The sequence below is a fragment of the Aquabacterium sp. genome, assembly GCF_030652515.1.
GTDB lineage: Bacteria > Pseudomonadota > Gammaproteobacteria > Burkholderiales > Burkholderiaceae_C > Aquabacterium.
Genome location: NZ_JAUSAR010000172.1, coordinates 1 through 56,799, shown reverse-complemented (window position 1 = coordinate 56,799; position 56,799 = coordinate 1). Strand labels below are relative to the sequence as shown.

Annotated in this window: 51 protein-coding genes and 4 pseudogenes (1 of these 55 only partly in view); 36 read left to right on the top strand and 19 right to left on the bottom strand. The window is 60.4% G+C overall.

Annotated features, from left to right (window positions below):
• The 3 genes in view from Q7V20_RS19900 to Q7V20_RS19890 are tightly spaced (at most 13 nt apart) and all read left to right on the top strand, a layout consistent with a single transcriptional unit that may run on beyond the window.
• Window positions 1-1,098, top strand: the 3' portion of a protein-coding gene (locus Q7V20_RS19900) for a TolC family protein (RefSeq protein ID WP_304795204.1). The gene continues 267 nt to the left of window position 1, outside the view; the window shows 1,098 of its 1,365 coding nt (coding positions 268-1,365); its start codon lies beyond the left edge, outside the window; its stop codon occupies window positions 1,096-1,098.
• 13 nt (window positions 1,099-1,111) lie between these two features.
• Entirely contained in the window at window positions 1,112-2,782 is a 1,671-nt protein-coding gene (locus tag Q7V20_RS19895) for an efflux RND transporter periplasmic adaptor subunit (protein ID WP_137839888.1), read from the top strand.
• Window positions 2,779-5,940 carry an efflux RND transporter permease subunit gene (locus Q7V20_RS19890; protein WP_304795201.1) on the top strand — a complete coding sequence of 1,054 codons (3,162 nt, stop codon included), beginning with the start codon at window positions 2,779-2,781 and terminating at the stop codon, window positions 5,938-5,940. Before Q7V20_RS19895 ends, Q7V20_RS19890 begins: the two co-directional genes overlap by 4 nt.
• Window positions 5,941-5,954: 14 nt before the next feature.
• Here Q7V20_RS19890 and Q7V20_RS19885 read toward each other — a convergent pair whose 3' ends face one another.
• A complete protein-coding gene (locus Q7V20_RS19885) occupies window positions 5,955-6,209 on the bottom strand; it encodes a heavy-metal-associated domain-containing protein (RefSeq protein WP_133611072.1) in 255 nt (84 codons plus the stop codon).
• Between the two features lie 177 nt (window positions 6,210-6,386).
• Between Q7V20_RS19885 and Q7V20_RS19880 the strand changes: the two genes are divergently transcribed.
• On the top strand, window positions 6,387-8,846 hold the full coding sequence (locus tag Q7V20_RS19880; RefSeq protein WP_304795198.1) for a heavy metal translocating P-type ATPase: 2,460 nt from the start codon (window positions 6,387-6,389) through the stop codon (window positions 8,844-8,846).
• Window positions 8,847-8,854: 8 nt separating this feature from the next.
• A complete protein-coding gene (gene cueR / locus Q7V20_RS19875) occupies window positions 8,855-9,301 on the top strand; it encodes a Cu(I)-responsive transcriptional regulator (RefSeq protein ID WP_125244136.1) in 447 nt (148 codons plus the stop codon).
• 34 nt (window positions 9,302-9,335) lie between these two features.
• On the opposite strand, the gene Q7V20_RS19870 is transcribed toward cueR, so the two are convergent.
• The 8 genes from Q7V20_RS19870 to Q7V20_RS19835 form a co-directional block, all read right to left on the bottom strand.
• Entirely contained in the window at window positions 9,336-9,626 is a 291-nt protein-coding gene (locus tag Q7V20_RS19870; RefSeq protein WP_304795196.1) for a CopK family periplasmic copper-binding protein, read from the bottom strand.
• A 109-nt stretch (window positions 9,627-9,735) separates the two neighbouring features.
• Window positions 9,736-10,587, bottom strand: a complete 852-nt coding sequence (locus tag Q7V20_RS19865; protein ID WP_304795195.1) for a hypothetical protein — start codon at window positions 10,585-10,587, stop codon at window positions 9,736-9,738.
• A gap of 220 nt (window positions 10,588-10,807) precedes the next feature.
• Complete coding sequence (locus tag Q7V20_RS19860) at window positions 10,808-11,149, bottom strand: copper-binding protein (RefSeq protein WP_230179403.1); 342 nt, start codon at window positions 11,147-11,149, stop codon at window positions 10,808-10,810.
• Window positions 11,150-11,157: 8 nt separating this feature from the next.
• Window positions 11,158-11,646, bottom strand: coding sequence for a DUF411 domain-containing protein (locus tag Q7V20_RS19855; protein WP_300505145.1), 489 nt, complete (start codon window positions 11,644-11,646; stop codon window positions 11,158-11,160).
• A 2-nt stretch (window positions 11,647-11,648) separates the two neighbouring features.
• Complete coding sequence (locus tag Q7V20_RS19850) at window positions 11,649-12,152, bottom strand: cupredoxin family protein (RefSeq protein WP_300505142.1); 504 nt, start codon at window positions 12,150-12,152, stop codon at window positions 11,649-11,651.
• 27 nt (window positions 12,153-12,179) lie between these two features.
• Window positions 12,180-13,592, bottom strand: coding sequence for a multicopper oxidase family protein (locus Q7V20_RS19845; RefSeq protein ID WP_300505139.1), 1,413 nt, complete (start codon window positions 13,590-13,592; stop codon window positions 12,180-12,182).
• Window positions 13,593-13,606: 14 nt separating this feature from the next.
• On the bottom strand, window positions 13,607-15,037 hold the full coding sequence (locus tag Q7V20_RS19840; RefSeq protein WP_125244038.1) for a TolC family protein: 1,431 nt from the start codon (window positions 15,035-15,037) through the stop codon (window positions 13,607-13,609).
• Complete coding sequence (locus Q7V20_RS19835; RefSeq protein WP_125244039.1) at window positions 15,034-15,363, bottom strand: hypothetical protein; 330 nt, start codon at window positions 15,361-15,363, stop codon at window positions 15,034-15,036. The genes Q7V20_RS19840 and Q7V20_RS19835 overlap by 4 nt, the downstream gene beginning before the upstream one ends.
• A gap of 150 nt (window positions 15,364-15,513) precedes the next feature.
• Here Q7V20_RS19835 and Q7V20_RS19830 point away from each other — a divergent pair, with 150 nt between their 5' ends.
• The 6 genes and pseudogenes from Q7V20_RS19830 (at window position 15,514) to Q7V20_RS19805 (ending at window position 21,238) form a co-directional block, all read left to right on the top strand.
• Window positions 15,514-16,203, top strand: a complete 690-nt coding sequence (locus Q7V20_RS19830) for a heavy metal response regulator transcription factor (RefSeq protein ID WP_125244139.1) — start codon at window positions 15,514-15,516, stop codon at window positions 16,201-16,203.
• Entirely contained in the window at window positions 16,200-17,615 is a 1,416-nt protein-coding gene (locus Q7V20_RS19825; RefSeq protein WP_304795188.1) for a heavy metal sensor histidine kinase, read from the top strand. Before Q7V20_RS19830 ends, Q7V20_RS19825 begins: the two co-directional genes overlap by 4 nt.
• Window positions 17,616-17,824: 209 nt before the next feature.
• Window positions 17,825-18,181, top strand: coding sequence for a hypothetical protein (locus Q7V20_RS19820; RefSeq protein WP_290868399.1), 357 nt, complete (start codon window positions 17,825-17,827; stop codon window positions 18,179-18,181).
• Between the two features lie 35 nt (window positions 18,182-18,216).
• The gene (locus Q7V20_RS19815) at window positions 18,217-18,492 is read left to right on the top strand and encodes a DUF2933 domain-containing protein (protein ID WP_133611063.1); all 276 of its coding nucleotides are present in this window, start codon (window positions 18,217-18,219) and stop codon (window positions 18,490-18,492) included.
• A gap of 94 nt (window positions 18,493-18,586) precedes the next feature.
• Complete coding sequence (locus Q7V20_RS19810) at window positions 18,587-20,947, top strand: heavy metal translocating P-type ATPase (protein WP_208110793.1); 2,361 nt, start codon at window positions 18,587-18,589, stop codon at window positions 20,945-20,947.
• Window positions 20,913-21,238 (top strand): annotated as a pseudogene (locus Q7V20_RS19805) (YnfA family protein). The gene Q7V20_RS19810 and the pseudogene Q7V20_RS19805 overlap by 35 nt, the downstream one beginning before the upstream one ends.
• A 2-nt stretch (window positions 21,239-21,240) precedes the next feature.
• Here the strand turns inward: Q7V20_RS19805 and Q7V20_RS19800 are convergent.
• The 3 genes and pseudogenes from Q7V20_RS19800 to Q7V20_RS19790 all read right to left on the bottom strand — a co-directional run.
• The gene (locus tag Q7V20_RS19800) at window positions 21,241-22,266 is read right to left on the bottom strand and encodes a DMT family transporter (protein WP_304795183.1); all 1,026 of its coding nucleotides are present in this window, start codon (window positions 22,264-22,266) and stop codon (window positions 21,241-21,243) included.
• Window positions 22,267-22,367: 101 nt separating this feature from the next.
• Window positions 22,368-22,715: a hypothetical protein gene (locus Q7V20_RS19795; protein WP_133611061.1), complete on the bottom strand. Its 348-nt coding sequence runs from the start codon at window positions 22,713-22,715 to the stop codon at window positions 22,368-22,370.
• Window positions 22,716-22,740: 25 nt separating this feature from the next.
• Window positions 22,741-24,528 (bottom strand): annotated as a pseudogene (locus Q7V20_RS19790) (efflux RND transporter permease subunit); the annotation flags it as partial.
• A gap of 102 nt (window positions 24,529-24,630) precedes the next feature.
• Here Q7V20_RS19790 and Q7V20_RS19785 point away from each other — a divergent pair.
• Together Q7V20_RS19785 and lspA are read left to right on the top strand one after the other, a co-directional pair.
• Window positions 24,631-24,933, top strand: a pseudogene (locus Q7V20_RS19785) (hypothetical protein); the annotation flags it as partial.
• A complete protein-coding gene (gene lspA / locus Q7V20_RS19780) occupies window positions 24,911-25,414 on the top strand; it encodes a signal peptidase II (RefSeq protein WP_304795179.1) in 504 nt (167 codons plus the stop codon). The pseudogene Q7V20_RS19785 and the gene lspA, both read left to right, overlap by 23 nt.
• A gap of 38 nt (window positions 25,415-25,452) precedes the next feature.
• Here lspA and Q7V20_RS19775 read toward each other — a convergent pair whose 3' ends face one another.
• Window positions 25,453-26,094: a bifunctional 2-polyprenyl-6-hydroxyphenol methylase/3-demethylubiquinol 3-O-methyltransferase UbiG gene (locus tag Q7V20_RS19775; RefSeq protein ID WP_304795177.1), complete on the bottom strand. Its 642-nt coding sequence runs from the start codon at window positions 26,092-26,094 to the stop codon at window positions 25,453-25,455.
• Between the two features lie 641 nt (window positions 26,095-26,735).
• Between Q7V20_RS19775 and Q7V20_RS19770 the strand changes: the two genes are divergently transcribed.
• From Q7V20_RS19770 to Q7V20_RS19740, 7 genes are all read left to right on the top strand, one after another.
• Window positions 26,736-27,443 (top strand): transglutaminase family protein, encoded by a 708-nt coding sequence (locus tag Q7V20_RS19770; RefSeq protein WP_304795175.1) that lies wholly within the window; start codon window positions 26,736-26,738, stop codon window positions 27,441-27,443.
• Window positions 27,444-27,484: 41 nt separating this feature from the next.
• Window positions 27,485-27,841 carry a hypothetical protein gene (locus Q7V20_RS19765; RefSeq protein WP_304795174.1) on the top strand — a complete coding sequence of 119 codons (357 nt, stop codon included), beginning with the start codon at window positions 27,485-27,487 and terminating at the stop codon, window positions 27,839-27,841.
• A 332-nt stretch (window positions 27,842-28,173) separates the two neighbouring features.
• The gene (locus Q7V20_RS19760; RefSeq protein WP_304795172.1) at window positions 28,174-29,346 is read left to right on the top strand and encodes a TolC family protein; all 1,173 of its coding nucleotides are present in this window, start codon (window positions 28,174-28,176) and stop codon (window positions 29,344-29,346) included.
• 31 nt (window positions 29,347-29,377) lie between these two features.
• Window positions 29,378-29,932, top strand: coding sequence for a hypothetical protein (locus tag Q7V20_RS19755; protein WP_304795170.1), 555 nt, complete (start codon window positions 29,378-29,380; stop codon window positions 29,930-29,932).
• Window positions 29,929-31,062 carry an efflux RND transporter periplasmic adaptor subunit gene (locus Q7V20_RS19750; protein WP_290868415.1) on the top strand — a complete coding sequence of 378 codons (1,134 nt, stop codon included), beginning with the start codon at window positions 29,929-29,931 and terminating at the stop codon, window positions 31,060-31,062. Before Q7V20_RS19755 ends, Q7V20_RS19750 begins: the two co-directional genes overlap by 4 nt.
• 14 nt (window positions 31,063-31,076) lie before the next feature.
• Window positions 31,077-34,196 carry an efflux RND transporter permease subunit gene (locus Q7V20_RS19745; protein ID WP_304795166.1) on the top strand — a complete coding sequence of 1,040 codons (3,120 nt, stop codon included), beginning with the start codon at window positions 31,077-31,079 and terminating at the stop codon, window positions 34,194-34,196.
• 30 nt (window positions 34,197-34,226) lie between these two features.
• A complete protein-coding gene (locus tag Q7V20_RS19740) occupies window positions 34,227-34,628 on the top strand; it encodes a hypothetical protein (protein WP_304795164.1) in 402 nt (133 codons plus the stop codon).
• Window positions 34,629-34,672: 44 nt separating this feature from the next.
• Here Q7V20_RS19740 and Q7V20_RS19735 read toward each other — a convergent pair whose 3' ends face one another.
• Both Q7V20_RS19735 and Q7V20_RS19730 read right to left on the bottom strand, forming a co-directional pair.
• The gene (locus Q7V20_RS19735; protein WP_304795162.1) at window positions 34,673-35,044 is read right to left on the bottom strand and encodes a hypothetical protein; all 372 of its coding nucleotides are present in this window, start codon (window positions 35,042-35,044) and stop codon (window positions 34,673-34,675) included.
• Between the two features lie 517 nt (window positions 35,045-35,561).
• Window positions 35,562-35,879 (bottom strand): annotated as a pseudogene (locus Q7V20_RS19730) (cation-transporting P-type ATPase); the annotation flags it as partial.
• A gap of 488 nt (window positions 35,880-36,367) precedes the next feature.
• Here Q7V20_RS19730 and Q7V20_RS19725 point away from each other — a divergent pair.
• The 10 genes from Q7V20_RS19725 to cadR all read left to right on the top strand — a co-directional run bounded on the left by Q7V20_RS19725 (window position 36,368) and on the right by cadR (window position 47,745).
• Entirely contained in the window at window positions 36,368-38,650 is a 2,283-nt protein-coding gene (locus Q7V20_RS19725; protein WP_370652510.1) for a heavy metal translocating P-type ATPase, read from the top strand.
• An 85-nt stretch (window positions 38,651-38,735) separates the two neighbouring features.
• Entirely contained in the window at window positions 38,736-39,107 is a 372-nt protein-coding gene (locus Q7V20_RS19720) for a hypothetical protein (protein ID WP_304795160.1), read from the top strand.
• Between the two features lie 127 nt (window positions 39,108-39,234).
• Window positions 39,235-40,527 carry a TolC family protein gene (locus Q7V20_RS19715; RefSeq protein WP_304795159.1) on the top strand — a complete coding sequence of 431 codons (1,293 nt, stop codon included), beginning with the start codon at window positions 39,235-39,237 and terminating at the stop codon, window positions 40,525-40,527.
• 11 nt (window positions 40,528-40,538) lie between these two features.
• Window positions 40,539-41,939: an efflux RND transporter periplasmic adaptor subunit gene (locus tag Q7V20_RS19710; RefSeq protein ID WP_290732213.1), complete on the top strand. Its 1,401-nt coding sequence runs from the start codon at window positions 40,539-40,541 to the stop codon at window positions 41,937-41,939.
• Between the two features lie 18 nt (window positions 41,940-41,957).
• On the top strand, window positions 41,958-45,152 hold the full coding sequence (locus Q7V20_RS19705; RefSeq protein ID WP_290732210.1) for a CusA/CzcA family heavy metal efflux RND transporter: 3,195 nt from the start codon (window positions 41,958-41,960) through the stop codon (window positions 45,150-45,152).
• Complete coding sequence (locus tag Q7V20_RS19700) at window positions 45,149-46,114, top strand: cation diffusion facilitator family transporter (protein WP_290732208.1); 966 nt, start codon at window positions 45,149-45,151, stop codon at window positions 46,112-46,114. The genes Q7V20_RS19705 and Q7V20_RS19700 overlap by 4 nt, the downstream gene beginning before the upstream one ends.
• Window positions 46,115-46,130: 16 nt before the next feature.
• Window positions 46,131-46,304 carry a hypothetical protein gene (locus tag Q7V20_RS19695; RefSeq protein WP_230181367.1) on the top strand — a complete coding sequence of 58 codons (174 nt, stop codon included), beginning with the start codon at window positions 46,131-46,133 and terminating at the stop codon, window positions 46,302-46,304.
• A 44-nt stretch (window positions 46,305-46,348) separates the two neighbouring features.
• Entirely contained in the window at window positions 46,349-46,840 is a 492-nt protein-coding gene (locus Q7V20_RS19690) for a DUF4124 domain-containing protein (RefSeq protein WP_304795152.1), read from the top strand.
• Between the two features lie 56 nt (window positions 46,841-46,896).
• Window positions 46,897-47,037 carry a hypothetical protein gene (locus Q7V20_RS24390; protein ID WP_370652509.1) on the top strand — a complete coding sequence of 47 codons (141 nt, stop codon included), beginning with the start codon at window positions 46,897-46,899 and terminating at the stop codon, window positions 47,035-47,037.
• Between the two features lie 255 nt (window positions 47,038-47,292).
• Complete coding sequence (gene cadR / locus Q7V20_RS19680; protein ID WP_304795150.1) at window positions 47,293-47,745, top strand: Cd(II)/Pb(II)-responsive transcriptional regulator; 453 nt, start codon at window positions 47,293-47,295, stop codon at window positions 47,743-47,745.
• Between the two features lie 91 nt (window positions 47,746-47,836).
• On the opposite strand, the gene Q7V20_RS19675 is transcribed toward cadR, so the two are convergent.
• The 4 genes from Q7V20_RS19675 to Q7V20_RS19660 all read right to left on the bottom strand — a co-directional run bounded on the left by Q7V20_RS19675 (window position 47,837) and on the right by Q7V20_RS19660 (window position 51,739).
• Complete coding sequence (locus tag Q7V20_RS19675; RefSeq protein WP_304795149.1) at window positions 47,837-49,075, bottom strand: DUF1173 family protein; 1,239 nt, start codon at window positions 49,073-49,075, stop codon at window positions 47,837-47,839.
• A 5-nt stretch (window positions 49,076-49,080) separates the two neighbouring features.
• A complete protein-coding gene (locus tag Q7V20_RS19670) occupies window positions 49,081-50,022 on the bottom strand; it encodes a site-specific integrase (protein ID WP_304795147.1) in 942 nt (313 codons plus the stop codon).
• A gap of 332 nt (window positions 50,023-50,354) precedes the next feature.
• Window positions 50,355-50,609 (bottom strand): AlpA family transcriptional regulator, encoded by a 255-nt coding sequence (locus Q7V20_RS19665; RefSeq protein WP_109036436.1) that lies wholly within the window; start codon window positions 50,607-50,609, stop codon window positions 50,355-50,357.
• Between the two features lie 374 nt (window positions 50,610-50,983).
• Complete coding sequence (locus tag Q7V20_RS19660) at window positions 50,984-51,739, bottom strand: DUF1845 domain-containing protein (protein WP_304795142.1); 756 nt, start codon at window positions 51,737-51,739, stop codon at window positions 50,984-50,986.
• Window positions 51,740-52,231: 492 nt separating this feature from the next.
• Here Q7V20_RS19660 and Q7V20_RS19655 point away from each other — a divergent pair, with 492 nt between their 5' ends.
• From Q7V20_RS19655 to Q7V20_RS19630, 6 genes are all read left to right on the top strand, one after another.
• Complete coding sequence (locus Q7V20_RS19655) at window positions 52,232-52,774, top strand: hypothetical protein (protein WP_304795140.1); 543 nt, start codon at window positions 52,232-52,234, stop codon at window positions 52,772-52,774.
• Window positions 52,775-52,861: 87 nt separating this feature from the next.
• On the top strand, window positions 52,862-53,179 hold the full coding sequence (locus tag Q7V20_RS19650; protein WP_304795138.1) for a hypothetical protein: 318 nt from the start codon (window positions 52,862-52,864) through the stop codon (window positions 53,177-53,179).
• Between the two features lie 47 nt (window positions 53,180-53,226).
• Window positions 53,227-54,237: a toprim domain-containing protein gene (locus tag Q7V20_RS19645; RefSeq protein ID WP_304795137.1), complete on the top strand. Its 1,011-nt coding sequence runs from the start codon at window positions 53,227-53,229 to the stop codon at window positions 54,235-54,237.
• A gap of 234 nt (window positions 54,238-54,471) precedes the next feature.
• Window positions 54,472-55,533, top strand: coding sequence for a DUF932 domain-containing protein (locus Q7V20_RS19640; RefSeq protein ID WP_304795135.1), 1,062 nt, complete (start codon window positions 54,472-54,474; stop codon window positions 55,531-55,533).
• A gap of 291 nt (window positions 55,534-55,824) precedes the next feature.
• The gene (locus Q7V20_RS19635) at window positions 55,825-56,145 is read left to right on the top strand and encodes a hypothetical protein (protein ID WP_304795133.1); all 321 of its coding nucleotides are present in this window, start codon (window positions 55,825-55,827) and stop codon (window positions 56,143-56,145) included.
• Window positions 56,146-56,157: 12 nt separating this feature from the next.
• Window positions 56,158-56,739: a FlhC family transcriptional regulator gene (locus tag Q7V20_RS19630; protein WP_304795131.1), complete on the top strand. Its 582-nt coding sequence runs from the start codon at window positions 56,158-56,160 to the stop codon at window positions 56,737-56,739.
• The last annotated feature ends 60 nt before the right edge of the window (window positions 56,740-56,799 follow it).

Below are 56,799 nucleotides of genomic sequence, written 5' to 3'. Positions count from 1 at the left end.
GCTCAGCAACCTGATCCCGTCCTCAAACTGGGCATCAACAACCTGCCCATTAACGGGCCTGATCGCTTCAGCGTCACCCGCGATTTCATGACCATGCGCTCAGTGGGTCTCATGCAGGAGTTCACCCGTGAAGACAAACGTCTTGCACGGTCCATGCGCTTTGAGCGGGAAGCCCAGGCCAGCGAAGCCAGCCGCGCACAAGCGCTGGCTCAACTGCAACGAGACACGGCCATCGCCTGGCTGGATCTCTACTACCAGGAACGCATGCTGGCCCTGGTCAAGGCACAGCGCGATGAAATCCGCCTGCAAGTTGAGGCGACTGAGGTCGCCTACCGAGGTGGCCGAGGATCGCAAACCGATGTGCTCGCCGCACGCTCAGCACTCGCCCAAGTGGATGACCGCATCGATCTGGCCACGCGTGAAGTGAGCACCGTGCAGACCGCGCTGCGCCGGTGGACAGGTCGTGCAGCCGACACGCCCCTGGGTGATGCACCCGACACCAGCCATGTTCCCTTGCACCTGAGCGATCTGGAAAGCACGCTGACCTCGCACCCCGACATCACCTTCATGGTCAGGCAGGAAGAGATGGCTCAGGCCGATGCGGACCTGGCCCGAGCCAACAAGCAAGCCGACTGGGGTGTGGAGCTGATGCTCAGTCAACGTGGGCCCGGCTATTCCAAGATGGCCTCTGTCAATGTCTCCGTTCCCTTGCAATGGGATCAAAAGAGCCGTCAGGACCGGGACCTGGCTGCCAGGTTGGCCACCGTGGAGCAAATGCGCGCCCAGCGCGAAGAGGCCACACGGGAGCACCTTGCCCAGGTCACGGTGATGCTCCAAACCTGGCAGAGCAGCCGGGATCGCCTGCGCCGCTACGACAGCGCCTTGATCCCGCTGGCTGCCGAGCGAACACAGGCCGCCTTGACCGCCTACCGAGGCGGCAGCGGCACGCTGGCCTCCGTGCTGGAGGCTCGCCGCATGGCCTTGGACACCCAAATGGACCGGCTGCGACTCGACATGGACACCGCTCGCATCTGGGCGCAGCTCAACTACCTGATCCCGGTGGAACACGACGCGGCCATACCCGTTCTTGACCACTGACACGGAGCCTCACATGAAACTCAAAAATCTGGTGATCGCCATGATTGCCGCCACAGCACTGAGTGCCGCTGCATATGGCCTGTACGCATTGGGCATGCAAAGAGGCATGGGCATGAATGCCGATGCTGAACTGCGCCCCGCTCAGCCTGCCACAGAAGCAAACGCCACCCAAGCCCTGCCGCAAAGCGTGGCCGAGGGTGAAGACGCCACCCGGCGACACATCGCCGATGGCCTCAAGGCTGGCGACATGGACCCGGTCACCGGCAAGAAGGTCTTGTACTACCACGACCCCATGGTGCCGGGCAACAAGTTTGACAAGCCCGCGAAGTCGCCTTTCATGGACATGATGCTGGTGCCCGTCTACGCAGACAGCGATGGCGACCAGGGCAAGGTCACTGTGAGCCCACGCATCCAGCAGAACCTGGGTGTGCGCACCGCAGAGGTCACAGAAGGGGTGCTGTCGCCCCAGGTCTCTGCCGTGGGCAGCATCGCTTACAACGAACGCGACCAGGTTGTCATGCAAGCACGGGCCGCCGGGTTTGTGGAGCGGCTGCATGTGCGCGCCACGCTGGATGCGGTCAAACAAGGTCAGCCCCTGGCCGATCTCTATGTGCCTGATTGGGTGGCCGCGCAAGAAGAGTTCTTGTCTGTTCGCCGCATGCGGGGTGCCGACCTGGGCAGCTTGGTGGATGGCGCTCGCCAGCGCATGCGTCAGGTGGGCATGAGCGAGGATCAGATCAAGCGCGTCGAGCAAACCGGCAAGACCCAGCCGCGCATCACCCTGGTGGCGCCCATCGGCGGCGTGCTCAGCGAGTTGATGGTGCGTGAAGGCATGTCCGTGATGCCTGGAGCCACTTTGTTGCGCATCAACGGCGTGTCCACGGTTTGGGCCAACGCCGAAGTGCCGGAGAGTCAAGTCGCGCAACTGCGCCCAGGCACCAAGGTGCAGGCCCGCAGCCCGGCTGTGCCTGGCACCACCTTTGAAGGCACGGTTCAGGCCCTGGTGCCGGAGGTCAGCCCTGGCACCCGCACCCTCAAGGCCCGCGTGCAGTTGAACAACCCCGGCATGCGCCTGGTGCCAGGCATGAGCGTGGCCATGCAGTTCATGGACATGCGTGCCGAGAAGGCCTTGTTGATCCCCACCGAGGCCGTCATCCAGACGGGCAAACGCACCGTGGTGATGCTGGCAGAAGACAAAGGGCGGTTCCGCCCGGTCGAGATCGAGACGGGCATCGAGAGCGATGGGCAAACCGAGGTCAAGCGCGGCCTGGATGTGGGCCAGCGTGTGGTGGTGTCTTCGCAGTTCCTGATCGATTCGGAAGCCAGCCTCAAGGGTGTCGAAGCCCGCTTGAATGGCACGCCTGCGACGACGGTGGACAAGGCTGCACCCAGACACGAAGGTCAGGCCAAGGTAGAAGCCCTGACAGGCGAGGCCATCACCTTGTCGCACGGGCCGATTGCCTCACTCAAGTGGGGCGCCATGACGATGGATTTCAAGGTGCCGCTCAAGGGCGGACTGCCCCGCCATCTGGAAGTGGGGGACCCGGTGAGCTTTGAGTTCTACATGGATGCCGATGGCATGCCGCAGTTGACCCGACTGTCGCACCTGGCACCTGAGCCCCAGCCTGCGTCCGAGGCGCCCCATCAAGCCCATGGGACAGCCAAGCAAGGGAGCAAGCCATGATCGCCCGCCTGATCCGTTGGTCCATCACCAACCGCTTCCTGGTGCTGCTGGCCACCTTGATGCTCAGTGCATGGGGGGTGTATTCGGTCGCGAGAACGCCGCTGGACGCCTTGCCCGACCTGTCTGATGTGCAAGTCATCATCCGCACGACCTACCCAGGCCAGGCACCGCGCATCGTCGAGAACCAAGTCACCTACCCGCTGACCACGACCATGCTGTCGGTGCCTGGCGCCAAGACGGTGCGGGGGTACTCCTTCTTCGGCGACTCTTATGTCTACGTGCTGTTCGAGGACGGCACCGATCTGTACTGGGCCCGCTCGCGTGTGCTGGAGTACCTGAACCAGGTTCAGTCGCGCTTGCCTGCCAGCGCCAAGGCTTCGCTGGGGCCCGACGCCACGGGTGTGGGCTGGATCTACCAATACGCCCTGGTAGACCGTGGGGGCACCCAGGATGCGGGCCAGTTGCGTGCCTTGCAGGACTGGTTCTTGAAGTACGAACTCAAGACCGTGCCCAATGTGGCGGAAGTGGCCTCGGTGGGCGGCATGGTGCGCCAGTACCAAGTGGTGCTGGACCCCGACAAACTGGCCACCTACGGCATCGCGCACACCCAGGTGGTCGAGGCCATCCAGAAGGCTAACCAGGAAGCGGGCGGCTCGGTGCTGGAACTGGGCGAGGCCGAGTACATGGTGCGTGCTTCGGGCTACCTGCAATCGCTGGACGATTTCCGACAAGTGCCGCTGATGACCACCGACGCAGGTGTTTCAGTGCGCCTGGGGGATGTGGCCCGCATCCAGATGGGACCGGAGATGCGCCGGGGCATTGGCGAGTTGGACGGCGAGGGGGAGGCCGCTGGCGGCGTGATCGTGATGCGCTCAGGCAAGAACGCATTGGAGACGATTGCAGCCGTGAAGGCCAAGCTCAAGACCCTGCAAGCCAGCTTGCCCAAAGGGGTGGAGATCGTGCCTGTGTACGACCGATCCACCCTCATCGAGCGCGCGGTGGAGAACCTCTCGCACAAGCTGCTCGAAGAGTTTGCCGTGGTGGCCGTGGTGTGCTTTGTCTTTTTGTTTCACCTGCGCTCGGCCCTGGTGGCCATCATCTCGCTGCCCCTGGGCATCCTGGCGGCTTTCATCGTCATGCACTACCAAGGAGTGAACGCCAACATCATGTCGCTGGGTGGCATCGCCATTGCCATTGGCGCCATGGTGGATGCAGCCGTGGTGATGATCGAGAACGCACACAAGCACCTGGAACATTGGGAGCAGGCCCACCCCGATCAAACGCTGGAAGGTGCCGAGCGCTGGAAGGTCATCGGCGACTCGGCGGCCGAGGTTGGGCCCGCGCTGTTTTTCTCGCTGTTGATCATCACGCTGTCCTTTGTGCCGGTGTTCACGCTGGAGGCGCAAGAGGGGCGGCTGTTCTCGCCGCTGGCCTTCACCAAAACCTACGCCATGGCGGCGGCAGCGGGCTTGTCAGTCACGCTGATTCCCGTGCTGATGGGCTACCTGATCCGTGGCCGCATCCCCAGCGAGCAGAACAACCCGCTCAACCGATTCCTGATTGCCATTTACCGTCCGTTGCTCAATGCGGTCTTGCAAGGCCCCAAGCGCACACTGGCGGTGGCCACCGTGTTGCTGTTGCTCAGCTTGTGGCCGTTGCAGCACATTGGCGGCGAGTTCATGCCCAAACTGGACGAGGGCGACTTGCTCTACATGCCCACGGCCCTGCCGGGCTTGTCCGCAGGCAAAGCCGCCGAGCTGCTTCAGCAGACCGACCGTTTGATCAAAACCGTGCCCGAGGTGGCCAGTGTCTATGGCAAGGCAGGCCGCGCCGAAACCGCGACCGACCCGGCACCCATGGAGATGTTCGAGACCACCATCCAGTTCAAACCCAAAGACCAATGGCGCCCTGGCATGACGCAAGACAGGCTGGTTGAAGAGCTGGACCGCATTGTCAAAGTACCCGGCCTGGCCAACATCTGGGTGCCCCCCATCCGCAACCGCATCGACATGCTGGCCACCGGCATCAAGAGCCCCGTGGGCGTCAAGGTGGCGGGCACCGACCTGGCCACCATCGACCGACTCACGGGTGAGATCGAGCGGGCGCTCAAAGATGTGCCCGGTGTCAGCAGCGCCTTGGCTGAGCGCCTGACAGGGGGGCGCTATGTCGATGTCAACATCCGCCGCGATGCCGCAGCGCGCTTTGGCATGAACATCGCCGATGTGCAGTCGCTCATCAGCTCGGCAGTGGGCGGCGAGAACATCGGCGAGACGGTGGAAGGCTTGCAGCGCTTCCCGATCAACCTGCGCTATCCACGCGAGACACGTGATTCGCTGGAAAAACTGCGCACCTTGCCCATCGTCAACGAGCGTGGACAGCGCCTGGTCTTATCCGACGTGGCCGACATCCGCGTGACCGATGGCCCACCCATGCTGCGCAGCGAGAACGCACGGCTGTCGGGCTGGGTGTATGTGGACATCCGGGGGCGTGACCTGCGCTCCGCCGTGCAGGACATGCAAAAGGCTGTCGCGGCCAAGGTCAAGCTGCCACCGGGCTACTCAGTGTCCTGGTCAGGCCAGTTCGAGTTCCTGGAGCGGGCCACGGCCAAGCTCAAGGTGGTGGTGCCCTTCACGCTGCTGATCATCTTCGTGTTGCTGTACCTGACCTTCGGCGCGTTTGACGAGGCCTTGCTGATCATGGCCACGCTGCCCTTTGCCCTGGTGGGCGGCATCTGGTTGCTCTACCTGCTGGGCTACAACCTGTCAGTGGCAGGCGCTGTGGGCTTCATCGCGTTAGCCGGGGTATCGGCCGAGTTTGGCGTGATCATGCTGCTCTACCTCAAGCAGGCTTGGGGCGAGCGCATCGACAAGGGCCAGGTCAGTGTGGATGACCTGCTCGATGCCATCCGCGACGGCGCCGTGCTTCGCGTGCGACCCAAGGCCATGACGGTGGCCGTGATCCTGGCGGGCTTGCTGCCGATCATGTGGGGGGCAGGCACGGGCTCCGAGGTCATGCAACGCATTGCTGCACCCATGGTCGGGGGCATGATCACGGCGCCACTGCTGTCGATGTTCGTGATTCCGGCTGCGTACCTGCTGATTCGCCGCAGCAAGAAGGCAAGGCGCGCCACGCAAGCGCCTCACATGAAACATGCCTGAAGGCTGTCACGCCATCACCCACAACAACAGCCACCTCGACTGGCCTTCTCGGGTTTGAGCGGCCCATTTGTCATCACCACAGGGGTGTAGCCAGCCTCCTGGATTGCGTCGCGAAGTTCATCTGCATCCGCCTCGGTGGGTTCGATCTGGACTTGGTGCGACTGCAACTCGATCCGTACAGTGGCCTCTTTATCGATGGCCCGCACCGCCTTGGTGATGGTGCTGACGCAATGGCCGCAAGTCATGTCCTTGACTTCAAAAGTGATCATCAGAAACTCCGAATGGTTTTTGGTGGGTTCACTTTCAAGCTTCCCACAGCAGGAAGGTCAAGCGCCTGTTTTCAATAGCCATGCCATCAAAGCAAGTAATTGCCACATGACTTTACATTCCCACGATGGGAAGCTTGAGGATCCACGACAAATATCAACCACCTATACGGGCACACCATGATCTCCCCGCAAAAGCCGCTGGCCACATTCCGAATCGACATCCCCATCTCGGGGATGACTTGCGCTTCTTGTGTGTCCAGGGTAGAAAAATCGCTCAAGGCAACGGCTGGTGTGCAAAGCGCCAACGTCAATTTGGCCACCGAAGTGGCCTCGGTCCAAGCGGACCCATCTGTGAACCTTGAGGTACTCAGCGCAGCCGTCCGCGAGGCCGGCTACGACCTGAAGACCACCGATGTGGCCCTCCATGTCGAGGGCATGACCTGCGCCTCTTGCGTCACCCGGGTGGAAAAAGCCTTGCTCAAGGTTCCCGGCGTCTTGTTGGCCTCCGTCAACCTGGCAACCGAACAGGCCGCCGTGCGTGCACTCTCCACGATCCCACCCGCATCTCTCGTGGCAGCCGTCACCAAGGCAGGCTATGTGACTCAATTGAAGCGGGAAGCCGAGCCCGCAAAGCCCAACACCCTGCCGACATGGGGGCCCGTAGCGATCGCTTCTGTTTTAACCTTGCCTCTGGTATTGCCCATGGTGCTGCAGTTGGTGGGGATCGACTGGATGCTCAATGGCTGGCTGCAACTCGCACTGGCCACGCCGGTGCAATTCTGGCTGGGCTGGCGCTTCTACCGGGCAGGATGGCGGGCCGTCAAGGCCAAGGCCGGCAACATGGACCTGCTGGTTGCGCTTGGCACCTCCGCAGCCTTCGGCCTGTCCGTCTACCTTCTGATGCGGCATTCACAGCACGGCATGCCGCACCTCTATTTCGAAGCCTCGGCTGCCGTGATCACGCTCGTTCTCCTGGGCAAGTGGCTGGAGGATCGCGCAAAGCGGCAGACCACGGATGCGATTCGCTCTCTGAACGCCTTGCGGCCGAGCACGGCACTGGTACGACGCGATGGCGTTGACGTCGAAACGCCCGTGGCCGACGTGCGGGTCGGTGACCTGGTGTGCATACGCCCGGGTGACCGCGTGCCCGTCGATGGCGACATCATGGAGGGGCGCAGCCACGTGGATGAATCGCTCATCACCGGCGAAAGCCTGCCTGTGTCCAAACAAGTGGGTGATCAGGTGACCGGCGGGGCCATCAACGCCGAGGGCATGCTGATTGTCAGGACGCAGGCCGTCGGTGCCGAAACAACCCTGGCACGCATCATCCGACTGGTCGAGTCGGCCCAGGCGGGCAAGGCGCCTATTCAGCGCATCGTGGACCGTGTCAGCGCCGTGTTCGTTCCGGTGGTGTTGGGGATCGCGTTGCTCACCTTCCTGGCTTGGCTTGGCATCAACGGAGACTGGGAGCATGCCCTGATCAACGCTGTGGCTGTGCTGGTGATCGCCTGCCCATGTGCATTGGGCCTGGCCACACCCACGGCGATCATGGTCGGAACAGGCGCCGCCGCACGCCGAGGCATCCTCATCAAGGATGCTCAGGCGCTTGAGATCGCACACTCGGTGACCGTCGTGGCGTTCGACAAGACAGGCACACTGACAGAAGGCAAGCCGACGCTGGTAGCCGTTGTCCCGGCCGAAGGGTCAGGCATTGACGAAGTGGTCGCTCTGGCCGCAGCGTTGCAACAAGCAAGCAGCCATCCGCTGGCGCTGGCAGTCACGGCCCACGCCCGCGATGCGCGCCTCACGATCCCGCCAGTACAAGACGCCAAGGCACTGGCGGGTCGCGGCGTCGAGGGCATGGTGAAGGGCGCCAAGCTGATGCTGGGCAATACCAGACTCCTGAACGAACTCGGGGTGGATGCCGGTGCACTCGGCACGCAAGCCGATGTGTTGGAGCGGCAAGGACGGACCTTGTCATGGCTTTTGCAGCAAAACGCCTGCGGCTTTCAACTATTGGGACTGATGGCCTTCGGAGACACCGTCAAGCCCACCGCAGCAGACGCGGTGAGGAACCTGCATCAACTGGGCATCAAAACCCTGATGCTGACCGGCGACAACCAGGGCAGCGCTGATGCGGTCGCGAAGGCCCTGGGTATTCTCGATGTGCGAGCCGAGGTGTTGCCCGGCGACAAAGCGGCCATCGTGCAAGCCTTGCGCGCCAGCGGTGAGGTCGTGGCCTTCGTGGGCGATGGCCTGAACGATGGCCCTGCCCTGGCTGCGGCGTCTTGCGGTTTTGCGATGGCCGGAGGTGCTGACGTGGCAACCGAGACCGCAGGCGTCACGCTGATGCGCGGCGACCCCAGGCTGGTGGCCGACGCCCTGGACGTGTCGCGGCGAACCTATGCCAAGATCAAGCAGGGGCTGTTCTGGGCCTTTGCCTATAACGTCCTGGGCATCCCACTGGCGGCACTGGGCATGCTCAACCCCGTCATCGCGGGTGCCGCCATGGCGCTCAGCAGCCTCAGCGTCATCGCCAATGCGCTCTTGCTGCGCCGTTGGCGGGGTGCGATGGAAAACGAGTTGCCACAGCACACCAAGCCTGCCACCGTCAATTCACAAGGAGCCGCTGCATGAGCGAACACATGAACATCGGAGAAGCAGCCAAGGCCTCTGGCGTGTCGGCCAAGATGATCCGGCACTATGAAAGCGTGGGGCTCTTCCCCGGCGCTTTGCGAACCGATGCAGGTTACCGCCAGTACACCGACAAGGAGGTCGGCACCTTGCGCTTCATTCGGCAAGCCAGAGACCTCGGGTTCTCCTTGGATCAGATCCGCGAACTGCTGGGACTGTGGCAAGACCGTCGACGCCCAAGCCGCCAGGTAAAGGCGCTGGCCCAGGCCCATCTGCAGGAGTTAAACCAGAAGCTCCAGGAACTGCTTGCCATGAAGGCCACCCTTGAACACCTCGTTCATTGCTGCCATGGTGATGACAGACCGGACTGTCCGATCCTCGATATCCTGGCAACCCCACATGCCCAAAGCGAAACGAAGCCCGCGCGTAGCGGGCTGCGGTCAGGTCGGCAAAGTTGACCTGGACGATGTGGGCAAGCAACGCATCATCCAATCAATCCAGGTGTCCTTCGCTGATCAGGCTGCCAAGCCTTGCCACCTCGTTGCTGCTCGCAACTATCTTCTTCCCGTCGACGGTTTCTAACGTTTCCCCTTTTTTCATGTAAACGGCTTTCCCATACTTACTTTCCTTCGCCATTTTTCCATCCTTGAAAAGGTAAAGCGTGCCACCATCTTTCAGTTGATGCGTAGCAGCGGCCTGATTTTTTGCCGCATCACCAGCATAAACAGATCCGACAAATCCAATCAAGGCGACAAGCGTGATCAACGAGGTAGAATTTTTCATGGTGTTTCCTCTTGGAAATTTGCAAAGATGTGGCCTTCGAATAAAATATACAAGACCACAACATGCAATTTAACCGCCATCACCTTACAAAGACATGACGTCGCGATGACTAATTTGACAGCATCTCTTCAATATTAAAACGTCTTGAAAACTCATCCGTCATTATTGAAATAATGTACTTGTCATAGACCCTTGCCAATTGCGCATCATTGCCGCCCAAACGGATGTTCTTTTTGAACAAGGCAGTACCTCTGGACCCAGGTATATCTGGCCTGCGTGAGGGAACATTTAAAACTTGCCTGACACGAAATCCGGAGCGCACAGCACACGCGTTAACCCAAATATCATCCGCATCAGGACACGTCGCCCGGTAACCGAGTCCGACTCGCTTGAGCAGAAGCAGAAAATCAGGTGGGTAAAGTACGCCACCTACCCCAGTGGAGAAATTAAGATGGGAGGGGGCACTGCTATTGCAAAGCGGCCATGCGATGTAGGGCATCAATGCATCGCCATTCGTTAAGACAGACCGAGCGCGCAAACAATGAATAACGGCCTTATCGCTCAACCAGGCATCAAAAAGATGCTTGAAAGCAAGATGTTCGTAAAAAACATCGTCGTCAATGGTGATCAAAGGTCGAACGAAAGAGGCATTCATCTGCAGATAAGGTTGCAGCTTTTTGTGAGGCCCATCGTTTTCGCAGGTTATCACCTCCAATCCACGATGACACAAACGCGTCAACGATTTCGGCAATCGCCCCGGCCAATCTTCCCGAGACAAGAACAGAATGACTCTTCTGGGCTTAATTCCGCTGCACGCAGATTCGATCGCCAAATGAACCCTGTTGACACGATCTCCGTGTGAAGTGAGGGACACATCAAACGCTGAGCTCTCGTCCACCAATTTTTCTTTCGATAACCAGTTTTTCAATGCATACCGAAGAAAAAGAAGATAGCTCTTCACCACAGCCCCAAAACAAAAAGCATTCCCAAATCAGGCCAAACACCATCTTCAGCTGAGCGGGCACTGAATTGGACTATGGGCGATCCTCTAACCAACCAACCCGATCAGATAAATAGCCCAAGCAAAGCCCGATTGAATCGATCTCGGAAAAACACCACCGAGCACAGACAGTCAACGCTAACTCAACAAGCCTGGCACCTAACGTGATTTAACACTTTCGTCAAGGCGCATTTTTAATTTCCGTCACGATCATCTTCCCACCCTCGCTGAGGACCATGAATTTCACCTGATCACCAGGCTTGAAATTGGACAAGATGCTCTTGTCTTTGGCGGTAAACACCATGGTCATGCCTGGCATGTCCAGGTGCTTGATGTCACCATGCTTGATGGTGACTTTGCCGTTGGTCTGATCAATTTTCTTGATCTCGCCGTCGGTCATTGCGGGAGCCTGCGCGGACTCCATCTTCGAATGGTCCATGGCAGCTTGAGCGAATGAAGCAAGTGGAGAAGCGATGCCGATGGCACAAGCCGATACGGCTAAAAATTTAGCAATGGCGTTCATTGTTGACCTCATGAATAAGAGTTAAAAACCAGAACCGATCCGTCTTTGCGAATCAGCAGCACTTGGTATGGATCGCGGTGACCATCAAAATCAGGCCCATCCATCCCAGGAGATCCGACAGGCATGCCAGGCACAGCCAAACCCAGGGCATGTGGCCTGTCTTTGAGCAACCGGCGGATATCGCGCGCAGGGACGTGCCCCTCGATCACATAGCCGGACACCACAGCCGTGTGACAGGATGCCTGCCGCTCCGGCACCCCAAGGGTGGCACGCGCGGCCTTGTTGCCCTCATCCACCACGGTGACGACGAAGCCATTGTGCTCAAGGTGCGAGACCCACAGCTTGCAACAGCCGCAGTTGGGATCTTTCCACACCTTGATTGGTGTTCGCTCCGCAGTCTCTGAGGCCGCCCAAATCGTCGGCGTACATGCCAATGACAAGGCCGCCATCAGCACTTTGCGCCTAGAGCGCAATGGAGATACAGATTGGTCTCGCATGATCATTTCTTCGAAACCTGGACCTTGCCCTTCATGCCCGCCTCGTAGTGACCAGGAACCAAGCACGCGAAATTCACTGTCCCGGCTTTAGTGAACTGCCAGACGATTTCACCTTGCTGCCCAGGCGCAATGGTCACCTTGTTGGGCTCGTCGTGCTCCATGTTCGGGAACTTCTTCATCACCTCCAAATGCTCCAAAAGTTCCTTTTCGGTCCCCAGGTTCATCTCGTGCTTGATCTGGCCTGCGTTTCTGACGACGAAGCGCACTGTTTCGCCCTGCTTGACTTGAATCGATGCAGGTTCAAATCGCATCTTGTCGCTCATCGAAACCTTGATCGTTCTGGTGACTCTCGATGCCCGACCAGGCTTGCCGATGGCGGTTTCTTCAGCGGCCTGGGTTCCTGCACCATGGTCATGCGCATGGTCTCCCCCAGCAAATGCGGAAGCGGACAGCGTCAAGCAAGTTGCAGCAATGAAGTGGGTGGCGAATCGACGTTTGTTCATCATGAAAAATCCGTATCAAGAGGTTGAGAATCAGTGATCGCTGTGAGACGTCGGCTTGCGGGCTCGCACCTCGACAGCCTTGTCAGGCTTCTTGGCCCGGGGCATAGATTGCCCACCTTCAGACTTGAATCTGGCAGGCTCACTCAAGGGGCCGGTATATTCATGTGCCACGGTGCCTGCAGGATGCTTGAACCAACCAGGGTCCTTGTAATCGCCATGCTTTTGGTTCTTGCGAACCTTGAGCACACTGAACATGCCGCCCATCTCGACCGAGCCAAAAGGCCCTTCGCCAGTCATCATGGGTACCGTGTTGTCAGGTATCGGCATTTCCATCTCGGTCATGTCGGCCATCCCACGCTCGCCCATGACCATGTACTCAGGCAAAAGGCCCTTGATCTTTTTGGCAACGCCACGGTGATCCACACCAATCAGATTTGGAACGTCATGCCCCATGGCGTTCATGGTGTGATGGCTCTTGTGGCAGTGAAAAGCCCAGTCCCCCTCCTCATCGGCCAAAAACTCGATCTGCCGCATTTGCCCAACGGCAACGTCGGTGGTCACCTCGTACCAGCGAGTGCTCTTCGGCGTCGGGCCACCATCGGTGCCTGTCACCAAGAATTCATGTCCATGCAAATGGATGGGGTGGTTCGTCATCGTGAGATTGCCAACCCGGATGCGCACTTTGTCGTTAAGTCGAACGTTGAGCGAGTCGACCCCGGGAAAGATGCGGCTGTTCCACGCCCACAGATTGAAGTCAAGCATGGTCATCGTCTTGGGGGTGTAACTGCCCGGATCGATGTCAAAAGCATTGAGCAAGAAGCAGAAGTCTCTGTTGACCTCATCGATCAACGGGTTCTTGTTCTTCGGGTGCGTGACCCAAAACCCCATCATGCCCATGGCCATCTGGGTCATTTCATCGGCATGGGGGTGATACATGAACGTTCCTGGACGACGTGCCACGAACTCGTATACGTAGGTCTTCCCCACAGGAATGGCGGGCTGATTCAAACCGGCCACACCGTCCATGCCGTTGGGCAGCCGCTGTCCATGCCAATGGATGCTCGTGTGCTCAGGCAACCGATTGGTGACATAAAGCCGAACACGGTCGCCTTCAACCACCTCAATGGTGGGCCCCGGGCTTTGCCCGTTGTACCCCCACAGGTGCGCCTTGAAGCCTGGCGCCATCTCTCTCACCACTGGCTCGGCAACCAAATGGAACTCCTTGACGCCTTGGTTCATCCGCCAAGGCAAAGTCCAGCCATTCAAGGTCACCACAGGGTTGTAAGAACGCCCTGTTTCAGGAACGAGAGGAGCCATGGTGTCCGAACTGGTCTGAATCACCGGCTCAGGCAATGCGGCCATGGCCACACGGCTGACGGCACTGGCTGCCACGGCACCACCCGCAATGCCAGCCATTCTGAAAAAATCTCTTCTTGACGACATCTTTGTTCCTTTGATCAGTGGCCGCCACCGGCGCTGGGAGCTGCGCCGCCGACGGACAAGGTGGTACTGGTGGGGCGCCCGATCAGAGATGCCTGCATCGCGGCGTCGGCCAACCAGAACTGTTGTTCAGCATCAATGGCAGCAATAACCGTTTCCACTTGATCCCGGTAGTCGGCCAGCAGCTCGAATACACCGATGAGCATGCCGTTGTAGCGAAGCTGGTTCTCATCCGAGATGACTTTGCGCAGAGGCAGAACCTCGTCTCTGTAATGCCTGGCGACGTCGTGAGCAGCTCGATATGCCGAATAGCTCTCTCGCAAATTGGAGCCTGCTGAGCGAGTGACAGCTTCAAGCTGATTGGCTGCCGCCAAAGTTCGCGCATTGAAGGCGTCGCGCTGCATGCCACCCCAGTCAAAAATTGGCAGCCGCAAGGCCAACTCATAACCTCTGGCGGAAGAACTTGTTCCCGCTGCGTTATCAAATTTGGTGTTCCTGCGCGCGGTCAACTCGATGTCGGTAAACGAGTTCACCAGTTCAAGACCCTGAGCCTTGGCATACGCATCGAAATTACTCTGGGCCAAGCGAATGTCCAGTCGGGATTGAGACGCCTGCGCACTGAATGCCTTCGGATTCACTGGTTCCTTGGGCAGGTCGGGGAGACGATCTGGAAGCCTCAACTGATCGACTTGGGCATCGTTCAAACCAAGCAGACGCACCAACTCCTCTCTGGCCGCCGTATTCAGATGGCTTGCAGAGGCCAGCCTGGTTGCTGCATCGGCATAGAAGGCCTGCTGCCTGGCGCGCGAAACACGGTTGAAGTTGCCGACCGCTTGCATACGCTGCGCCAGTTCTGCGCTTGCTTGCGATGCCTCATAGACTTGTTCGGCGTACTTGAGCGTCTGTTGAGCGGCCACGGCACGGACCCATGCCTGGCGGACCAAGGTCACTTGGTCCACAACGTCTGCAGCCAGCTTTACCTGTGCTTGTTCAATTCGTCGGCTGGCAGCACTCTGTCGCCAAGGTAGAGAGATGAGATCAAGCAAGCCAAAGGACAAAGCGCGCCCCAACTCCAGCTCATCGCCAGCGCGCAAGCGCTCAAAACTGAACACCGGATTGGCGATGCGGCCTGACTGAGCCGTCTGAGCTGCTTCAGCCCAACTCTGCGCCAGCAGGGCTTGCATGGAAGGACTATTGACCAACGCCAACTCCACTGCTTGCGACTGGCTCAAAGGCTTTTCCAACAGAGAGTGGGCTCGTCCGCGGAGTTTTGTCTTTTCAGAATCGTTCGTCGCCAGCGACAGATTCCCCTGCGTGAAGCCCGAGGTTTCGTCGTTGATGCGCTTGACCGATTGACCAATGTCGATGCTCGCACAACCCGAGAGAACACCCAAACCGATCGCAGCGACACCCGCTCTCAGCGGTACTCGATTGAACAGCCTTTTCATCGACGGCTCTCCCCATGACCTGCGTGCGGATCATCGCGTTCAGACTCGCTGCTCGGTTTGATGTTGGGACCACCACGCGACTCTCGTGCGTAAGCTCGCCAACCACCAATGCGACCGACCAAGTCGTTGGACTCTTTCCAGGCCGCGAGAACCGGATCGGAAAAGCCCTGGTAGCTGCCAATAGGGGATCGGTAGGTCACCTTGAATTCAGGTGGCGCGATTGGTTCAGCACTGGCAGGCTGCTGGGCTTGGGTCAGCCCCCCCATGGCTAACAGCACCAGACCCAGTGCGGGGCGAACAACATAGGACGATTGGGCCAATAGCATGTCTTCCTCTTGGCAAGCTGTGATTTCAAGCTGCCATTGTGCTCAGGTCAGCCTGTCGAGAACCTGTTTCGCAGATGACAGTTTTGTCATCTGCGAAACGCACGTCAGAATGGCGGCAAACTCATGCGCTGGCAGGAACTGGAGATCACCGTGCGCATCTTGATCGTAGAAGACGAACCAAAGACCGGGGAGTACCTGCGCCAAGGGCTCAGCGAAGCAGGGTTTGTTGTCGATCTGGCGACCAACGGCCCCGACGGGATTCACCTCGCCAAACACGGTGCGCACGATCTGGTGATCCTGGACGTCATGCTGCCAGGTCTCAACGGGTGGCAAGTGCTGAGCACCTTGCGTCAGCAGGGCCTGGAAATGCCTGTCTTATTTTTGACAGCCCGCGATCAAGTCGAGGATCGTGTCAAAGGGCTGGAGTTGGGCGCCGATGATTACCTCATCAAACCGTTCTCGTTCGCGGAGTTGCTGGCGCGGGTTCGAATCATCCTGCGCAGGGGGCGGCAGCATGGTGACGGCCCAACGTTGTGCGTTGCTGATCTTGAGATGGATCTCTTGCGACGACGCGTGACCAGAGGTGGCGTGAGGATCGACTTGACGGCCAAAGAGTTCGGTCTTCTGGAGCTACTGATGCGGCGACAAGGTGAGGTGCTGCCGCGTTCTCTCATCGCATCGCAAGTGTGGGACATGAACTTCGACAGCGATACAAACGTGATCGAGGTGGCCATTCGGCGGCTGAGGGTCAAAATCGACGAAGGCCAAAACATCAAGTTGATTCAAACAGTACGAGGAATGGGGTACGTTCTCGAAGAGCCTGGAAGGTCTGCACAGTGAAGATCGAACGACTGAAGGCGTTGTCACTGACCGCTCGCTTGACATTGTTCTTCACCTTGACGTCCGTGTGCATTGTGCTGGGCTTGGGCAGCCTGCTTATGTACGCTGCAGACCAGCATTTCATCGATTTGGACCGCTTCACCCTCAGTGACAAGCAACTCCTCATCAAGGACATCCTAACGAAGTCGCGCTCTCAAGATGACGCCCGCAAAAGATTGAGCGAGGCCTTGAATCACCACCACGGCATGTACATCTCTGCCAAAGGCATTGACGGATCAACACTCTATAGTTCAGATCGGTTTTCTCCGCCTGGGCAAGTGGCGCCGGGGCTGAGCCAGCCTGACGAGCAGGTGATTCAAAGGTGGCAGAGTCAAGGGCGGGAATACCGGGCGCTTCGCATGCAGCAAAGCCCTGGATACGACCCCACCAACGCCCTTGACGTTGTTGTGGCCATTGACACGAAACACCACGACGAATTCATCGCCCAACTCGGCCGAACCTTGGCGATTTACACGGTACTTGCGATGATCGCCAGCGGCATGTTCAGTTGGTTTGCTGCCCACCAGGGTCTTGCTCCGTTGAGGGCGATGAAATCGCGTGCTGCGACAGTTTCCGGGAGGCAACTTGACGAGCGGATGCCTGTCGGCTCAGTTCCCATTGAGATGGCCGATCTGGCAAAGGAACTCAACAGCATGTTGGACAGGCTGCAAAGTGATTTTCAGCGTTTGTCAGATTTCTCCTCCGATCTGGCGCATGAACTGCGCACACCTATCAGCAACTTGATGACGCAAACACAGGTTGTCCTGTCATCGCAACGTGACACGGAGACCTATCGAGATACCCTGGCATCTAACGTCGAGGAGTTTCAGCGCTTGGCCAGAATGGTGTCAGACATGCTTTTTCTGGCCAAGACTGAACGCAGCTTTGCCATACCTCAAAAGGAGCATTTTCAAGCGTCATCAGAAATCCAGAAACTCGTAGAGTTTTACGATGCCGTCGCGGAAGAAAAATCCATCCGCATCAACCTTGTGGGCGATGATCTGATCACAGGTGACAGGCTGATGTTCAGGAGGGCCGTCAGCAATCTGCTGTCAAATGCCCTTCGCCACACACCGAGCAGCGGAGACGTTTGCATCTCCGTGCGAAAAGCAGAGCCCTATATCGAGGTGGCTGTTGCCAATTCGGGCGAAGACATCGACCCCAAGGTTTTACCAAGGTTGTTCGATCGATTCTTCCGTGCAGACCCCGCTCGGGCTCACCCATCCAGCGACGGCGCAGGACTGGGTCTGTCCATCACCCGTGCGATTGTCGAAGCCCACAGCGGAAAAGTCGCCGTCACCTCAGAGCATGGGCGCACCTGCTTCACGCTGAGTTTCCCGGTGGGCGACAGGTCGAACCCGTCCCATGCCTGACATGCCCCTTCCGTTGTAGGTTGGCATCCACGAGCCCGGCGCCACGCAATGCGCCCCGTCTGCCATTGATCTGGATCAAGCTGGCTGGCGTAAATGACCTCAATGACACCAAGATAACAAACCTGTAATCTCTGGCTCACCTGCATGACAGGTGCTGCCACTAAGCTGAACTCACCACAACCATTCGCCTAGCGAATACTGGAGTCAGCATGATCGTGAACCACCGCAATTTCTCTGCCGCCGCCCTGGTGATTTTGGCATTGAACGGAATGGCCTTTGCACAATCAAAGGCGGAAGATCACTCGGCACATCACCCTGCGGCATCGGCCTCCGCCGCGTCGATGGTGGCCCCAAGCGCAGCGACTTCGCCTGCTATGGGCGCATCAAAGGGCATGCATGCCCACATGGAAAAGCACCACGCCGATATGCAGCGGATCATGAAGATCCGAGACTTCAAGAAGCGCCAGGGCGCCATGAATGAGCACATGAAAGCCATGAAGGAAGGCGACTGTCCAATGATGAAGGACGGCATGGGCATGGGCCCCGCATCCGGCACAAAAAAGTAACTATCACGTAAACACTCGAAATACACGGAGCGCAAATGACAAACGTACACCACCCTCACCAAAGCAGCACTGGACGCCCATCGTTTCTGAGGTCCCCGGTCGGCGTAGCGTTGATCATGGTTGGCGTCATTTTGGCGTTCTTCGTATTGCGAGAGCACTGGTCGCATGTCGTGGGCAAACTGCCGTATCTGCTGTTATTGGCATGCCCACTGATGCACCTGTTCGGACATGGACATGGCGGTCACGGAGGGCAAAAGCATGGGTCTGGCACGCCACAGGACACGGCAGATTCTGGCAAAGCAACCCGATGAAGGGTATGCAACATGAGCTTGGCCTACAAGGCCTATGCTTCGATCACACCAAAGATCCTGCCGCGCTTTTTGAAATCACAACTGGAGTGCACCCGTGAACGAAAATCACAGCCATCGCCACTCACCCAGCGATAGCGCCGCATTGCATGGCGACGAAGTCAAGGATCCGGTTTGCGGCATGACGATCAAGCAGCAATCGGCACTGACTGAGCGCTACGCAGGCAAGATGTTCTTCTTCTGTAGCGAACACTGCAAGGCCAAGTTCCTCTCAAGCCCAGCTCGGTTCGCCTTGCCGAACGAGGGGAAGCAGGCTGGAGCAACACCTCCTCAGCTACCCGCCTCAGAGCAGCTCACAGGCGCCACCTATACCTGCCCGATGCACCCGGAGGTTCGTCAAGACCACCCGGGCAACTGCCCCAAGTGCGGCATGACCCTGGAGCCCTTGCTTCCCAGCCTCGATGACGACAACCCCGAGTTGCGTGACTTTCAGCAGCGCTTTTGGTGGACGCTGCCACTGACCGCCATGGTGTTTGTGCTGGCAATGTTCGGACACAACCTGGGGCTGATGGACATGACCGTCCAAAGCTGGGTCGAGTTGGCCCTGGCCACACCCATCGTCCTATGGGGGGGGTGGCCATTCTTCTACCGGGGCTGGCTATCGGTGGTGCATCGCAGCCCCAACATGTGGACATTGATCGGCCTGGGCACCGGTGCGGCGTACTGGTACAGCGTCGTGGCCACCGCGGCGCCGCAGGCCTTTCCTGCTTCTTTCATGGCGATGGGGCGTGTGGCGGTTTACTTTGAAGCCGCTGCAGTGATCATTTCGCTGACGCTGCTTGGGCAGTTGCTTGAACTGAAGGCGCGCTCTCAAACCTCTGCGGCCATCAAATCGCTCTTGGGTTTGGCGCCCAAGACAGCCCGGAGGTTAAAGCCTGACGGGACCGAAGAAGACATCCCGTTGACCCATGTGCACGTCGGAGACCGCTTGCGCGTGAGGCCCGGAGAGAAGGTTCCTGTGGACGGCGTCGTGGAGGAAGGCACGAGTGCCTTGGACGAATCCATGCTTACCGGTGAGCCCATTCCCGTGAGCAAGCGATCGGGCGACAAGGTCATAGGCGCGACGATCAATACCAACGGCGCGCTGATCATTCGCTCGGAGCGTATTGGATCGGAGACCATGCTGTCGCAGATAGTGCAGTTAGTGGCCCAGGCGCAGCGCTCCAAGGCTCCCATGCAGCGCATGGCCGATGTTGTAGCCGGTTACTTCGTGATTGCTGTGATCAGCATTGCCGTGCTGACTTTCTTCGGCTGGGGTTTCTTGGGGCCAGATCCGAGCTGGGTGTACGGCCTGATCAATGCGGTATCTGTGCTGATCATCGCCTGCCCTTGTGCGCTAGGTCTGGCAACACCCATGTCCATCATGGTGGCCACCGGAAAGGGGGCCACTCAAGGTGTCTTGTTCAGGGATGCTGCAGCCATCGAACGCATGCGTCAGGTCAACGCGTTGATCGTGGACAAGACGGGTACGCTCACAGAAGGCAAGCCAGCCTACGACCGCGCAGTGGCAGCGCCTGGCTGGGACGCCACCGAAGTATTGAGGTTGGCAGCTAGCCTCGATCAGGGTAGCGAGCATCCACTTGCCGATGCCATCGTGCGAGCAGCTCGCGAACAGGGCTTGCTCTTGGGCAAGCCGATCAATTTTGAATCTGGCACAGGCATTGGCGTACAAGGGGAGGTAGATGGCCATCGCTTGGCGCTGGGCAACACCACCCTCATGCAACAGATCGGGGCTCCCGTAGAGAAACTTGTGCCGCAGGCAGAAGCGTTGCGCGCGGAGGGCGCCAGCGTCATGTACCTGGCTGTCAATGGCCAGATTGCCGGCTTACTGGCTGTCTCTGACCCCATCAAATCAAGCACTCCTGAGGCACTGACCGTCCTTAGGGAGGCAGGTATTCGGATAGTGATGGCCACAGGCGACGGACAGACCACAGCAAAAGCGGTCGGCGCAAGGTTGGGTATCGATGAGGTTCATGGCGAGGTCAAGCCCGCAGACAAACTCTTGCTGGTCGAGCGCCTGCAGAAAGAGGGGTGCGTGGTGGCCATGGCGGGCGACGGTATCAACGATGCACCCGCGCTCGCTCGCGCGGATGTGGGTGTCGCGATGGGAACGGGTACAGATGTGGCCATGAACAGCGCCCAGATCACCCTGGTCAAAGGCGACCTTAGAGGGATTGCCACGGCGCGCATGCTATCCATGGCGACCGTGGCCAACATGAAGCAAAACCTGGCTTTCGCGTTCTTCTACAACGCCTTGGGCATTCCCATCGCAGCGGGTTTGCTGTATCCTCTGACCGGGTGGCTACTGTCCCCATTGATTGCGGCTCTGGCCATGAGTCTGAGCTCCGTGTCGGTGATTGGCAATGCCCTGCGGCTACAGCGCTTCAAGAAAAAGTGACGTACTTGAAATCCTGGTCTACCTGCCTGCGCTGGTACTCCAGCAGGGCAAGTCCATGTGGCTCCTGCTGCCTGCTGCGACAGCGCTGAGTTTGTTCTCCGTGGCTGCCGACGCTGCACCCCACGGCGGCCGGGCGTACCTACGCGGTCTGTGGTGGTGTCTACATTTTTGGGGCCTTGGCGTGACTGTGGCAAGTGGATGGCATCACCCCAAGCCGCTGGGACAGCGGTCTGGGCCTGCATGGCGCTGGCAGGGAAGGCCTTCATTGCGTTTCAGCCAACGTCGTCCTGACCTCAGTGGCCGTGTCGATGGTGCGCATCCGGGAAATGCGCGTGGCTGTGGCTCATAGGCAAATGGCGATGAAGGTGCTTGTGCGGCACACCCGGCACGACAGGGCCAGCGTGCTCATGTTGATGGTGCGCATCGTGAACGTGCTCATGCGCGTGTTCCAGGGCCTCATGCGAATGCTCGTGAGCATGGTCCTCCGACAAGTGCAGCCAGACACCCCAAGCCATCAAGGCCGCGGCGACCAGCAACTGAACCGTGACAGGCTCGTGGAGAAGCAGCACAGACACCAGCGCGCCAAAGAACGGTGCAACGGAAAAGTAGGCCCCTGTGCGCGACGCACCCAGATGCCGCAGCGCCAGGACGAACAAGGTCAGGCTGGCGCCGTAGCTGAGAAACCCGAGTAAGCCCGCAGACAAAGTGGTCTCCCAACCGGGCCACCCCGCGCCCAGCGCCACGGCCAAAACCAGATTGCTGCTGCCTGCGCTCAATCCTTTGGCCATGGCAATGAAGCCGGCGTCGTTCAAAGCGACTTTGCGCGTCAGGTTGTTGTCCACCGCCCAGCCCAAACATGCCCCCAGCACCGCCAAAGATGGCCAGAGTGTCGAAGTGGCTACGTGCTCAGCAGCACCTGGCCAACTCAGCACCAAGGCACCGGCCACGATGGCAGCCATGCCCAGCACGATGCGTCGGTCCACGTTCTCCTTGAACACCACCCAGGCCAGCACGGCAGTCAGCACACTCTCCGCATTGAGCAGCAAGGACGATTGAGACGCGGACATGCCCGCAAGCCCAGTCATCAACAAGACAGGCGCTGCGATGCCGCCCGTCACGATGGCGCCTGCCAACCACCCCCATTCGCGCCAGGCCAGGGTCACCGGAGGTACACGCTGGATGCGACGCACCACCCACAAACCCATTCCGGAACCCAGGTACAACAGCGCCGCCAGCAGCCATGGGCTGGTCTGAGCGAGCAGAACCTTAGCAAGCGGCGCGCTCACACCGAACAACAATGCGGCCAACAACGCGGACATCACGCCGACATGTCGATGAGAGAGCAACTTTTGGATCATGGGTGAGCAGGTTCAGGCAGGAAGGAAGGATGTCGTGACTCAAGGGCCTTTGCTTCCAGAGTTTATTTTCTAAGCGCCAGACGGCAGTCGGTGATGCTGACCTCAACCCAATCGCCCACCTCGACATCGACATCGTTGGGTATCGCCACGATGCGCTTTGCCCTCAGGTTGGGATTGCCGCCATAGCTATAGGAAGCCACGGCAAACCGGGTTTTGCCCGCCTCAGCACCCAATGCCATTCGGCAATCTTCCTTGCTTGATCGCACCGCCAACTGATCCTTTTCGATGGCCACAACCTGCGCTCGCCGCCAACCTTGCGAGTAGGCGTTGCTCGATACCTGCGGCCCCGTCGTGCAGGCGGTGGTCAAGGCCGCAAACACAACGACCAGTGCTATTTTCAGTTTCAGCATGATGAACTCCTTTGGGTTGAGGCAATCAGTTCGCAGGGGAAAAATCATCTGTGCGATGCGTCCATCGGTAGAGCAGCGGCAGCACGAACAGGGTCAATACAGTCGATGACAGGATGCCGCCGATGACCACGGTGGCCAACGGCCGCTGCACCTCGGCGCCCGTGCCAATGGCTACCGCCATAGGCACAAAGCCCAGGCTGGCCACCAGCGCGGTCATGAGCACAGGCCTCAGGCGTGTCAGGGCCCCTTCTCTGATCGCTGGCTCCAGGGTCATGCCGCCTTCGCGCAGGCTTCGGATGTAGGCAATCATCACCAAGCCATTGAGCACGGCCACACCCGACAATGCGATGAAACCCAGCCCTGCCGAGATCGACAAGGGAATGTCCCGCAGCCACAGCGCCGCCACACCGCCCGTCAGCGCAAAGGGCACACCGGTGAACACCAGCAAACCATCCTTGACGTTGCCAAACATGGCAAAGAGCAACAGGAAGACCAGCAACAAGGCCACGGGCACCACGATGGCCAGACGGCGCGAGGCCGATTGCAATTGCTCAAAGGTGCCGCCCCAGGTGGTCCAGTAACCGGCTGACACCTTGACCCCAGCTTCGATCTTGGCTTGCGCCTCACCCACAAAGCTGCCGATGTCCCGCCCGCGCACGTTGGCGGTGACGACCACACGTCGTTTGCCTTCTTCGCGGCTGATCTGGTTGGGGCCAGGGGTCAGGTCCATCGTGGCCACATCGCCCAGTCGGGCAAAGCCCTCGTGTTCACCCGCGGCGTTGGCGGGAAGACGAATGGGCAACTGCCCCAAAGCGTCTAGGTCGCTGCGCAGGTTTTCTGGCAGGCGCACCAGGATGTCGAACCGGCGATCCCCCTCGAACACCGCCCCTGCCTCGCGCCCACCCAGTGCCGTGGCCAGCGTGTCCTGAATGTCGCCCACGTTCAAGCCCAGGCGCCCAGCCTTCTCGCGGTCGATCTTCACAGATAGCATGGGCAGGCCGGTGGTTTGTTCTACCTTGACATCTTCGGCCCCAGGCACGGCCTCCAGCACCTTGGAGATCTGCTCCGCGGTTTCGTTGAGCGTGTCCATGTCATCGCCAAACACCTTGACGGCCACATCGCTGCGCACGCCTGATATCAACTCGTTGAAGCGCATCTGGATGGGCTGGGTGAACTCGTAGTTGTTGCCGGGTACCTTCATCACGGCCACCTGCAAGGCCTTGACCAGGTCATCCTTGGGCCGCTTGGGATCGGGCCATTGCTCACGTGGCTTGAGCATCACGAAGGTGTCAGCCACGCTGGGCGGCATCGGGTCGGTGGCGATCTCGGCCGTGCCAAGCTTGGCGAACACCGCCTCGACCTCAGGGAAGGCCTTGATGCTGCGCTCCAGTTGCGCTTGCATCTCGATGGCCTGGCTCAGGCTGGTACCTGGGATGCGCAGCGCGTGCAAAGCGATGTCGTGTTCGTCCAGGCTGGGGATGAACTCGCTGCCCATGCGGGTGGCCATCAACACGGCCAAGGCCACCGACACACCCGTGATGGTCAGCACCAGTGGCTGGCGGGACATGGCCTTGTCCAGCAGAGGCTCATAGCCGCGCTTGGCCCAGCCCATCAGGCGGTTTTCCTTCTCGCTGACCGAGCCCGTCAGGAACAGCGCAACGGCTGCCGGGACGAAGGTCATCGACAAGATCATGGCGCCCAACAAAGCCGCCACCACCGTGAAAGCCATGGGATGGAACATCTTGCCCTCAACACCCGTCAAGGCAAAGATGGGCAGCTAGACAATCATGATGCTCAACCGCCCGAGCAGTAGTCGCAGAATATCCCCCCTGTGCGCAAGGGATTTTCCAAGGCCTTGACTCTGAACCGGCTACAGGGTTTCAAATGTTGTCAAGGAGCACGCCATGACCATCACGCAGCAGGCACCGACACCGCCATTGAGACTGCTGACGTGGCCCTCATGCAAGACGACCTGCGCAAGTTGCCAGAGTTCATCGCTCTCTCCCATCGGGTGGGCAATGTGCTGAGGGCCAACATCGCCTTTGCGATCGGCACCAAGGCGGTGTTCATGGTCTTGACCTTCACGGGACACGCCAGCTTGTGGCTGGCAATCCTGGCTGACATGGATGCGAGCCTGGTCGTGGTGTTCAACGGATTGCGCCTGCTCAGGCCTACAGCGAGAGGGATAAGGTCCAGTGACGATACGCCAAAGATTTGATCCGAGCGTTGCCCGTGCCTTCCTTGCCGCCGCAGCCGTATTCCTGATGGACATCGTAAGCAAAGCTGCGGTGGTCGCTGCACTCCCGTATGGCTCCAGCGAGCCATGGCTCCCGGTGCTTAATATCGTCCACTGGCGGAACGAAGGTGCCGCTTTCAGTTTCTTGCACGACGCAGGTGGATGGCAGCGCTTCTTCTTCAGCGCAGTCGCTGTGGCTGCCTCTATTGTTTTTGTCGTACTGATTCGGCGGCCTCAAACTGGTCGTCCTCAACGGCTGGCTTTCGGGCTCCTCCTAGGCGGTGCTTTAGGGAACCTGCTCGATCGGCTCGCTCGCGGGGCGGTGGTGGACTGGATTGATGTCAGGTGGCAGTCGTTTTACTGGCCGGCCTTCAACGTGGCCGACATCGGCATCACCCTCGGTGCTGTCTTGATCCTCGTCTGCGAGTTGCGGAGAGGAAGAACGGAGACTGGGCCGAGTTAACCGGGAGGTATGCCAGCGGTCAGGACCTTCCTGGCGCGCTATCGCGCAGTGGCAATGACATTGATCCATACCGGCTGGTGCACAGCCTTAGCTGAATTCTGCGACGTCCACAGTTCATCCACCGCCAACCCGGCGGCGTCAAGTGACTTGCGTATGTCGTCTTCTGAGTAGTAGACGTACAAACGGCCGTCCGGAAGAATCGCTTCGCCCTGCCCCTCCTGGACTGCCATGAAGAGTGTGCCGCCTCTTTTGAGGGCCCGGTTCAGGCAACGAAGCGCGGGGCGAAATGCGTCCCGGGGCAAGTGGAGCAATGAAGCACATGCCCATATCCCATCGAACCGATCTTCATAGCTGATGCTTTCGATCCGAGCGACCTCACATGGGGCGCCCGAATGCTGGGCCGCCATTTGCACGAGGGCTGTCGAGGCATCGATCCCCAACGCACAATGACCCCGGGAAAGAAAGAATTTGAGGTCCCGGCCGGAGATGGAGGCCTTGGCCGGCAGATGTGACAGGAAGCGATCCAGGACGAACTGCGTCTGTGCACCGAAGGTCCATGAGAAGTATTCGACCGCATGGTCCTCGTAGAATCGGTTTGTCGACGCCACGGCAGCATCATGGCGAACGGATGATAGAACGTCCTCACCATTTGGGCCTTTCAGATTGTCTTCAGACATCATGCTCCTAGCAATCCTTCCGGCAGAGCCAAAGTCAGTTGCTGCCCGCAGAACATAAATGAAGATCCATCGGGGTTAGCCATTAAATGGGGCCACACGACGTGCCCACAGGCGATTGACGCCAGAGTCCGACATGGCTGCGGCAAGCACATCCGCCTGTGCCACGTTGGTTTGAATTGTTGGGATGATGCCAAAGATAGGCAAGTGCACGTTGCCAAGTAGCCAACTTCTTGGAGACCGGAGCCCCTCTATCAGCGAGGCCAATTGCCAAGGCCGCCACGAGGAAGGAAAGTTAGCGTCTTGGCAATCGCGGTAGGGACGCCCATTGCTGGGCGCACCCCACACAGATCCGTACTGCCCAATTGGTCCGACGAACAACTCACAAGCCATTGAGCAGCAATGCAATTTCGACTGAAGTGCTGTGTGACACCCACGCACCGGGACATTGCAGGCGCAGCCCTGGCAATCGCGGGCATGGCAATCATCGCTCTCCAACAAGGCACCCCGTGAAGGCGATGGCAGGCGGGCTGCCAGGGTAGACGTGGCGCAGACGGTGCGGCGGGTGCACTGGCATCTTGACTCTGGAGTCACTACAGGCTTTCAAATCAAGGCATATCGAATCTTGAAAGCCGAAGGCTCACCCCATGCGCCATCACCACCTGACTCAAGCCACCCCGATCCTTGACCACCACGCCCCAGCCATTCGCCAACTGATTCAGCAAAGAAACTGGACTTCATTGGGACTACATGATCGCGTTGGGGCGGCGTATGCCTTCGTGCGTGACGAGATCGCGTTTGGCTACAACACCCAAGACGATCTGCCCGCTTCCCGTGTGCTGGCAGATGGCATCGGCCAGTGCAATACCAAGGGCACCTTGTTGATGGCACTGCTCAGAGCCATGGACGTTCCCTGCCGATTCCATGGCTTCACCATCGACAAGGCCTTGCAAAAAGGTGCCATCACCGGTTTGGCCTATTTGCTCGCCCCCGGGAACATCATCCACAGTTGGGTGGAAGTTGACATGGATGGGCGCTGGATCAACCTTGAGGGGTTCATTCTGGACCGAACCTACCTGAGTGCCCTGCAAAAGCGCTTCTCTCAGCACAACGGGCCGTTTTGCGGATACGGTGCTGCGGTGGACGACCTGCAAAACCCGCCCATCGCTTGGCAAGGTGAAAGCACCTACATCCAGCGCAATGGCATCAACCATGATTTTGGGCTTTTCGACACGCCCGACGACTTTTACGCCAGACACGGCACCAACCTCTCGGGTTTCAAGCGGTACTTGTTTCAGCACGTGGTTCGCCACTGGATGAACAAAACCGTGCAATCCATCAGGTCCGGCAAGTGAATCACCACGAGCGCCGTCCGTACCCTGCTACACTTTTCACCATGCGTCGCTGGATCGCCATTTTCTTGCTGTGTTGGTTGCCTTTGCAGTCCCTCTGGGCGGCAGCGGCACCCTATTGCCAGCACGAACATTCGCCCCAGACAACGCATCTGGGGCACCACCAGCATGAGCACAGCGAACTGAGTGGTGGTGACTTCCCGTCACCCGATGGCCAAACATCCAACGCCGACCACGCCGACTGCCATGCTTGCCATGGTCACTGCGCAGCGTTGCCCCAATTCACGAGCCGCAACCAGATTGGCACGCCCAATCGAGGCCTGATGCGCACTGAAGACGCCAGGGTGCCCGCTGCGCCCGTGGCCTTGCCCGACCGCCCCAACTGGTCAAACCTCGCCTGAGCGGCGAGGTGCTGCCCGGGGTTCGCGCCCCACATTCAGCCTGTCTTATCGCGTGTGATTGACGCATCGGTGCCATGCCATTTGTGCGGCCCTTTTCGCCTTCAACGCCGCGACCCTGACCCTCGCCGATTCCTTCCACCTGTGGATTTTTCCCGGAGAAGAATCGGATGCATTTCCGTCATCAAACACTAAGCTCAGCGCTGGCCATGATGGCCTCGCTAGCCTGCCTGTCACCCCTTCAAGCTCAAACAACGGGGGCTCAGGCACCTGTCATCTCAAAGAGCGAAGCTCAACACCTCACCGCTGCGCCCTCCAAACTGACGCTTTTAACCTTGTTGGAAGCAGCCTGGTCGCGTCAGCCAGAGGCGCAGTCCTACACCGAACGCCTGCGTGCAGCGGAGTCATTGAGGGCCGCCAGCAGCGCGTGGACGGCCGATTCGCCTGCCATGCTGCTGCAAGGCAAGACCGACCGCCCTGGCTCGGGTGCAGGCAGCCGCGAAGTAGAAGTTGGTGTGGCACTGCCCTTGTGGCTGCCCGGCCAGAGTCAACGCGCGACTGCACTCAGCCATGCCCAAATCTTGGCGCTACAAGGCAGTATGAAGGCCCAACGCCTGCAACTCGCTGGCCTTGTTCGTGAAGGCTGGTGGCAAACGCAGCGCACGCAAACCGAGCTGGCCTTGGCCCAAACCAGGGTTGCCAATGCCCAGCAAATTGCCCTTGACGTGGCCCGCCGCGTCAAAGCAGGTGATCTGGCCCGCGCGGATCAGCATCAGGCAGAGGGAGCCGTGGCACAGGCCGAATCGGCCGTTGCTGAAGCGCAAGGCGCCTACGAGGCATCGCTGCATGCACTCAGGGGCCTGACCGGACTGCTGGATTTGTCTCCTGACAACCTCGAAGCGACATCCGAGGGCGACGTTTCGACACCACTGCCCTCAGCGGATGCCCTCGCATCGGATGCCCCATCAGTCGATGAACACCCGTTGTTCGCGGAAGCCATGGCCCAACAGTCCATGGCCAGTGCGCAAGCGGATTTGGCCGCCTCATCGAGGCGCGCCAGTCCAGAGCTCACCGTGTTGACAACACGCAGCCGAGGGCAAACAGGCGATCCGTATCAGCAGAGCATCACAGTTGGTCTGAGGGTTCCGTTTGGCACAGGCGCACGAGCCGATGCCAGGCAGGCCGAAGCCTTGGCCGCAGCCCAGGAAGCGCAAGCCATGACCTTACAAATGCGGGCACGCCTGCAAGCGCAAGCCGCTTCGGCGCTGGCACGACTGCGAAGCGCCCATACGCAATGGCAGGCAACACAACGCCAGGCTCAACTTGCGCAGGAGAGCAAAAACTTCTTCGACAAGTCATTCCGCTTGGGAGAAACCGATCTGCCCACCCGCCTGCGCATTGAACAGGAGGCCGTTCAGGCGCAAAAAGCACTCAGCCGAGCACGCATTGACGTGTCCGCCGCCTGGTCGGCCTGGTGGCAAGCCTTGGGCGAACTGCCCAAGCCATGAACACATCGCCATCGCAAAGGTAAACCCCCACATGACACACATTCAAACCATCCGTGCCTGGGCCGCAGCCCTTGGCCTGAGCACCGTGACGGCTTTGGTCATGGCCGGTGAAGGCCATGACCATGGCGAGGCGCCAAGCGCCGCAGCCGAGCCGACTTTGGCCCGCTTCGAAGCAACGTCGGACCAGTTCGAGCTGGTTGGCGTGCTCGACGGCCGCAAGCTGACGCTCTACCTGGATCAAGCGGCAGACAACAGCCCTGTTAAAGGCGCCAGCCTGGAGATCGAATTCGCAGGCAAGGCATTGCCCGTCAAACAAATCGAAGAAGGCACGTTTGAAGCCACCCTGGCTACTGAGCCTGAAGAGGGTGAATACCCCGTGAGCGCCACCGTGGTGGCTGGTCAGGCGTCCGATCTGCTGGCGGCTGAGCTGGATGTGCACGAAGCCGCTCACACCGATGCCGCTGAGGGCGGCGCGTGGCCCATGAGCCGGTGGCTCAAGTGGGCGCTGCCCGGGCTGGTGGTGGTCGCCGGTGGGCTGTTCTTCATTCAGCGCAACAAGCGCACACGCATGGGAGGTGCCGAATGAGCACGACAAAGATTTCTATGGCGCTGGCTTCGTGTCTGGCCTCATGCCTGGTTCTGGGTGCCGCACTCAGCCCCTCACTTGCTCGCGCAGGCGAGGGGCATGACCATGGCGATGCCCCGCCTGCTGCAACGGGCAATGGCCCCAAGCGCCAACCCGATGGCAGTGTGTTCTTGCCCAAGCCTGCCCAAAGGCAGTGGCAACTGCGCACCCTGGCTGTCACTGACGGCGACTTGCCCCGCGCATACGAGCTCTCAGGCAAGGTGTCGATGGACCCCAATGCGGGCGGCAAAGTACAAGCTTCTTTGGCGGGCCGTTTGCAAGCCGGGCCCAAGGGCTTGCCCAGCCTGGGGCAGCAGGTCAAACAAGGCGAGGTCCTGGCCTATGTGGTGCCCACAGCGGGGGCCATCGAGCGCAGCAACCAGGTCGCGCAACAGGCCGAACTGAAAGCGGCCCGGGCATTGGCAGCCAAACGACTGGCACGCCTTCAGGAACTCTCTGACACGGTGCCTGCCAAAGAGATTGAAGCGGCGCAAAGTGAGCTGGCCAGCCTGAGCGAGCGCCTCTCGGCCATCTCGGGTGGTCTGGGGGGGCGCGACACGCTCGTGGCACCGGTATCCGGCGTGATTGCTTCGACACAGGCCGTGGCTGGCCAGGTGGTGGACGCCCGCGAACTGGTCTTCGAGGTCGTTGACCCACAGCGCCTGCGCATCGAGGCGCTGGCCTATGACACGGCTCAGGCCCAGAACGTATCCAGCGCAACAGTGAACATTGGTGGACAAAGGGTGCCGCTCAAGTTCATTGGCGGAGCCAAAAGCCTGCGTGATCAAGCACTGCCATTGGTCTTTTCGGCAACAGGACAGGCGCTGTCTCAACTGGCTGTCGGGCAGCCCCTGAAGGTCTATGTGCAATCTGACCTGAAGGTCAAAGGCCAAGCCGTCCCGTCGGCATCGGTGCTCAAAAACCCATCGAATCAGAACATCGTCTGGGTCAAGCAATCGCCCGAGCGCTTCACGCCACGCGTGATCACCTTCGAGCCGCTGGATGGCGCCTCGGTGGCCGTCACCTCCGGCTTGAAGGCGGGTGAGCGCGTGGTCACGCATGGCGCCAGCTTGCTCAACCAAATTCGCTGAAAGGGCCACGCATCATGTTCAAGTGGCTACTCGAAAGCAGCCTGGCCAACCGGCTGCTCGTTCTCATCGCTGCGGCGGTGCTGATGGCCTACGGGGCCTTCACGCTCACACGCACGCCGGTGGATGTGTTTCCTGATCTCAACAAACCAACCGTCACCATCATGACGGAAGCGGGCGGCATGGCCGCCGAAGAGGTGGAGCAACTGATCACCTTCCCGCTGGAGACCACGATGAATGGCCTGCCGGGGGTGGAGAGCGTGCGCTCGACCTCCAGCGCAGGCCTGTCCTTCATCTACGTCACCTTTGACTGGAGCACCGAGATCTTCCGAGCTCGGCAGATGGTGTCAGAGCGCTTGACCTCCATGGAAGAAGGCTTGCCCGAAGGCATCACGCCCAGGATGGGGCCCATCAGCTCCATCATGGGCGAGATCATGCAGGTCGCCATTCCCATCGATCTCGCAAAGACTTCACCCATGGCGGTGCGCGAATATGCAGATTGGGTGCTCAGGCCTCGGTTGATGGCCATCCCAGGAGTCGCCCAGGTCATCCCAATTGGCGGTGAGGTGCGCCAGTTCCAGGTGCAACCCAACACTGTTCGCATGGCGGAGCTGGACATCACGCATGAGCAACTGGAAGGCGCGCTGAGGGGCTTCTCGTCCAACAGTTCGGGCGGCTTTCTGGAGCTCAACGGGCGCGAATACCTGATCCGTCATCTGGGGCGCACCTCGCGTCTTGACGACCTGAAAAACCTGGCTCTGACGGCGCGCAATGGCCAGGCCATCCGCCTGCGTCAAATCGCCGACGTGAGCTTCGCCCCCGCGCTCAAGCGTGGTGATGCAGGTTTTGAGGGCAAACCTGCCGTCATCCTGGGCATTCAGAAGCAGCCGACCGCAGACACCATTGGTTTGACCCGGACCATCGAGGCCGCCCTGGGCGAGATGAAGACCTCCCTGCCTGCGGGCATGGAGGCGCCCCGTGTCACCTTCCGCCAGGCCAGCTTCATCGAAGCCTCGGTGACCACGCTACAGGGCAAGCTCATGGGTGCATCCGTCTTCGTGGCGGTCATCTTGTTCGTTTTTCTGGGCACGCTGCGCCCCACCATCATTGCGCTGACCGCCATCCCGGTGTCCATCTTTGTCACGGCGCTGGTCTTCAGGTACTTCGGTCTGTCGATCAACACGATGACGCTGGGCGGCCTGGCCATTGCCATTGGCGGCTTGGTGGATGACGCGGTGGTGGACGTCGAGAACGTGCTGCGCCGCCTCAAGCTGGAGCGCCAAAAGCCCGAGGCGGAGCGCATGCCCATGCTGGAGGTGGTCAAGCTCGCCTCGATGGAGGTGCGCTCGGGCATCCTGTACGCAACGGCCATCATCGTCCTGGTGTTCCTGCCCTTGTTTGCGCTGCCCGGCATCGAGGGACGCTTGTTCGTGCCCCTGGGCATTGCGTTCATCGTCTCGACCCTGGCGTCGCTACTGGTCTCGGTCACTGTAACGCCGGTTCTGGCCTCTTACCTGTTGCCACGCATGAAGAGCCTGGACCACGACGACACCCGCGTCCTGGCCTGGCTGAAAGTGCGCTACCGCAAGGCCTTGCAGGCCGTGCTGATGGCGCCGAAGTCGGCATTGATGGCCGGTGGGGTGGCGGCGGTGTTGTCGGCTGTGGCGGTGCCTTTCTTTGCCACCACCTTTCTGCCCCCATTCAATGAAGGCACCTTGCTGATTGGCTTGCGCTTGAACCCAGGGGTGACCTTGGCAGAGTCTTCCGTCATGGCGCGACAAGCCGAGGTGCTGGTGCGCGAGGTGCCAGAGGTCACGCATGTGGGCCGTCGCAGCGGCCGCGCAGAACTGGATGAACACGCAGAAGGTGTGCACGTCAGTGAACTGGATGTCGGCCTGGTGCCAGCATCCGAGCTCACACGCAGCATGGACGACGTCAAAGCCGACATCCGTTCACGCCTGTCGATGCTGCCCGCAGCCATTGCCATCGGGCAGCCGATTTCGCACCGCATCGACCACATGCTCTCAGGGGTGCGCTCTCAAATCGCCATCAAGTTGTTCGGTGAAGACCTGGACACCTTGAGGGGGCAGGCCGATGCTTTGCGCAGCAAGTTGGCGCAAGTGCCCGGCCTGGCAGACCTGGAGATTGAGAAGCAGGTGCTCGCGCCGCAAATCAAGGTGCGGGTGGATTACGACGCAGCGGCGCAGTACGGCGTGCCAACGCCTCAGATCCTGGCGGTGCTCCAAAGCCTGGTGGAGGGAGAAAAGGTCACCCAGGTGGTGGAAGGCAGCCGTCGCTTTGCCCTGGTGGTTCGCCTGCCAGAGAGCGCCCGCACCTTGCAGGGGCTGGGTCAGATCATGCTGGAGACGCCGACCGGGCGGATCCCCCTGTCCAAGATCGCCACGATCGAAGACAGCGATGGCCCCAACCAAATCAGCCGCGACGATGGCAAACGCCGCATCGTCTTGTCTGCCAACGCGCAAGGGCGAGCCTTGTCAGACGTGGTCGCCGACATCCGCAAGGTGGTGGCCAGCACGCCTTTGCCTGAAGGCTACTTCGTGACCCTGGGCGGGCAGTTTCAGGCACAGGAAGAAGCCAGCCGACTGGTCGGCCTGCTCTCCATGGTGTCGCTGGTGCTGATGTTCGTGGTGCTCTACACCCGCTACAAATCAGCCATCCTGGCTGCGCTGATCATGGCCAACATCCCGCTGGCCCTGGTGGGTGCAGTGCTGGGCTTGTGGCTGGCAGGACAGCCCCTGTCGGTGGCGGCCCTGATCGGCTTCATCACCTTGGCGGGCATCTCGGTGCGCAACGGCATCCTCAAGGTCAGCCACTACCTGAACCTGATGCGGCTGGAGGGCGAGCGCTTTGACCACACGATGATCTTGCGCGGCTCGATGGAGCGGCTCAGCCCGGTGTTGATGACCGCCCTGGTGACCGCCTTCGCGCTGGCACCGCTGTTGTTCGAGGCCGAGCGGCCTGGCACCGAGATCCTGCACCCTGTGGCCGTCGTGATCTTCTCTGGCTTGATCAGCTCAACCCTGCTGGACACCTTCCTGACCCCGGCCATGTTCTGGCTGTTTGGAAAGCGCGATGCCGAGCGCCTGCTCGGTGACAAGAGCACCGAAGTTTTCTGATTCATTCCCCTCAACTGAAAGGATATTCCCATGCGCATTCACCACATCATTGCTTCTTCCCTGCTGGCCTTGGCCTTTGGCGCACAAGCTGGCGACGGGCACAACCACGGCCATGAGCACGGCCATGAACATCAGTCTCTGCATGGTGGCATCGTCACCGAGGCCAAGGACATGGACTTCGAGTTGGTGGCCAAGCCAGATCAAATTGCCTTGCACGTGAGGGATCACGGCAAACCGGCCAGCGCCAAAGGCGGCACGGCCAAGTTGACCTTGCTCAATGGTGCTGAGAAGACGACGGTGACCTTGTCACCGGCAGGTGACTCCCACCTGCAAGCCACGGGGAGCTTTGCGATCAAGAGCGGCACCAAGGTGGTAGCGCTGGTGACGCTGGCAGGCAAAAAGCCGATCAACGTCCGGTTCTCGATCAAGTAATGCGGAAAGGGCCTGTTGAGAACCTATTCAACAGGCCAGTCTGATCAGTCCAGCATCTTTCTTTGATCAACCCGTTTCAAAGGCTGCTGGCAATCGGTGATGTTGATATACACCCAATCCCCAACGTTCAGATTCATGGCATTCGGTACGGCGACGACACGTTTTGCCCTCAGATTCGGACTGCCTCCGTAGCTGTAGGACGCAACGGCGTAGCGGGCATAGGGTGCATCGGCACGCAACTCTGTTCGGCAGTCTTTGGCGACTCGCTGCATCATGGTTTTGGTTTGACCAATTTCCAAGACTTGTGATCGGCGCCATCCTTCCCCATACCCATAGGGCTCGTAGTCAAGCGTAGAGCACGCGGTTGTCAGCAATGAAATGCCTGTGAGCACACAGGTCAACGTGAATTTGTTCATGATCGGCTCCTGATGAAACACACAACGGGGTGGGTTCGACGAGCCGGATGCTGAAAGATCTACGCCTGCTGGCGTGTCATCTCAATGACAATTCATCAGAACGGCCCCGTCGAATCAGAGAGAGTCGATCCAGTTGGGGCGCTCGATCCGAGGAGGATCGGATGTTAGATGCAGGTGGGTTTCCAAGGCGACGAACTGCCGCTCAGCCGTTGTGGCTGACCAAGCATCAAGACCCACGGGAAGCAGATGAGCGCTGCACAGGTGCCCAGAGCAGCCACAATCGTTCTCGGCCTTCTGGGTGCTTTTGGTCGGATGCTTGCCTGTGTCCGCACCGTCTTGGTGTAAGTGCACGTGGTGACCAAAATGCTGGGCACCGGGATCTTGCTCATCTTGACAGTACGTGGCCGCCACAGCCCAACTCAATTGGAGTGGCAGCACGATCATCAAAAGAATGGCAATCAACCGGCGCATGGTCCGCAGTATATCGACCCAATGTCCGTGACTATGAAGTGTTTTCTCATGGGCTCGTGCGAGCCCGCAACAGGCGCAAGCCATTGGCCACGACCAGCAAACTGGCCCCCATGTCGGCAAACACAGCCATCCACATCGAGGCGTGTCCAAACACCGCCAGCACAAGAAACACCGCCTTGATGCCCAGCGCCAGGGAAATGTTTTGCCACAGCACAGCATGGGTCAGGCGAGACAAGCGAATCAACTCAGGGATGCGGCGCAGGTCATCGTTCATGATGACCACATCGGCGGCCTCCATGGCCGTGTCGGTGCCCGCGCCGCCCATCGCAATGCCGATGTCCGCCTTCGCCAACGCAGGCACGTCATGCGCACTCACACCGATGTGCGATGCAGGCTCACCATCGAGCAAGGCCATCGCGATCACGGACGACAAACCGGATGGTTGAACGCCATCGTGCGTGTGATGGAGAGGCGACTCATTGGCCCCCCCACCTTCATCAGCATGAAGCGACTGGTCTTCATGGTGGTGATGATCCAGCGCCTGCAAGTGTTCGACCGCATGGCCCAACGATTGCGCCTGCTGGCGGATCTGGAACGGCGTCAAAAACGACAAGGTCTGCCAAGCCATGACAATCAGCAGGAACAAGGCACGAGCGGTTCTCGACATGCGGCGTAGGCTATCCGGTTCGCTCTGAAATCTTCAGGCGAGGATGCTCCGCATGACGAAGCGACCGCAGGCAACAGCCAAGGTTGCTTGGTCGTCTTGCCGTCCATCATGACAACAGGGCTTCTATATTTCTATTGACTCTGTAGCCACTACAGGGATTTAAATCAAGGTCAAAGGAACACGTCATGCCATCAAGTGAAGCCAAGGTCGACAGCAAGAACCCTGTTGAGAGCGCCTGCCAAGGAGCAACCTGCGGAGGGTGTGCGGACACCGCAGATACAGCCGCAGCAGACTCCTCTGAAGCAACCACCCGGTCAGGCAACACCTCATTTCGGATCGCCACGATGGACTGCGCCACGGAGGAGTCGGAAATCCGGCGCGCCCTGGAGCCCATCAAAGGCATCCACACGCTGCGCTTCCAGTTGAGCGAGCGCACCTTGAGCATGACTGGCACGCCATCGGCGGTCGAACTGGCCCAAGCGGCCATCCGCCGGGCGGGCTTCGACCCTCAACTGATACAGCCAGATGCCGCAGGGACTGCCCTCACGGCAGAGGCCTCGGGATTTTTCCGGGGTGGGGTGAAACGGCTGATCGCCGCGTTGATCCTCGCCACCATGGCAGAAGCCATCGGTTTCATCGAGGTGCAATCGCTGGTCGCGCAAGGCCTGGAGATCGCGTTGGCAATGGCGGCCATCGGCTTGGCTGGGCTGGACACCTACAAAAAGGGCCTGATGGCCCTGCGTCATGCCAAGCTCAACATCAACGCCTTGATGACCGTGGCGGTCACGGGCGCCTTTCTGATCGGGCAATGGCCCGAGGCCGCCATGGTCATGGCCCTCTATGCCATCGCCGAGTTGATCGAGGCACGCTCGGTCGATCGGGCGCGCAATGCCATCAAGGGCTTGATGGCGCTGGCGCCCGAAGAGGCCGATGTTCAACAAGCCGATGGCACATGGCGCACCCTGAAGGCCAGCGAGGTGCCCCTGGCCGCCATTGTTCGCATTCGCCCTGGCGCGCGCGTGCCGCTTGATGGCGTCGTGACAGCGGGCAACAGCGCCGTCAACCAGGCCCCAGTGACCGGCGAGAGCATCCCCGTCGACAAAGCCATGGGCGACACCGTGTTCGCAGGCACCATCAACGAGACGGGCGAGTTGCAGTTTCGCGTGACCGCCGAGGCCACCAACACCACCCTCGCTCGCATCATCCACGCGGTCGAGGAAGCGCAGGGCACGCGGGCTCCGACCCAGCGCTTTGTGGACAAATTCGCGGCCATCTACACCCCGACCGTGTTCGTGATGGCGCTGGGTGTGGCCCTTCTCACGCCGTGGCTGATGGACTGGACCTGGACCCAGTCGCTGTACAAGGCGCTGGTCCTGCTGGTCATCGCCTGCCCTTGCGCGCTGGTGATCTCCACCCCCGTCACCGTGGTCAGTGCACTGGCCAGCGCGGCGCGCCGGGGCATCCTGATCAAAGGCGGCACCTACCTGGAAGAAGCGCGCAAGCTCAAGGCCATAGCCCTGGACAAAACCGGCACCATCACCCTGGGCAAGCCCAAGCTCGTCGAATGGGTGGCACTTCAAGGTGACCGCGCGCCGCTCATCACACTGGCCCTGGGGCTGGCGAACCGCTCCGACCATCCTGTCTCCAAGGCCATTGCCCAAGGCCTCAGCAGCATTGAGCACGGGAGCACCGTTGCCCAGGGTGTTGACGTGGCTGATTTCAAGGCACTGGCTGGACGAGGGGTCAGCGCAAGCCACAACGGCACGCTTTACGTGCTGGGAAATCATCGCCTGATGCAGGAGCGCGGCCAGTCCACACCCTCCCTGGAGAGCACCCTCAAAACACACGAGGAAGCGGGCAGGACGGTCACCCTGCTGGCCAACGACCAGGGCGTGCTGGCCCTGTTCGCGGTGGCCGACACCATCAAGGATACGTCGCGTCAGGCCATTGCCGAACTCAAAGCGCTTGGCGTGACCTCCATCATGCTGACCGGTGACAACGCCGCCACGGCCAAGACCATCGCGGCACAAGCTGGCATCGACGAAGCCCGAGGTAACCTCTTGCCCGAGCACAAGCTCGACGCTATCAAAGACCTGCAAAGACTGCATGGCCTGACCGCCATGACGGGCGATGGCATCAACGATGCCCCCGCGCTGGCGCAATCAAACATTGGTTTTGCCATGGGTGGTGCTGGCACGGACACGGCCATGGAAGCGGCCGATGTCGTGGTGATGAACGATGACCTCAGGCGCATCCCGGAGACCATCCGCCTGTCCAGGCTGACGCACGCCATCCTTTGGCAGAACATCTCGCTGGCGCTGGGCATCAAGGCCGTCTTTTTTGTGCTGGCGGTGTTTGGCGGCGCCACCATGTGGATGGCGGTGTTTGCCGACATGGGTGCCAGCTTGCTGGTGGTGGCCAACGGTTTGCGTTTGCTCAAGGTTGATGTGAGCCAAAAAACAGGCTGACGCTGATACCCACATCCATTGGCTCCGATAACTGGCGCTTTAAAGCTGTTCACCGACCCAGTCAACCATCTATACTGATCTCCGTATGCGCCGCCTGCTGTGTGTTTTTTTGCTGATATGGTTTCCGCTCCAGATGTCCTGGGCAGCGGTGGCCAGCTATTGCCAGCATGAAACAAGCCCGCAAGCCAGCCACCTTGGGCATCATCAGCATGCCCACCAGGACTCGATCGATGGCAAGGGCCAAAACGGCTCAAGCAAGAACGACCAGGGCAGTACCAAGCAATCCGGCATCGATAACGATTGCGCGACCTGTCACTTCAGCGCCGCACCACCAGTCTGTGAAGCACACGAACCCGTGTTGAAGTCACACAAGACATGGGTGAGCCTCGCACAACGAGGCCATGCCTCGCACATTCCCAAAGGGCTCGAACGCCCTGACATACGTCTCGCCGCTTAATTCGGCGAGACGGCTGCTGCTTCAGCATCATTTCTATCCATAGATAGCCAGGCCACACCACGGCCATTTCTCGCCGAATTCCCCCTTTGTTGTTTCCCACAACCCGGAGAATTCGATGCACAGGCTCATGGCGCCATTGGCAACGCTCGCAGCGTTGACCACGGCCACGCTCTTTCCTTCCACGTCCTTTTCGCAAGTCGCGCAGGCATCGCCCGCCCAGGTGCCGCTCAGCGCTGCCTCCGCGCCGGCCCCCACAGTTCAGCCGCTGACGCTGGCTGAAGCCATCAGGCTCGCACTGCAGTTCAGCCCCCAGATCGTGGCCAACCAGCAAGAGTTGGCGGCCAGCGACGGCACGGTCATTCAGGCTGGCGCCCGACCCAACCCAGAGATTCAGGCCTTGATCGAGGACACCCGGCGGGAAAGCCGGACCACCACGGTCCAATTCAGTCAGCCCATCGAGCTGGGCGGTAAACGGTCAGCCCGGGTCTCGGTCGCCGAGCTTGGGCGGGCTCAAACCGCCGTGGACGTCGAAGGACGCCGTGCGCAAATCCGGGCCGACGTGTCCGATGCCTTCTTCGGTGCGGTCATTGCCCAGGAGCGCGTCCAATTGGCGCAGGCCTCTGCCGAACTGTCGGGCCGCGCCGCGGACGCGGCATCCAAGCGCGTCCAGGCCGGCAAGATCTCCCCCGTCGATGAGACTCGTGCCAAGGTGGCGCATGCTGGCGTGCGCGTAGAGCTGCGCCAGGCTCAAGGCGAGTTGCGATCCGCCCGCCAACGCCTGTCGGCCCTGCTCGGCCCCGCCGCGCCCCGGGCTCAGGTGCTGGCTTGGCAATCCAATGCACTACCCGCCTTGCTCAGCCCAGACACGTCGCTGACGGATGTACCCGCGCTTCGCCAAGCCAGGCTGGAGGTTGATCGACGACAAGCCATGGTCGAGCTCGAACGCGCACGCCGCATTCCCGATATGACCCTGACCCTGGGGGCCAAGCGTGATCAACAAGTCGGACGCAACCAGACGGTCATCGGCCTGTCCATTCCGATTCCGGTGCTGGACACCAACCGAGGCAATCTCCTTCAGGCCCTGCGACTGCACGACAAGGCCGAGGCCGACCTGCAAGCCACCCGGATCCGGGTCGAGACCGAATGGACCCAACTGAGCGAGCGCCAGCGCTCCGCGCAAGCCGAGGTCCAGGCCATGAAAGAAGAGGTGTTGCCCGGCGCAGAAAGCGCCTGGCAGGCCGCCACCACAGGCTTCGAGTTGGGCAAGTTCAGTTTCCTGGACGCGCTGGATGCCCAACGCACCTTGTTCCAGGCCCGCGCCCAATACCTGCGCGCATTGAACGAGCTGTACCGCACCACCGCCGACATCGACCGCCTGTTGGGCACCAACACCGACGAGCCATCGACGGCCAAGCCATGAGAAAGCATTGCATGAACCACACCAAACCACAACGCCAGGCTGGGCGCATCAGCCGCCCCCAACTCATCGCCATCATTGCCATCGTCCTGATCGGACTGGGGGCCAGCGCTTGGTTGCTCAAAAGTGCACCCAGCGCACCAGCGGGCGAAGCCGCCGAGGAAGGCCATGGTCACGGGCATGACGAAGCCAAAGGCCACGATGATGGCGAGCACCACGATGAGAAAAAAGCCGATGCCGGTCACGATGAGGCGAAGGGGCACGACGACAAGGAACACCACGAAAAACCGGGCGCGCATGCAGAACACGACACGCTGGAGGGCGAAGGGGGCGAGGGCAAAGGTGCATCCAGCCCTGCCGGGGCCGACAAGCATGTCGAGGGTGAAGAAGAGCCGGTCCAGTTGAACGCTCAGCAGATCGCAGCCGGCGGCATCAAGGTCGAGGCGGTCGGCCCTGCCAGCATCCGCACCACGATGCAGTTGTCCGGAGAGATCAAGTTCAACGAGGACCGCACGGCCCACGTCGTGCCTCGTGTGGCAGGCGTGGTCGAAGCCGTCTCGGCCAGCCTGGGGCAACAGGTCAAGAAAGGCCAGGTGCTGGCCACCATTTCCAGCGTGCTGTTGTCCGAGCAGCGCAGCGAGTTGCAGGCGGCACAAAAGCGTCTGACGCTGGCGCAAACCACCCATGCCCGTGAGAAGAAACTCTTTGAGGACAAGATTTCCGCGCAGATGGACTACCAGCAGGCTGTGCAAGCGCTGCGGGAAGCCGAGATCGCCGTGAACAACGCCAGCCAGAAGCTCAAGGCCTTGGGCGCCGCGCCCACGGCCAACGACTTGAACCGCTACGAACTGCGGGCCCCGTTTGACGGCATCGTCGTGGAAAAGCACATCGCGCTGGGCGAATCCGTCAAGGACGACGCCAATGTGTTCACCCTGTCCGACCTGTCCACCGTGTGGGCCAACATCAATGTGCCAGCCAAGGACCTCAAGTTCGTTCGGGTCGGCGAGAAGGTCACCGTGAGCTCAACCTCATTCGACGATGTAGCCACCGGCACGGTGACCTATGTCGGCGCCCTGATCGGGGAGCAGACGCGTGCAGCCAGTGCCCGGGTCGTACTGACCAATCCCGGCCTGGCCTGGCGCCCGGGTCTGTTCGTCAACGTAGCGGTGACATCAGGCGAAACCGAGGCGGCCGTGACCGTGGCGGCTGGCGCAGTGCAGGCAATGGAAGGCCGTCAGGTCGTCTTCGTCGAAGTGCCTGGCGGCTTTGAGGCCAAAACCGTGGAAGTGGGACGCAGTGATGGCGTGCGCACCGAGATTGTCAAAGGCCTGAGTGCCGGGGCGCGCTATGCCTCGACGAACAGCTTCGTCATCAAGGCCGAAATCGGCAAGGCTTCGGCCGAGCACTCGCATTGAGCCCAAGGACCCCCCATCATGTTTGAACGCATCATCCGATTTGCCATCGAGCAGCGCTGGCTTGTGCTGCTGGCCGTCTTCGGCATGGCCGCATTGGGCATTTTCAGCTACCAGAAGCTACCCATCGACGCCGTGCCCGACATCACCAACGTCCAGGTCCAGATCAACACGCAGACCCCCGGCTACTCGCCGCTGGAAACAGAGCAACGCGTCACCTACCCGCTGGAGACCGTGATGGCCGGCTTGCCGGGCCTTGAGCAAACCCGCTCCCTGTCGCGCTACGGCTTGTCGCAGATCACCGTGATCTTCAAGGATGGCACCGACCTGTACTTCGCGCGCCAGATGGTGAACGAGCGAATCCAGGAGGCCAAGGAGCGGCTGCCCCAGGGCGTTACCCCGGCCATGGGCCCGATCTCGACCGGCCTGGGTGAGATCTACATGTGGACCGTCGAAGCCAAGGACGGTGCCAAGAAGGCCGATGGCAGCGTCTACACTCCGACTGATCTGCGAGAGATCCAGGACTGGATCATCAAACCGCAATTGCGCAATGTGCCGGGCGTGACGGAGATCAACTCCATCGGCGGCTATGCCAAGGAATACCAGGTCGCCCCACGCCCTGAGAAACTCATGGCGCACGGGCTGACCCTGGTCGATGTGGTCAATGCGCTGGAACGCAACAACGGTAACGTGGGGGCGGGCTACATCGAGCGCGAGGGCGAACAGTACCTGATCCGGGCTCCCGGGCAGGTTCGGGACATGAAGGATGTGGGCGGCATCATCGTCAAGCACGCCGACGACGTGCCCATCCTCATCCGTGACATCGCCGACGTGAGCATCGGCAAGGAACTGCGCACCGGCGCGGCCACCGACAACGGCCGCGAGGTGGTGCTGGGCACCGTGTTCATGCTGATCGGCGAGAACAGCCGCAAGGTCTCTCAAGCAGTCGACAAGCAGATGGCCGAGATCAACAAGACACTGCCCGCTGGGGTTCACGCGGTGACCGTGTACGACCGCACCATCCTGGTCGACAAGGCGATTGCCACGGTCAAGAAGAATCTGCTGGAAGGCGCCGTGCTCGTCATCGCCATCCTCTTCATGTTCCTGGGCAACATGCGCGCCGCCTTGATCACCGCCATGGTGATCCCCCTGTCGATGCTGTTCACCTTCAGTGGCATGGTCAGCCAGAAGGTCAGCGCCAACCTGATGAGCCTGGGCGCGCTGGACTTCGGAATCATCGTGGATGGCGCGGTCGTGATCGTGGAGAACTGCGTGCGGCGCCTGGCGCATGCGCAAGCCCACCACGGTCGGCCGCTCACCTTGCAGGAGCGATTCCACGAGGTCTTCGCTGCATCGCAGGAAGCGCGGCGCCCGTTGCTGTTCGGGCAACTGATCATCATGATCGTCTACCTGCCCATCTTTGCGCTGGCCGGTGTGGAAGGCAAGATGTTCCACCCCATGGCCTTCACCGTGGTGACGGCGCTGCTGGGTGCGATGATCCTGTCCATCACCTTCATCCCCGCCGCGGTGGCCTTGTTCATCGGCAAGAAAGTGGCCGAGACGGAGAACGTGGTGATCCGCAGCGCCAAGCGCGTGTATGAGCCCTTGCTGAACACCGTCATGGGTGCCAAACCCGTGGTGCTGACCGCAGCGGCGATGATCGTCGTGTTGTCCGGCGTGGTTGCCTCGCGCATGGGCAGTGAGTTCGTGCCCAGCCTGAACGAAGGCGACTTCGCGATTCAGGCGCTGCGCATACCCGGCACCAGCCTCACCCAATCGGTGGCCATGCAGGCCCAACTGGAGGCCCACCTGAAGGCCAAGTTCCCGGAAATCGAGCGCATCTTTGCGCGCACCGGCACGGCGGAGATCGCCGCCGACCCCATGCCGCCCAACATCTCGGATGGCTACGTGATGCTCAAGCCGCTGGACAAGTGGCCCGAGCCCCGCAAGACGCGCGACGAACTGCTGGCCGCCGTGCAGGCGGAAGTGGCCAAGCTGCCGGGCCAGAACTACGAGTTCTCCCAGCCCATCCAGTTGCGCTTCAACGAGTTGATCTCAGGCGTGCGAAGCGATGTCGCGGTCAAGCTCTTCGGGGACGACATGGACGTGCTCAACAGCACGGCCAATCAGATCGCCAAGGTGCTGCAGGCCATTCCGGGCGCGGCCGAGGTCAAGGTCGAGCAGACCACCGGCTTGCCGATGCTGACCATCAACATAGACCGAGACAAGGCCACACGATATGGCCTGAACGTCGGCGACATCCAGGACACCTTGTCCACGGCCATCGGCGGCCAGGAGGCCGGGACCATGTTCGAAGGTGACCGCCGTTTTGACATCGTGGTCCGACTGCCCGAGACCGTGCGCACAGACCTGCAAGCGATTCGCCGTCTGCCCATCGCCCTCAAGGGTGCCGAGGGCGATGCCACTCGCTTCATCCCCTTGTCAGAAGTGGCCGCCATCGACTTGGCCCCTGGTCCCAACCAGGTCAGTCGGGAGAATGGCAAACGCCGCATCGTGATCAGCGCCAATGTGCGAGGGCGCGACCTGGGCACCTTCGTCGCCGAAGCCGAAAAATCTTTGCAGACCGTGAAGATTCCGACGGGCTACTGGACCGTCTGGGGCGGACAGTTCGAGAACCTGCAATCGGCCACTCAGCGCCTGCAGATCGTGGTGCCGGTCTCGCTGCTGCTGGTCTTCGTGCTGTTGTTTGCCATGTTCGGCAACATCAAGGATGGCTTGCTGGTCTTCACGGGCATCCCCTTCGCGCTCACGGGCGGCATCCTCGCCTTGTGGCTGAGGGACATCCCGCTGTCGATCTCTGCGGCGGTCGGTTTCATCGCCCTGTCCGGAGTCGCCGTACTCAACGGGTTGGTGATGATTTCCTTCATCCGCAACCTTCGTGACAATGGGCTGGGTCTGGACAAAGCCATCCATGAGGGCGCCCTGACACGTTTGCGGCCTGTCTTGATGACGGCACTGGTGGCCTCGCTGGGCTTCGTGCCCATGGCCTTGGCCACCGGCACGGGTGCGGAGGTGCAGCGGCCACTGGCGACTGTGGTGATCGGCGGCATCCTGTCATCGACCGTGCTGACCTTGCTGGTGCTGCCGGTGCTCTACCGCCTGATGCACCGCAAGGATGAAGATGAACCGCCCGAAGAGGACCCCATCGGCTTGATGCCACCCGCGAGCCCCGCTCCTGACGGAGGCATCGCATGAGCGCTGGCCATGACCACGCCCTGCCCTCCAGCACCAACGAGCGCAATCTGCGTTGGGCGCTGGGGCTCACCTTCACCTTTCTGATGGCCGAGGTGGTAGGTGGCGTGATCACGGGCAGCCTGGCGCTGATCTCGGACGCGGCGCACATGTTCACCGATGCGGCAGCGCTGGCCATCGCGCTGGCCGCCATCCGCATCGCCAGGCGCCCCGCCAATGCCCGGCTCACGTTTGGCTATCACCGCTTCGAGATCCTGGCGGCGGCCTTCAATGCCCTGATGCTCTTTGCCGTCGCGCTGTACATCCTCTACGAGGCTTGGCAGCGCTTTGGCACGCCGCAGGATGTTCAGTCGGGCCCCATGCTGGTGATCGCCACACTTGGGTTGGTCATCAACTTGGTGAGCATGAGGCTGCTGAACGCCGGCAAGGATGCCAGCCTCAATGTCAAAGGCGCGTACCTTGAGGTGTGGAGCGATCTGCTGGGATCCTTGGGGGTGATCGTTGGCGCACTGGTCATCCGGTTCACGGGCTGGACCTGGATCGATTCGGTGATCGCCGTGGCGATCGGCCTGTGGGTGCTGCCACGCACATGGGTGCTGTTGCGCTCGACCGTCAACATCTTGCTGGAAGGCATACCAGAGGGCATGAACCTGAGCGAGATCGATCTGGCGCTGAGAGCGGTCCCGGGTGTCGTGGACGTGCACGATCTGCACGTCTGGTCCTTGACCAGCAACCGACCCAGCCTGAGCGCTCACATTGTTCACGACCCGTCAATGTCCGAGCCAGCCAGCCTCCTGTCCGCATTGCACCGCGTGCTGGCCGAACGAGACATCCACCACTCGACACTGCAGTGCGAGACCCAGGCTTGCGATCAGGCCAGCCCATTCTGCGACCTGGGAGACAAGCACGCCAGCGCTCATCGTGCTGAGGCTGGCATGGATCCGAACGCCAGGCCACCGCCTTGAACCGGAAGGAACGAGCATGACCGTGAGAGAACATGTGATGCCCTACGTGCTGGTCCTGGGCGGAGCGGCACTGTGCGTCGTGATTCCTTATGGGCTCTACCTGGAGTGGCGGGACAGAGCAAAGCGACGCATCCGTCGGCAGGATCGCCAGCAAAAGCGCCGGGCGCTGCGAAGCAAGGGAGGCCGCTGACGCGGCGCTGCCCACCTGTGCTCACCTCAGATGGAGATCTAAGCATGAAAGGCCATCAATGCCGCCTCGCCCCTACCGCACTGGCCCTCGTTTTTCTTGGCGGCGCCTTCACGAGCATGGCCGACGAGCGGATTCTGTCAATCCTGCCCAATGGGCAGGTGGTCTACGGGGACGAACCAGAACCTCAGGCCAAGCGTTCAAGCGTCATTTCGGTCGAGCGACACCCACCCAACCCACAGGAGGCCGAGGCAGCCCAACGTGCGCTCGCCATGACGCGAGCGCAATTGTTGCGCGACGCAGCGGCCCGGGCCGTTCGGCTCAAGCAGCTGGACAACCAGATTGGCGATGTCTATGACGAGTTCCAGAACCTTCGCTCGAAACAGCGAGCTGGGCGTGAAGTGGGAGAAGGCGACCGGCAAGGTCGGCGCTTTTCTCATCAGTACGCTCAACGTCAGCGCGCCCTGCTGCTCGCCGCCGCACAAGCGCAACAACGTCTCGACAACTTGGTCACCGAGCGCACTGCGCTGGGATATTGAGCGCGTGATAAGGCCACCGTCTTCAAGCGGGCAACCTCCAACAACAGGAACACGACATGCTTGCGAATGGCTTGCAGAGCCTGGCGCAACGCCTGCTCCGTGGCCTGGATGCCCAGCTTCCGAGCGCTCAGTTGAAACCTCAGTGCCTTGATGCCGGGGATGGCATCCACAGCGCGGCGGATTTCCGCCTCCTCTGAGGAACAGTCCATGGAGGAGATGTGGAACATGGCCCACCCAGCGTCCAGGGGTTTGGGCGAGATCACCGCCGCAGTGGATGCCCCCGTGCATCCGCAACTGTGATTTGCGCAGGCTGAGGAGCTGGTGGTTTCGGGCGATGTAGTACGTGGCGTGACCATGACCATGACCATGACCATGACCGCATTTGAAACCCTGTAGTAGATACAGAGTCAAGCGATAAAATGACCATATCTGCATGCCAACAGGAACCCGCCATGAAAATAGGTGACTTGTCAGCCCAGTCTGGCACCCCTGTGGAAACGATTCGCTTCTACGAGCGCGAGGGCCTGCTTCCAAAGCCTTCGCGCACCACCAGCAACTACCGGATCTATGAAGGGCCCCACGTCGAGCGTCTGGCCTTTATTCGCCACTGTCGATCACTGGACATGGCCCTCGATGAAATTCGGGCTCTGCTGGCGCTCCAGGCAGCCCCCAACGAAAGTTGTGAGGCCGTGAACAACGTGCTGGATGAGCACATCGAACACGTGGCCCAACGGATTCGAGAGTTGACCGCCTTGAAAAAACAATTGGTGTCACTGAGGGGGCAATGTGCTCAGGCAAAAGATGTGGCGCATTGCGGTATCTTGAGTGGGCTTGGCCAAGGGGAGAATCTTGAGCAGCCGACAGCTCGACAACATGTCTCAGCAAGCCACGGCAAACGCCGTTGATCGACACCTGCCAATCACCTGACCAATGTTTATCTCAGCCTTGGAAGGACTCAAGACGGTGGTCATCGGAGCCCATATGCCCGAGGTTCGCTCAATGACTCCTGGACGTCATTGCCTCTGGCAACGCAGGCATCTCTTCGGCACTCCACCAGAGCCAGGATGAAACACCGGACGTCCGCAAGACGCGTTCTTTTTCCGCCCGATCCTTCGGGGGCATGAATGCGCTGATGACATGCAAAGGCACCGGCAGACAACCAGCATCCAGCAACAAAGCATTGGGAAATGCAGCGGCGCTCCTGGCGTCGTAACGCAGTGGTTTGACAAAGCGTCGGCCCTGAGAGACGAGCGCATGCACCAGCGGCAACTCATGCACACCCTCCACCGGGATCCAGTGCTCGCTGGTCAACATCAAACTGGCCGCATCAATTTCGTAGGTGTGCTCACGGCGAGCTCGGATCAGCGCCGCCAGCATCAAACGCACCTTGTGTCCGCTGTCGGCGTCACGGGCTTCAAACAATGGAGCGAAGACCCGCTCAATGCGCTCCCAGGTCTTGGTGCCCACCAGCAGGGGTGCATCGGGCATGTGCTTGATCCAGACACGCCGCCCCAGGGCCGTTACCTCGCTGACCTTGAATTCGCCGATGACCACCGCCAGAGGGCTTTGCCCTTCATGCGGATGCAAGACCGCCAGCTTGTTGCGGCGGCGCTGAGCTACCTCGAATTTGCTGGCTTCGCTGAAGGGCTCGGGCACGTACAAACGCTCGCTCAGCCCAACACCCTTGACCATCACGTCCTCGGCCGCATTCATCAGGTATTTGTGCAGGACACCTTGATTGCGCTTGCCCTCCATGGCCGGGCTCCATCGGTTGAAGCCCGCCCGCTCGAAAAGGAAGTGCATCAGGGCATGCAGGCTCATGCGTCGCCTGGGTGCCTCCACCTCGGTCACCTCATGTGGTTCACCTCGCACCAAACTTCGCCCCACCGTGCGCACCCACGGAAAGTCCACACGCAGTTGAATCTGCCCAGGCACCGTCTCCACAACAGCCTCGCCCACCAACTCGCCCAGACCTGATTGTTGCCACTCTGGCTCGAAGGATGGGCACGATGGGTGATGCCGACACCCGGTTTCCGGCATGCGCTTGACAACGAACTGACGGTGCCGCGCCACGTACATCTCCACACCACCAGGAACACACAGACATCGGGGACGTTCGGGGGTCTCGTACACGTGAGCCAGCAGATCCTGCATGTCTGGCGCGCTGGCATCCACCACCCGCCCTTTGATGGAAAAGCGCTGACTGTCGCCTTCAGCGCCTTGACGGGTGGGCATGGTGTTCACACCAGTTCATCGAGCAGTTGCTCGATGGTCGGCTTGTGGCGAGCCAGCAGTTCGCGCACCGCACTGCGTTCGCTGATGCCCAGGATCAGGCCGACATCGTCCTCATCAGCGCCACGCTCATAGAGGCGTGCCACGACGGTGCGACGCACAGACAGCGCCGTCACGCCTTTCATCTCGGCATAGCGAAACAGCTTGCGATAGGTCTCCAGGATCGGTCGACACAAGAACCGTCGCTGACCAGGCGCACCATAGGGTGTGATCTTGAACCCCTCTCCTGCTGTAGACAGGAACAAGCGGCTATCTGGATCAAGCCCTCTGTAAGCACCATCCCGTCCCAAGCCCAGCCCGAGCCTCAGGCGCTCTTCCAAGTAGTTTGAAAGCGATTCGTCCAGCCTCGTGCTGGCGAAGTGCAATGGGCGGGCCTTTCCAGTGATGGCCACCTCGGCACGCATTTGAGAGTGGCGCCGAACGCTGCCATCGGAGCTCAGGTAGTCCCTCACTTCGAGGCGGGCGATTTCCAGGGGACGTGCGCCCGTGGCAAACAGGAGATAGAACAGCGACAGGTCATGCCAGGCCCGATTGCTGCGCCCCTTGATGCGCTTGCCTGCCTGGATGATCTCATCCATGGAGACGATGCGGCTTGAACGATGTTCGACCGTCTTTCTCGGATCGAAATCCTCCAAGGCCGTCAGGATGGCATCGCGGTGCAGGCGCAAGCGTCTGACGAATGCAGCGCCATCTTCATTCAAGCCATCGATGTCGGCCACTTGGCTCAACTGCACCGCTATGGCTTTGATGCGCCGCTCAACCGCCGTGCGTGACACGCCAAACCGCGCGGCCACGGCCTCATAGGTGTCGCCATCGATGACCTCCTTGAGCATCCTGATCGAATGGGCAACGGTGCCCCCGTCTGGTTCCAGTTCTGGTGCGCATGACATGACCCTCTCCCTGCTTTGTTTACTTGTCCTCACGCTGCCAAAGCGCCTTCATGCTCAACCCTGATCGCAATTTTCACCAGTCGAAATCGCCGGTGAAGGCGGGGGGTTTCGGCATCAGGCAGATCTGCTTTGGCGTGGACAAAAGCCACGTGAAAACACCCAGAAGCAAGCAAGTTCCGTGGCACCGCCCCGCATGGGCTGAGGCACACTTCCCATGCATTGGCCTGTGCCAAGGCCCCTGCGCGCTCAATGTCGGGGCAAGGCATGCCAAGCAGGGTGCATGGCAAGGGGGTGGGCTCTGAAAGCGTGAACATTGGCTTCAGCAAGGGGCGTCAGGCACGGCTACTCTGTTCAGCGATCCATTGCCTGATGTCCTCCACCCGCCAGACGGTCACGCGCACCGACAGCTTGACGGGTTCAGGAAAGGTGCGCGTCTGCACGCGCCGCCACAGTGTGGACTTGGAGATGGGAACAAATTGCAGAACCTGTGCCTGTCGGAGAAAGCCAACTTGCGGCAATGATGGCGCCGCAACAGCATGGACAGGTGCCGCGGGCACGACAACGGCACCCCGGTTGGGTTTGGGCATGATCTGGCCTCTTCACGGCGAATGCCGATGGAAGACATGACCTGCTCTGTAGCGGCGGCGCTAGGTCAGGGTTTGCGCATGCCGATAGGGACGCACGACTCCGGCATCACATCGGCGGCGTCCCGGTCGCACGGTGTGGTTGTGAGCAACTCCAAGTACATAGTGCCTCGTCAACGGGATGGCTCAGCGCAACGTGGACAGGCACAGGCAGGCAGGTATCGACTGCGACGGTGGCGCAACATGCGTCCCGATATCACCTTAGCGGACGACATGGGACGCCTCAAGCAAGAACGGCTTTTGCTCCTCGAAATCGTCCGTGAAGTCGGCCCCTTGCGCGTGGCGCTTGCCAGCATCAACCAGGTCGCGTTGAGTAGCTACTTGACGACAACAGCAGCATCCACAGGCTCCATGGTGTCCGTGGCTGACGAAACACTTGCATCATCGCCGGTCGCTTCCAACTCCTGAGCAAGCACACCAGATGCTTGAACATTTGCTGCTGGGGCTGGCACAGACTCGGGACCGCCCTCACCCCGTTCACCCATGGCATTCATGCGGCGCCTCAGGCCAGTGGCCAGATTGCGAGCCCCGTTGGCCACGTCGCGCACCTGACGCTTGAGGCTGGCGCGCTGGATGTCCACCGCCTGCGCAGTGATCACCTCATGGATCTCCAGCGTCTGGAGCAGTGGCATCAACTGGTCAAGCTTACCCAGGACCTCCAGGAAGCGACGCCCAAACGAAGACAGCACACTGACGTCCACCGACAGGGCCACGGTGTCATACGTCGCCACACTGGTGATGCCATGGGCCTTGAACAAGGCTTCTGCGCCATCGATGGCACTGTTCAAGCTCTCGTTGACCGCGTCAAGCTTCGCCCGAACGCTGGCCTCCACCTTGACGATGTCATCGTGATCCAGACGGGTGCGTGCGATCACCGAGATGAAGTGCATGTTGAGTTGCAAGGTGTTGAACAGGCGAACAAAGAAGCGCTTGCCCTCCGCGCTGGTGAAGCGCGTGGGCATCTTCACACTGGCCGCTTCGATGCGCCTGAAATCTGCCTTGCTTTCTTTGGCCAGGATGCGGTCATTGACCCCGCCTTGGTCCATCTTGACGATCTGGTGAATATCAGACATGTCGCGCTCCCGTGACTGGCGTGCTCGCCACCATCTTGCGAACCGCGTCCATGCATCACCACCGGGAATCATCGGCATTTGAAGGCCCTTTCGGCATCAGCCCCCGTTTTGGCATGGAACCATCTTGACCATCCTCATGGCAAGGCACTACCTTGCAGACTTGCAGCAGCTGGCCCTGCATTCAAACAAGGCAAGCCCTGGAGTTCACATCAAACCCTTGACGGTCACCACCGTCCCGATGCCATCGAAGCGACTTTCGTGGTGAGTGCACGACTGCACTGACGCCGCATGCGCGCCCTCACCCAGAAAGCCTTCTTCGATCGGTAGCTGGCACACCGATCCGAACGGGCTCACTGCCCGATCAAGCCAGCCCTGGAGTCTCTTTATCGCCATCGGCAGGGCGTCAAAACACCTTGCCGACTGTTCATCACCCTGTGGGGCATTGCCCCACCCGTGGTGCGCCGTGCCTCCCAATTTCACATGGAGGCCACGATGCTGCACACGAGCACATCCCTGGTTCACCCCCCAGCTGCCTTGAATGGCTTCATGGGGGCGACGCAGTCCGTTTTTCCGGATCAATCGCCACACCCACTGTCGCTGGACGATCCGCCCGACCGCATCGACTGGAGCGAGGAAGACATCGTCTTCCTGCACTGGCGCTTGCTGCAAGAGATCAACCAGTTGTCTGACCCGGCCACGCCGCTGGAAGACAAGTTCGACACCCTGCGCTGGGTGTTCACCGAGCGGGACAAGGACCAACAGCCCTTCTCGTTCGTGAACTGCCTGCGTGTCGTGGGATGCAGCCCGCTGTCGCCCATCGCGTACTGCGGCCTCGTGGATGCGCAAGACATCCGCGACCACATCCGCAACAAGCTCAAAGCCTGGCTGTCGGAATCGCTTGAGCGCTATCCCCAATGGGTTCGCGATGCCATCGCCAGCAACCCCCAGTGGGTTGAGGCCCGCCTAGCCAGGAATCCGCAATGGATCAATGAACAGCTCAAGCAGATGTCCGAGCAGGGTGACCTGTTCACCTGATCCCAACAGCCCCAAACAACGCCAAGGCCAGATCGTTCCGATCGGCCCTGGCCGTCACCTCACATCACCTCATACATGGAGTGCCCTATGCACAAACAAGCATACGCCCATGGCCACCGCATCCCCATGCTGATGGTCGTTGAACCCCAGGACATCGAGTTCCTGGTCAAGGAAAGCGAAGTATTGACCGGCCAGGCCGGCCGCATCTTTGTCATCGCCGGTGCCGACTGGCTGACCTACCGCGTGCTGTGGAGCCAGGCAGGTTTCAAGGTCGAACGCCTGGACGACATAGGCCAGGTCTTGCACACCCAGCACCAACTGCCCTGGGCGTTCATCGAGCACAGCGTGATCGAAGCACTGCAGGCGGGCCAGTTGTTCACCCCATCGGTTCGCCATCGCGGCTGACCGCTGCTCTATCCCCTGCAGAGCATGTCATCAACACGGAGTTCATCATGAACAACCCCGAGTACGAAGCTCGCATTGAAGACGTCAAACGCCGAGCCCATGGTCGCTGGACTGAAATCCTTAGCAGCCTGGGCGTTGGCGAGCAGATTCTCAAAAAGCGCAACCAGCCCTGCCCGCTCTGTGGTGGCACGGACCGGTTTCAGTACACCGACAAGTTCGGTGAAGGCAACTACCACTGTCGCGCCTGTGGCGCGGGAGGTGGCTTCAAGCTGCTGCAGGCTGTCACAGGCCTGGATTTCAACACCGCGCTCAAGGAAGTCGAACGCGTGGTGGGCACCTCGCGCCCTGCCCCGCATGTGGCGTCACCGGAGCCTTCGGCCGAGCGTATGAAGGCTCTGGCCAAGCGACTCTGGGAAGAAGCCAAGCCCGTGACACCCGGTGATGAGGTGGACCGCTACCTATCCGGTCGGCGGCTCGCCTTGGCCCACTACCCCAAGGTGCTGCGCCTGCATCCAGCGCTGGGCTATTACGAGAAGGATCCCACCTCGGGCAAGTCGCGCAAAGTGGCCGAATACGCCGCCATGCTGGCTTGCATCCAGGGCGCCGATGGTCACGCGGTCACGCTGCACCGCACGTATCTGAAGGATGGCCGCAAGGCCAATGTGAGCGAGGCCAAAAAGGTTCTCTCCTCGGGCATCAATGGTGCTTCCGTGCGCTTGTTCGAACCCGAGCACGAACTGGCCATTGCCGAGGGCATCGAGACCGCCATGGCGGTGCACCTGGCCACCGGCAAACCCGTGTGGGCAGGACTCAACGCCGGGAACCTGGAAAAGCTGTGGCTGCCCGACTCGGTGCAGAGCATCTGCATCTATGCCGATAACGATGCCCAAGCGGACTTTGACGGCCAGATGTTTGCCTTTGCCCTGGCTCGGCGGCTGAAGAAGCAGGAGCACCAGAGCGGCCCCCGGCAAGTTCGGGTGCTCTTGCCCAAGATCCCGGGCACCGACTGGGCCGATGTGTGGCTGGCCAAGGCGGAACACGCCTCCCGAACCACGTAAGTCATGTATCCCCACTGGTAGCTGTCAGACCAGGCCAAACCACATGGCAAGGCAAAGACAGCCCTGGCGTTTTGAATGAGTGATTTGTAAGTTGGGCGAAGCCCTGGCCTGTGGTCAGTTTGCGCCCTGTGTGGATGGGTCAACACCCATCCGTCATCAACCCTGGCGGGGATGTGCATCCCCGCATGTGGGTCATGCCGTCTCCGCCATTTCTTTCCCGAACAGGAGCTTGATATGAGAAGCGGACGTTCCCTGGTGAGCCTGGCCCATGAACTTGAGCGCCAGTTGCAATCAAAGAAGGACCTGGTGCTCCCCTCGTCGCTGTTGAGGCACGACACCGATGACACAGGCGAGACCCGCCTCGTCATTGGCGAAGGCGGGGTCTCCACGCCCTATGGCGTTTTGCCGCTGGCGCGCCGCCAGTTGGCGGATAAACTGAAGATTCCCTATGCGTACTTCGAGCGCATGCGATCCGAGCAACCGGTGCTGCTGGACCGCAACGTGAACACCTGGCTGCAAAGCGACGATGACCGCCGCATGATTCGCACGCTGGATGGCAACGTCCGGGCCGTGCTGTCAGACCGCTATCGTCGCCTTGACAACTACGATCTGGCCGAAAGTGTGCTGCCCATCCTGCAGCAGTTGCCTGATGTGCGCTTCGAGTCTGTGGAACTCACCGACACGAGGATGTACATCAAGTGCATCACACCGCAATTGAAGGTCGAAATGGCGCCTGGCGACATCGTCCAGGCTGGCGTGGTCATCTCCAATTCGGAGGTGGGACAAGGCACGCTGTCGGTGCAGCCCTTGCTGTATCGACTGGTGTGCCGCAATGGCCTGATTGCTTCAGACCGCTCCTTGCGCAAAACCCACGTCGGGCGGGCACTCGGATCCGACGAAAGCATCATGGTCTTCAAGGACGACACCTTGCAGGCCGACGACAAGGCCTTCTTCCTGAAGGTTCGCGACGTGGTGCAGGCAGCCGTGTCTGAAGCAACGTTCATGCAGGCCGCACAGAAGATGCAAAAGACCTTGCAGATTCACCTCGTCGGCAACCCCGTCAAGACGGTGGAAGTGCTGGCTCAGCGCTACACATTGAATGACGCCGAACGCGCCGGGGTGCTGCGACACCTGATCGCCGAAGGTGATCTGTCGGGGTATGGCCTGGTGAATGCCGTCACGCACTTCTCCCAGGAAGTTGAGGACTACGACCGTGCGACCGAGTTCGAAGCCCTGGGCGGGAAGTTGATCGAACTGCCCGTCAAGGAATGGAAGGAGTTGGCGCAAGCCATCTGATCTCGGATCACAGTGATTCACCACCAGGGCCATGGCTCTGGTGGCTTTTTTATGTCGAAGCCAAGTTCATAGCATCGCGCCCATTGACAGTGACAAATGCGGCAGGCAATGCGGGCTTTTGTCGATGGCAAACACACCATCCCCCCGCTCTCGGGCATTGATTCCACTCGATGGTCATGAATATGCTGAGCCGACTCATTGCTCCACACACACAACACCAAAGCAGTCACACCTCGCCGCAAAACCTGGCCCATCTCGACTCACATCTGGGCACACCGACAGGAGAAGACCATGAGCAGCATCCAGTTCACCGATGTGCAGTTGACCAATTTGTACCTGTTGCAAGCCATCAGGCTGGGCATCGCGCAAGATCGGGTATCGACATGCGGCAAGTTCGGGCTGGACGCCGCCCAAGCAGATTTCCTTGGTGCCATGAGCCAGGAACAGTTGTGGGCATTCGTCGATCAAATCGGCCAAAGCACCCTCTTCCCTCCACGCCAGGATTTGCTTGCCTTGCTCAAGGCGCCCGCGCCGCTTCAGGCATCACTGGCCGCCGTTCATGCGCCAAGGCCACGGCAACTCGCGCCCATGGTGCCCGCAAGCATGTCGTGACTGGAGGGGACCATGATGTCAACACGTGCTGACCGCCAGTTGTGCGCCATACGCCTGGCGCAAGACTGTGCACAACTGGGTGCCCGGGTGCGCACCATCCATCACCTCACAGGGCTCAACCCACGGGACGTGCAGAGGCTGTTCTTCAATGACCCTCAAACCATCCCACGCGGACGTCCGCCCAACTCCCTGGAGTGGTATCACGGCGCCAACCTCATCGCGAGGGCTGAATCGTCAATCTTCATGTCGATCTACCGCCGCCTGCGCAACACTGGCTTCGGCGCAGCAGAGACGCTGGTCAGCGCCTACCGCGGATACCAAGCCGTCTGTCAGTGTCCGCACCGAATCAGTTTTGACCGGGCGTTTGATCTGGCATCGCACACCGATGGCATCTGGCTGGCCTGCACCCCGATGTTCGAGGTCCTCGCTTGCCCGACCTGCGGCAGCGATGTGCTTATGGCCATCGGCACCGTGGTCCACTTGGGCGACAACTGTCCGTTCTGCAAACTGGTACAGCGCTACAGTTGCGACCCTCGGCTCCAGGCCTCATTTCCCAAGCACGGGATGGCGACCGCACCTGCCACTGCCTCCTGAACCGATGGCCTTGAAATCAGCCTACTTTCAGTTGATCCAGGGTCTTGCCAGCGGCCAAAG

What these genes read in the sequence shown, in the direction of transcription:
- Q7V20_RS19895 (WP_137839888.1), top strand. Translation starts at nt 1,112, where the DNA reads ATGAAACTCAAAAATCTGGTGATCGCCATGATTGCCGCCACAGCACTG.
- Q7V20_RS19890 (WP_304795201.1), top strand. Translation starts at nt 2,779, where the DNA reads ATGATCGCCCGCCTGATCCGTTGGTCCATCACCAACCGCTTCCTGGTG.
- Q7V20_RS19885 (WP_133611072.1), bottom strand. Translation starts at nt 6,209, where the DNA reads ATGATCACTTTTGAAGTCAAGGACATGACTTGCGGCCATTGCGTCAGC.
- Q7V20_RS19880 (WP_304795198.1), top strand. Translation starts at nt 6,387, where the DNA reads ATGATCTCCCCGCAAAAGCCGCTGGCCACATTCCGAATCGACATCCCC.
- cueR (WP_125244136.1), top strand. Translation starts at nt 8,855, where the DNA reads ATGAACATCGGAGAAGCAGCCAAGGCCTCTGGCGTGTCGGCCAAGATG.
- Q7V20_RS19870 (WP_304795196.1), bottom strand. Translation starts at nt 9,626, where the DNA reads ATGAAAAATTCTACCTCGTTGATCACGCTTGTCGCCTTGATTGGATTT.
- Q7V20_RS19860 (WP_230179403.1), bottom strand. Translation starts at nt 11,149, where the DNA reads ATGAACGCCATTGCTAAATTTTTAGCCGTATCGGCTTGTGCCATCGGC.
- Q7V20_RS19855 (WP_300505145.1), bottom strand. Translation starts at nt 11,646, where the DNA reads ATGCGAGACCAATCTGTATCTCCATTGCGCTCTAGGCGCAAAGTGCTG.
- Q7V20_RS19850 (WP_300505142.1), bottom strand. Translation starts at nt 12,152, where the DNA reads ATGATGAACAAACGTCGATTCGCCACCCACTTCATTGCTGCAACTTGC.
- Q7V20_RS19845 (WP_300505139.1), bottom strand. Translation starts at nt 13,592, where the DNA reads ATGTCGTCAAGAAGAGATTTTTTCAGAATGGCTGGCATTGCGGGTGGT.
- Q7V20_RS19840 (WP_125244038.1), bottom strand. Translation starts at nt 15,037, where the DNA reads ATGAAAAGGCTGTTCAATCGAGTACCGCTGAGAGCGGGTGTCGCTGCG.
- Q7V20_RS19835 (WP_125244039.1), bottom strand. Translation starts at nt 15,363, where the DNA reads ATGCTATTGGCCCAATCGTCCTATGTTGTTCGCCCCGCACTGGGTCTG.
- Q7V20_RS19820 (WP_290868399.1), top strand. Translation starts at nt 17,825, where the DNA reads ATGATCGTGAACCACCGCAATTTCTCTGCCGCCGCCCTGGTGATTTTG.
- Q7V20_RS19815 (WP_133611063.1), top strand. Translation starts at nt 18,217, where the DNA reads ATGACAAACGTACACCACCCTCACCAAAGCAGCACTGGACGCCCATCG.
- Q7V20_RS19800 (WP_304795183.1), bottom strand. Translation starts at nt 22,266, where the DNA reads ATGTCCGCGTTGTTGGCCGCATTGTTGTTCGGTGTGAGCGCGCCGCTT.
- Q7V20_RS19795 (WP_133611061.1), bottom strand. Translation starts at nt 22,715, where the DNA reads ATGCTGAAACTGAAAATAGCACTGGTCGTTGTGTTTGCGGCCTTGACC.
- Q7V20_RS19775 (WP_304795177.1), bottom strand. Translation starts at nt 26,094, where the DNA reads ATGATGTCTGAAGACAATCTGAAAGGCCCAAATGGTGAGGACGTTCTA.
- Q7V20_RS19770 (WP_304795175.1), top strand. Translation starts at nt 26,736, where the DNA reads ATGCGCCATCACCACCTGACTCAAGCCACCCCGATCCTTGACCACCAC.
- Q7V20_RS19765 (WP_304795174.1), top strand. Translation starts at nt 27,485, where the DNA reads ATGCGTCGCTGGATCGCCATTTTCTTGCTGTGTTGGTTGCCTTTGCAG.
- Q7V20_RS19755 (WP_304795170.1), top strand. Translation starts at nt 29,378, where the DNA reads ATGACACACATTCAAACCATCCGTGCCTGGGCCGCAGCCCTTGGCCTG.
- Q7V20_RS19750 (WP_290868415.1), top strand. Translation starts at nt 29,929, where the DNA reads ATGAGCACGACAAAGATTTCTATGGCGCTGGCTTCGTGTCTGGCCTCA.
- Q7V20_RS19745 (WP_304795166.1), top strand. Translation starts at nt 31,077, where the DNA reads ATGTTCAAGTGGCTACTCGAAAGCAGCCTGGCCAACCGGCTGCTCGTT.
- Q7V20_RS19740 (WP_304795164.1), top strand. Translation starts at nt 34,227, where the DNA reads ATGCGCATTCACCACATCATTGCTTCTTCCCTGCTGGCCTTGGCCTTT.
- Q7V20_RS19735 (WP_304795162.1), bottom strand. Translation starts at nt 35,044, where the DNA reads ATGAACAAATTCACGTTGACCTGTGTGCTCACAGGCATTTCATTGCTG.
- Q7V20_RS19725 (WP_370652510.1), top strand. Translation starts at nt 36,368, where the DNA reads ATGCCATCAAGTGAAGCCAAGGTCGACAGCAAGAACCCTGTTGAGAGC.
- Q7V20_RS19720 (WP_304795160.1), top strand. Translation starts at nt 38,736, where the DNA reads ATGCGCCGCCTGCTGTGTGTTTTTTTGCTGATATGGTTTCCGCTCCAG.
- Q7V20_RS19715 (WP_304795159.1), top strand. Translation starts at nt 39,235, where the DNA reads ATGGCGCCATTGGCAACGCTCGCAGCGTTGACCACGGCCACGCTCTTT.
- Q7V20_RS19710 (WP_290732213.1), top strand. Translation starts at nt 40,539, where the DNA reads ATGAACCACACCAAACCACAACGCCAGGCTGGGCGCATCAGCCGCCCC.
- Q7V20_RS19705 (WP_290732210.1), top strand. Translation starts at nt 41,958, where the DNA reads ATGTTTGAACGCATCATCCGATTTGCCATCGAGCAGCGCTGGCTTGTG.
- Q7V20_RS19700 (WP_290732208.1), top strand. Translation starts at nt 45,149, where the DNA reads ATGAGCGCTGGCCATGACCACGCCCTGCCCTCCAGCACCAACGAGCGC.
- Q7V20_RS19695 (WP_230181367.1), top strand. Translation starts at nt 46,131, where the DNA reads ATGACCGTGAGAGAACATGTGATGCCCTACGTGCTGGTCCTGGGCGGA.
- Q7V20_RS19690 (WP_304795152.1), top strand. Translation starts at nt 46,349, where the DNA reads ATGAAAGGCCATCAATGCCGCCTCGCCCCTACCGCACTGGCCCTCGTT.
- Q7V20_RS24390 (WP_370652509.1), top strand. Translation starts at nt 46,897, where the DNA reads ATGCTTGCGAATGGCTTGCAGAGCCTGGCGCAACGCCTGCTCCGTGGC.
- cadR (WP_304795150.1), top strand. Translation starts at nt 47,293, where the DNA reads ATGAAAATAGGTGACTTGTCAGCCCAGTCTGGCACCCCTGTGGAAACG.
- Q7V20_RS19675 (WP_304795149.1), bottom strand. Translation starts at nt 49,075, where the DNA reads ATGCCCACCCGTCAAGGCGCTGAAGGCGACAGTCAGCGCTTTTCCATC.
- Q7V20_RS19670 (WP_304795147.1), bottom strand. Translation starts at nt 50,022, where the DNA reads ATGTCATGCGCACCAGAACTGGAACCAGACGGGGGCACCGTTGCCCAT.
- Q7V20_RS19665 (WP_109036436.1), bottom strand. Translation starts at nt 50,609, where the DNA reads ATGCCCAAACCCAACCGGGGTGCCGTTGTCGTGCCCGCGGCACCTGTC.
- Q7V20_RS19660 (WP_304795142.1), bottom strand. Translation starts at nt 51,739, where the DNA reads ATGTCTGATATTCACCAGATCGTCAAGATGGACCAAGGCGGGGTCAAT.
- Q7V20_RS19655 (WP_304795140.1), top strand. Translation starts at nt 52,232, where the DNA reads ATGCTGCACACGAGCACATCCCTGGTTCACCCCCCAGCTGCCTTGAAT.
- Q7V20_RS19650 (WP_304795138.1), top strand. Translation starts at nt 52,862, where the DNA reads ATGCACAAACAAGCATACGCCCATGGCCACCGCATCCCCATGCTGATG.
- Q7V20_RS19645 (WP_304795137.1), top strand. Translation starts at nt 53,227, where the DNA reads ATGAACAACCCCGAGTACGAAGCTCGCATTGAAGACGTCAAACGCCGA.
- Q7V20_RS19640 (WP_304795135.1), top strand. Translation starts at nt 54,472, where the DNA reads ATGAGAAGCGGACGTTCCCTGGTGAGCCTGGCCCATGAACTTGAGCGC.
- Q7V20_RS19635 (WP_304795133.1), top strand. Translation starts at nt 55,825, where the DNA reads ATGAGCAGCATCCAGTTCACCGATGTGCAGTTGACCAATTTGTACCTG.
- Q7V20_RS19630 (WP_304795131.1), top strand. Translation starts at nt 56,158, where the DNA reads ATGATGTCAACACGTGCTGACCGCCAGTTGTGCGCCATACGCCTGGCG.